The organism is Azomonas agilis (assembly GCF_007830255.1).
GTDB lineage: Bacteria > Pseudomonadota > Gammaproteobacteria > Pseudomonadales > Pseudomonadaceae > Azomonas > Azomonas agilis.
This window is the reverse complement of sequence record NZ_VLKG01000011.1, coordinates 57672-105631: the sequence shown is the minus strand read 5'-3', so window position 1 is coordinate 105631 and position 47960 is coordinate 57672. Positions and strand designations below refer to the sequence as shown.

General features: G+C 51.1%; 47 protein-coding genes and 1 pseudogene (1 of these 48 only partly in view). 21 read left to right on the top strand and 27 right to left on the bottom strand.

Translation table 11 applies throughout. The annotated features are described in order from the left end of the window. A partial coding sequence (locus LX59_RS13370) for an RNA-guided endonuclease InsQ/TnpB family protein (RefSeq protein ID WP_144572652.1) occupies nucleotides 1-359 on the top strand: 359 nt, incomplete at its 5' end. Nucleotides 360-391: 32 nt separating this feature from the next. Continuing rightward, entirely contained in the window at nucleotides 392-1066 is a 675-nt protein-coding gene (bioD, locus tag LX59_RS13365) for a dethiobiotin synthase (protein WP_144572649.1), read from the top strand. 1 nt (nucleotide 1067) lies between these two features. On the opposite strand, the gene LX59_RS13360 is transcribed toward bioD, so the two are convergent. Then, complete coding sequence (locus LX59_RS13360) at nucleotides 1068-3293, bottom strand: primosomal protein N' (protein ID WP_144572645.1); 2226 nt, start codon at nucleotides 3291-3293, stop codon at nucleotides 1068-1070. A gap of 54 nt (nucleotides 3294-3347) precedes the next feature. Continuing rightward, a complete protein-coding gene (locus tag LX59_RS13355; RefSeq protein WP_144572642.1) occupies nucleotides 3348-3701 on the bottom strand; it encodes an NADH:ubiquinone oxidoreductase in 354 nt (117 codons plus the stop codon). A gap of 27 nt (nucleotides 3702-3728) precedes the next feature. Between LX59_RS13355 and LX59_RS13350 the strand changes: the two genes are divergently transcribed. After that, nucleotides 3729-4682, top strand: coding sequence for a CobW family GTP-binding protein (locus LX59_RS13350; protein WP_144572639.1), 954 nt, complete (start codon nucleotides 3729-3731; stop codon nucleotides 4680-4682). On the opposite strand, the gene LX59_RS13345 is transcribed toward LX59_RS13350, so the two are convergent. The 21 genes and pseudogenes from LX59_RS13345 to rpmH form a co-directional block, all read right to left on the bottom strand. Further along, complete coding sequence (locus LX59_RS13345) at nucleotides 4679-5134, bottom strand: DUF3301 domain-containing protein (RefSeq protein ID WP_144572635.1); 456 nt, start codon at nucleotides 5132-5134, stop codon at nucleotides 4679-4681. The genes LX59_RS13350 and LX59_RS13345 overlap by 4 nt on opposite strands. Nucleotides 5135-5215: 81 nt before the next feature. Continuing rightward, the gene (locus LX59_RS13340; protein ID WP_144572673.1) at nucleotides 5216-5620 is read right to left on the bottom strand and encodes an SMI1/KNR4 family protein; all 405 of its coding nucleotides are present in this window, start codon (nucleotides 5618-5620) and stop codon (nucleotides 5216-5218) included. Nucleotides 5621-5717: 97 nt separating this feature from the next. Next, nucleotides 5718-6146 carry a F0F1 ATP synthase subunit epsilon gene (locus tag LX59_RS13335; protein WP_144572632.1) on the bottom strand — a complete coding sequence of 143 codons (429 nt, stop codon included), beginning with the start codon at nucleotides 6144-6146 and terminating at the stop codon, nucleotides 5718-5720. Between the two features lie 111 nt (nucleotides 6147-6257). Continuing rightward, a pseudogene (gene atpC, locus LX59_RS13330) lies at nucleotides 6258-6524 on the bottom strand (ATP synthase F1 subunit epsilon); the annotation flags it as partial. Nucleotides 6525-6602: 78 nt separating this feature from the next. Next, nucleotides 6603-7979, bottom strand: coding sequence for a F0F1 ATP synthase subunit beta (gene atpD / locus LX59_RS13325; RefSeq protein ID WP_144572626.1), 1377 nt, complete (start codon nucleotides 7977-7979; stop codon nucleotides 6603-6605). 30 nt (nucleotides 7980-8009) lie between these two features. Beyond that, entirely contained in the window at nucleotides 8010-8870 is an 861-nt protein-coding gene (gene atpG, locus LX59_RS13320) for a F0F1 ATP synthase subunit gamma (protein ID WP_144572623.1), read from the bottom strand. 49 nt (nucleotides 8871-8919) lie between these two features. Further along, complete coding sequence (atpA, locus tag LX59_RS13315) at nucleotides 8920-10464, bottom strand: F0F1 ATP synthase subunit alpha (protein WP_144572620.1); 1545 nt, start codon at nucleotides 10462-10464, stop codon at nucleotides 8920-8922. Nucleotides 10465-10479: 15 nt separating this feature from the next. Further along, nucleotides 10480-11013, bottom strand: coding sequence for a F0F1 ATP synthase subunit delta (locus LX59_RS13310; RefSeq protein ID WP_144572617.1), 534 nt, complete (start codon nucleotides 11011-11013; stop codon nucleotides 10480-10482). Nucleotides 11014-11025: 12 nt separating this feature from the next. After that, the gene (locus tag LX59_RS13305) at nucleotides 11026-11496 is read right to left on the bottom strand and encodes a F0F1 ATP synthase subunit B (protein WP_144572614.1); all 471 of its coding nucleotides are present in this window, start codon (nucleotides 11494-11496) and stop codon (nucleotides 11026-11028) included. A gap of 93 nt (nucleotides 11497-11589) precedes the next feature. Continuing rightward, nucleotides 11590-11832: a F0F1 ATP synthase subunit C gene (gene atpE / locus LX59_RS13300; protein WP_144572611.1), complete on the bottom strand. Its 243-nt coding sequence runs from the start codon at nucleotides 11830-11832 to the stop codon at nucleotides 11590-11592. A gap of 78 nt (nucleotides 11833-11910) precedes the next feature. Continuing rightward, nucleotides 11911-12732, bottom strand: a complete 822-nt coding sequence (atpB, locus tag LX59_RS13295) for a F0F1 ATP synthase subunit A (protein ID WP_144572608.1) — start codon at nucleotides 12730-12732, stop codon at nucleotides 11911-11913. Between the two features lie 14 nt (nucleotides 12733-12746). Continuing rightward, nucleotides 12747-13145 (bottom strand): F0F1 ATP synthase subunit I, encoded by a 399-nt coding sequence (locus LX59_RS13290; protein ID WP_144572605.1) that lies wholly within the window; start codon nucleotides 13143-13145, stop codon nucleotides 12747-12749. Between the two features lie 133 nt (nucleotides 13146-13278). Next, nucleotides 13279-14157, bottom strand: a complete 879-nt coding sequence (locus LX59_RS13285; protein ID WP_144572602.1) for a ParB/RepB/Spo0J family partition protein — start codon at nucleotides 14155-14157, stop codon at nucleotides 13279-13281. A gap of 17 nt (nucleotides 14158-14174) precedes the next feature. Further along, nucleotides 14175-14954, bottom strand: coding sequence for a ParA family protein (locus LX59_RS13280; protein ID WP_144572600.1), 780 nt, complete (start codon nucleotides 14952-14954; stop codon nucleotides 14175-14177). A gap of 18 nt (nucleotides 14955-14972) precedes the next feature. After that, nucleotides 14973-15620, bottom strand: coding sequence for a 16S rRNA (guanine(527)-N(7))-methyltransferase RsmG (gene rsmG / locus LX59_RS13275; RefSeq protein WP_144572597.1), 648 nt, complete (start codon nucleotides 15618-15620; stop codon nucleotides 14973-14975). Beyond that, nucleotides 15620-17515 carry a tRNA uridine-5-carboxymethylaminomethyl(34) synthesis enzyme MnmG gene (gene mnmG / locus LX59_RS13270; protein WP_144572593.1) on the bottom strand — a complete coding sequence of 632 codons (1896 nt, stop codon included), beginning with the start codon at nucleotides 17513-17515 and terminating at the stop codon, nucleotides 15620-15622. The genes rsmG and mnmG overlap by 1 nt, the downstream gene beginning before the upstream one ends. A 72-nt stretch (nucleotides 17516-17587) precedes the next feature. Continuing rightward, a complete protein-coding gene (mnmE, locus tag LX59_RS13265) occupies nucleotides 17588-18955 on the bottom strand; it encodes a tRNA uridine-5-carboxymethylaminomethyl(34) synthesis GTPase MnmE (RefSeq protein ID WP_144572590.1) in 1368 nt (455 codons plus the stop codon). 66 nt (nucleotides 18956-19021) lie between these two features. Continuing rightward, nucleotides 19022-20677 carry a membrane protein insertase YidC gene (gene yidC, locus LX59_RS13260; protein ID WP_144572587.1) on the bottom strand — a complete coding sequence of 552 codons (1656 nt, stop codon included), beginning with the start codon at nucleotides 20675-20677 and terminating at the stop codon, nucleotides 19022-19024. A 3-nt stretch (nucleotides 20678-20680) separates the two neighbouring features. Continuing rightward, a complete protein-coding gene (yidD, locus tag LX59_RS13255) occupies nucleotides 20681-20929 on the bottom strand; it encodes a membrane protein insertion efficiency factor YidD (protein WP_144572670.1) in 249 nt (82 codons plus the stop codon). Next, nucleotides 20922-21305 carry a ribonuclease P protein component gene (gene rnpA / locus LX59_RS13250; RefSeq protein ID WP_144572584.1) on the bottom strand — a complete coding sequence of 128 codons (384 nt, stop codon included), beginning with the start codon at nucleotides 21303-21305 and terminating at the stop codon, nucleotides 20922-20924. The genes yidD and rnpA overlap by 8 nt, the downstream gene beginning before the upstream one ends. A 23-nt stretch (nucleotides 21306-21328) precedes the next feature. Continuing rightward, a complete protein-coding gene (gene rpmH, locus LX59_RS13245) occupies nucleotides 21329-21463 on the bottom strand; it encodes a 50S ribosomal protein L34 (RefSeq protein WP_144572581.1) in 135 nt (44 codons plus the stop codon). Nucleotides 21464-21922: 459 nt separating this feature from the next. Between rpmH and dnaA the strand changes: the two genes are divergently transcribed. The 4 genes from dnaA to gyrB all read left to right on the top strand — a co-directional run bounded on the left by dnaA (nucleotide 21923) and on the right by gyrB (nucleotide 28272). Beyond that, nucleotides 21923-23500, top strand: coding sequence for a chromosomal replication initiator protein DnaA (gene dnaA / locus LX59_RS13240; RefSeq protein ID WP_425457498.1), 1578 nt, complete (start codon nucleotides 21923-21925; stop codon nucleotides 23498-23500). Between the two features lie 65 nt (nucleotides 23501-23565). Beyond that, nucleotides 23566-24675, top strand: a complete 1110-nt coding sequence (gene dnaN, locus LX59_RS13235) for a DNA polymerase III subunit beta (RefSeq protein ID WP_144572579.1) — start codon at nucleotides 23566-23568, stop codon at nucleotides 24673-24675. A gap of 31 nt (nucleotides 24676-24706) precedes the next feature. Beyond that, nucleotides 24707-25831: a DNA replication/repair protein RecF gene (gene recF / locus LX59_RS13230; protein WP_144572578.1), complete on the top strand. Its 1125-nt coding sequence runs from the start codon at nucleotides 24707-24709 to the stop codon at nucleotides 25829-25831. A gap of 23 nt (nucleotides 25832-25854) precedes the next feature. Then, the gene (gene gyrB / locus LX59_RS13225) at nucleotides 25855-28272 is read left to right on the top strand and encodes a DNA topoisomerase (ATP-hydrolyzing) subunit B (protein ID WP_144572576.1); all 2418 of its coding nucleotides are present in this window, start codon (nucleotides 25855-25857) and stop codon (nucleotides 28270-28272) included. A gap of 71 nt (nucleotides 28273-28343) precedes the next feature. On the opposite strand, the gene LX59_RS13220 is transcribed toward gyrB, so the two are convergent. Continuing rightward, complete coding sequence (locus LX59_RS13220) at nucleotides 28344-29714, bottom strand: MFS transporter (protein ID WP_144572574.1); 1371 nt, start codon at nucleotides 29712-29714, stop codon at nucleotides 28344-28346. Between the two features lie 135 nt (nucleotides 29715-29849). Here LX59_RS13220 and uvrA point away from each other — a divergent pair, with 135 nt between their 5' ends. Further along, nucleotides 29850-32678, top strand: coding sequence for an excinuclease ABC subunit UvrA (gene uvrA / locus LX59_RS13215; RefSeq protein ID WP_144572572.1), 2829 nt, complete (start codon nucleotides 29850-29852; stop codon nucleotides 32676-32678). Nucleotides 32679-32770: 92 nt separating this feature from the next. Here uvrA and LX59_RS16090 read toward each other — a convergent pair whose 3' ends face one another. After that, nucleotides 32771-33556: a CatB-related O-acetyltransferase gene (locus tag LX59_RS16090; RefSeq protein WP_281284850.1), complete on the bottom strand. Its 786-nt coding sequence runs from the start codon at nucleotides 33554-33556 to the stop codon at nucleotides 32771-32773. Nucleotides 33557-33742: 186 nt separating this feature from the next. On the opposite strand from LX59_RS16090, the gene LX59_RS16185 reads away from it, so the two are divergent. Beyond that, nucleotides 33743-33913: a helix-turn-helix domain-containing protein gene (locus tag LX59_RS16185; RefSeq protein ID WP_425457499.1), complete on the top strand. Its 171-nt coding sequence runs from the start codon at nucleotides 33743-33745 to the stop codon at nucleotides 33911-33913. A 348-nt stretch (nucleotides 33914-34261) separates the two neighbouring features. Here LX59_RS16185 and LX59_RS13200 read toward each other — a convergent pair whose 3' ends face one another. Then, complete coding sequence (locus tag LX59_RS13200; RefSeq protein ID WP_144572569.1) at nucleotides 34262-35227, bottom strand: bile acid:sodium symporter family protein; 966 nt, start codon at nucleotides 35225-35227, stop codon at nucleotides 34262-34264. 82 nt (nucleotides 35228-35309) lie between these two features. On the opposite strand from LX59_RS13200, the gene LX59_RS13195 reads away from it, so the two are divergent. The 4 genes from LX59_RS13195 to xopAW all read left to right on the top strand — a co-directional run bounded on the left by LX59_RS13195 (nucleotide 35310) and on the right by xopAW (nucleotide 38972). Continuing rightward, nucleotides 35310-36104 carry an AraC family transcriptional regulator gene (locus LX59_RS13195; protein WP_144572567.1) on the top strand — a complete coding sequence of 265 codons (795 nt, stop codon included), beginning with the start codon at nucleotides 35310-35312 and terminating at the stop codon, nucleotides 36102-36104. Nucleotides 36105-36194: 90 nt separating this feature from the next. Further along, a complete protein-coding gene (locus LX59_RS13190; RefSeq protein ID WP_144572565.1) occupies nucleotides 36195-36965 on the top strand; it encodes a response regulator in 771 nt (256 codons plus the stop codon). After that, nucleotides 36962-38077: a sensor histidine kinase gene (locus LX59_RS13185; RefSeq protein WP_425457497.1), complete on the top strand. Its 1116-nt coding sequence runs from the start codon at nucleotides 36962-36964 to the stop codon at nucleotides 38075-38077. Before LX59_RS13190 ends, LX59_RS13185 begins: the two co-directional genes overlap by 4 nt. A gap of 115 nt (nucleotides 38078-38192) precedes the next feature. Beyond that, nucleotides 38193-38972 carry a XopAW family type III secretion system calcium-binding effector gene (xopAW, locus tag LX59_RS13180; protein ID WP_144572563.1) on the top strand — a complete coding sequence of 260 codons (780 nt, stop codon included), beginning with the start codon at nucleotides 38193-38195 and terminating at the stop codon, nucleotides 38970-38972. A gap of 25 nt (nucleotides 38973-38997) precedes the next feature. Here xopAW and LX59_RS13175 read toward each other — a convergent pair whose 3' ends face one another. Next, the gene (locus LX59_RS13175) at nucleotides 38998-39891 is read right to left on the bottom strand and encodes a LysR family transcriptional regulator (RefSeq protein ID WP_144572561.1); all 894 of its coding nucleotides are present in this window, start codon (nucleotides 39889-39891) and stop codon (nucleotides 38998-39000) included. A gap of 102 nt (nucleotides 39892-39993) precedes the next feature. Between LX59_RS13175 and trpB the strand changes: the two genes are divergently transcribed. From trpB to ssuB, 8 genes are all read left to right on the top strand, one after another. Then, nucleotides 39994-41205, top strand: a complete 1212-nt coding sequence (gene trpB / locus LX59_RS13170) for a tryptophan synthase subunit beta (protein ID WP_144572559.1) — start codon at nucleotides 39994-39996, stop codon at nucleotides 41203-41205. After that, on the top strand, nucleotides 41202-42008 hold the full coding sequence (gene trpA / locus LX59_RS13165; protein ID WP_144572557.1) for a tryptophan synthase subunit alpha: 807 nt from the start codon (nucleotides 41202-41204) through the stop codon (nucleotides 42006-42008). Before trpB ends, trpA begins: the two co-directional genes overlap by 4 nt. A 97-nt stretch (nucleotides 42009-42105) precedes the next feature. Further along, entirely contained in the window at nucleotides 42106-43725 is a 1620-nt protein-coding gene (locus LX59_RS13160; protein WP_144572555.1) for a methyl-accepting chemotaxis protein, read from the top strand. 153 nt (nucleotides 43726-43878) lie between these two features. Beyond that, complete coding sequence (locus tag LX59_RS13155) at nucleotides 43879-44517, top strand: peroxiredoxin (protein ID WP_144572553.1); 639 nt, start codon at nucleotides 43879-43881, stop codon at nucleotides 44515-44517. Nucleotides 44518-44646: 129 nt separating this feature from the next. Further along, the gene (locus LX59_RS13150; RefSeq protein WP_144572551.1) at nucleotides 44647-45597 is read left to right on the top strand and encodes a sulfonate ABC transporter substrate-binding protein; all 951 of its coding nucleotides are present in this window, start codon (nucleotides 44647-44649) and stop codon (nucleotides 45595-45597) included. Nucleotides 45598-45630: 33 nt separating this feature from the next. After that, the gene (gene ssuD / locus LX59_RS13145; protein ID WP_144572549.1) at nucleotides 45631-46776 is read left to right on the top strand and encodes an FMNH2-dependent alkanesulfonate monooxygenase; all 1146 of its coding nucleotides are present in this window, start codon (nucleotides 45631-45633) and stop codon (nucleotides 46774-46776) included. Between the two features lie 12 nt (nucleotides 46777-46788). Then, nucleotides 46789-47589, top strand: a complete 801-nt coding sequence (ssuC, locus tag LX59_RS13140; RefSeq protein ID WP_144572547.1) for an aliphatic sulfonate ABC transporter permease SsuC — start codon at nucleotides 46789-46791, stop codon at nucleotides 47587-47589. Further along, a protein-coding gene (ssuB, locus tag LX59_RS13135; RefSeq protein WP_144572545.1) for an aliphatic sulfonates ABC transporter ATP-binding protein crosses the window boundary here: on the top strand, nucleotides 47586-47960 show its 5' portion. It continues 432 nt past the right edge of the window; 375 of the gene's 807 nt are visible here — the first part of the coding sequence; it begins with the start codon at nucleotides 47586-47588; its stop codon lies off the right edge, out of view. Before ssuC ends, ssuB begins: the two co-directional genes overlap by 4 nt.

Sequence of the window (47960 nt, the reverse complement as noted above, 5' to 3'; positions counted from 1 at the left end):
AACTGGTGAACCGTGCCGGTGCAATCTACGTTGGTAATGTGAAATCTTCCTTACTCACTCAAACCAAGCTGGCCAAATCCGTACTGGATGCGGGATGGGGCCTGCTCAAAACCATGCTGGAATACAAGTGCGCGGGCGCAGGCATTGTTTTTAAAGCAGTGAACGAGGCGTACACCACCCAAACCTGCTCGAATTGCGGCGCATTGCCCGATTCAAGGCCGAAAGGTATCGCAGGACTTGGAATAAGAGAATGGACATGCAGTGCCTGTGGTGTCAGGCACGACCGCGATATCAACGCGGCTAAGAACATGCTTGCGGTCGGGCATGGCCGTCCAGTAGTGGGAATCCCTGTCCTTTAGGGCGGGGAGGATGTCAACGGAGGAGTTTTTACGTGAGCCAAGCCTTTTTTATTGCCGGTACGGACACGGAAATAGGCAAAACTACCATTGCCACTGCTTTATTACGCCGAGCACGTCATCAAGGCTATTCCACGGCCGCCTGTAAGCCAGTCGCATCCGACTGCCAAGCAACGCCAGAAGGCTTACGTAACGCAGATGCCTTGAGTTTGCAAGCGGAGTGCTCGCTGCCCCTGTCCTATGCGCAGGTCAATCCTTGGGCTTTTGCCCCGGCTATTGCGCCTCACCTTGCTGCCCGTGAGCAAGGCTTAGAACTCCACCCAGAAGCTTTGATACAGGCTGTGCGTCCCATCCTGGCTTTGGGCGCTGATCTTACCTTGATTGAGGGAGCTGGAGGTTGGCGGGTACCACTGAACGCGCAACAGTATTTATCTGATGTCGCAATAGGCTTGGGTATTCCCGTCATTTTGGTGGTGGGTGTGCGCTTAGGCTGTATTAGTCACGCTTGTTTGACGGCTGAAGCCATTCTACGGGATGGTTTGAGTCTGGCCGGTTGGGTGGCCAATGTGATTGATTCTAAGGTCGCCCGTTTGCCTGAGGTATTGGACAGCCTACAACAGCACTTGCCGGCTCCCTGTCTGGGGCAAGTGCCTTATATGCCCTCGGTGGACTTGGGGGTTATGGCGCAGCAACTGATCCTTCCTCGCTGAGCTAAACCTCCAGAGGGTCAACATCTAATATCCAGCGAATCCGTTTGGCCTCTGGCAATAGCGCTACATTCGGAATCCACTGATCCAACAGACGATGCAAAGCGCCTCGGGTTTGGGCCTGAACTAACAATTGGGCACGATGCCAACCGGCTTTGCGCTCCATTAAGGCTGGAATAGGGCCGAGTAATTCAACCGAGGTTAAGGCGGAGTCTAGCTGCTGCATATCTTCGGCTAGGGTGCGAATCTGCTCCAAAAAATCCTCAGCCTGCTGTGGTTGGCGGGCTTCGGCTCGAATCAATACCATATGGCTGAAGGGCGGCAAACAGGCGGCTTGGCGTTCTGCTAAGGCTTGGTCGGCAAAGGCAAAGTAACCTTGTTCGGTCAACTGCACCAGTAAGGGATGGTCGGCTAGGTGACTTTGAATAATGACTTGGCCTTTATGCCCTGCTCGCCCCGCCCGGCCTGCCACCTGAGTGATCTGCTGTGCCATGTGTTCGGCGGCGCGAAAGTCTGCGGAAAAGAGTCCGCCGTCGGCATCCAAAATAGCTACCAAGGTTACGTGGGGGAAGTGGTGCCCCTTGGCTAGCATTTGTGTCCCGACCAAAATGCAGGGCTTACCCTCGTTAATGCGCTGCAAAATCTGGTCTAGGCTGTCTTTACGGCGGGTACTGTCGCGATCTACGCGCAATACCGGATACTGAGGAAAGAGACTTCCTAACCGCTGCTCGGCTCGTTCTGTGCCCGCCCCTATGGGGCGTAAATCTTGTTGCTGACATTGAGGGCACTGAGTCGGCAGCGGTTCATGGTAGTCACAGTGATGGCAATGCAAACGCCCCGTCTGTTGGTGCAAGGTCATGCGTGCATCGCAGTGCGGGCAAAGGCTAAACCAGCCGCAGTGGTGGCAGAGCAATGTCGGGGCATAGCCGCGCCGATTGAGGAATACCAGTACCTGTTGCCCTGCGGCTAAGGTTTGTCGGATAGCTTGTTGCAATGGCCCCGAGATTCCTGCGTCCAGTACCAGATTTTTAACATCTAAACGCCAGAAGTCGGGTAACGCGGCGTGCCCGGCACGTTGTTCTAACTTCAATAGGGCGTAACGTCCAGTATGGGCATTGTGCAGGCTTTCCAGTGAGGGGGTTGCAGAGCCCAATACCACGGGAATCTGCTCCATATGGGCCCGTACTACGGCCAAATCCCGTGCCTGATAACGCAGGCTTTCTTGCTGCTTGTAGGAGGTATCGTGCTCCTCATCCACAATAATCAGGCCGGGGTTTAATAACGGTGTGAACAAGGCCGAGCGCGTGCCGATCACAATATCAGCATTTCCGCTCCGGGCTTCCAGCCAAGCATCCAAGCGGGCGCGATCGGTAAGTCCTGAGTGCAGTACCACAATACGAGCATTAAAACGCTGCTGAAACCGCGCTAGGGTTTGGGGACTGAGGTTGATTTCGGGAATTAGAATTAGGCTCTGTTTACCCGCCAGCAGCATTTGGTGTACCAGATGTAGATAAACCTCGGTTTTGCCGCTGCCGGTAACCCCTGCTAGTAAAAAGCACTGAAAGTGACCGAAGCGACTCTTGACCGCCTCGTACGCATTGCGTTGTTCAGAATTGAGCGCTAATTGCGCTTCTAATAGCCAACTGCCTTGGTGGGTTTTAGGTTCTGGGAGGTCGTTACAGGCCGTTATGCGTACCAATCCCTTGTTACGCAGACTATTGAGGGCTTCACGGCTGAGTTGCAACCGAGGCAACAACTCCTCCGCGACTCCTTGAGGGTGTTGTGCCAGTACCCGCAAGGCTTCGCGTTGGCGTGGGGCACGCTGCACACGCGGATCGTCCAGACTTAGGTTCGGCTCCACCTGCCATAGCCAGCGCGGTTTAAATTGGGCTGGCTCTCCTTGGGTTAATAGGTTGGGCAACATCACCGCTAGCGTATCGCCCAGACTGTGTTGGTAATACTGTGCTGTCCAACGTGCTAAGCGAAATACTGGGGCAGGCAGTAAGGGGCTGTCGTCCAGTAGAGCTAGGGCGGGCCTTAAACGCTCAGTGGGAACTTCGGACTGGCTGACGACTTCGATCAATAGGCCCACCAGCTCACGCCGTCCAAAAGGAACGCGCACGCGAACCCCAGCCAATAGACTGCTGATTGGAGTGCCCACGGGAGCCCAATAGTCAAACAAAGCGCGTAACGGAGAGGGCAAGGCGATACGCAAGATGGGTTGGGACAAATAAGCCTCCAAAGCACAGCACAATCAGGAAAAAACCAGAACACACCACTAGAGTTAACGCATCCAAACCCCGCGCCGTCGTTTACAGTCTTGCTGCACATGCGCGGGGATCTGGTTTGCGTAATAAAATACATCCTGCCGGTAGGTTGTGTTGCCTACCTGAGCGTTGCGGCAAGCGGCCTGAAAGCCCAAAGGACACTGAGCCATCAGCTTGGAGTTGACGTGATGACCCTCGGGTTGGGCCACACAAAACCCCGACCGAAACAGATGAGGTGGGATACTGCGATTTTGTTGGCAGCGGATTAATGGCTCCTCGGCTTTAGCGGAATACACCGCACAGGCTTCAGCCTGAACCTGAGTACAAACCCCTAGTCCGATCAACAGCCCCAGCAGCCTTAAGCCAAACATGCCCTATCCTCAATGGAGTCTTATTCCATGCTGTATGATATTCCCACTCATCTGATCGCGGGATCTTTAGGCGCTGGAAAAACCTCATTCATACAGGCGCTATTGAAGCAAAAACCGGCCTCAGAGCGTTGGGCAGTGTGTATCAATGAATTTGGCCAACTGGGTTTGGATGCGGCCTTACTGCATGTGGATGCTCAGACCCAAGTGGCTGAAATCGCGGGCGGTTGTCTGTGTTGTATCCAAGGAATTCCCTTTCAGATTGGCCTGAATCGCCTGCTGCGCCGCGCTCGACCGGATCGGCTATTGATTGAGCCTTCAGGGTTAGGGCATCCCCTCAGCCTGTATCAACAACTGCAACAGACTCCTTGGCGGGGCATGTTACGGGTACTGCCACCGGTTTTGGTGCTGGATGCTCCGGCTCTGATGGCAGGACAGGCTCTATCCCCAGAGCAACAGGCGTTATTAGCCCTTAATCCGCTAATCTTGCTGAATAAAACTGAAGGATTATCAGAGCTACAGATTCAAAACCTAAGCCAAGGCTGGTCGCCATTGGAGTGTTATGCCACTCGTCATGGTTATTTGCCCTTGGAAAAGCTGCCCGGATTTCAGCCCATTCCTGCACAGTCTGCGCCTATGGCGTTAGATGCAGCTCCCAAGGCCTGCCCTTGGCAGCGTTTAGAGGCTGCCGAATGCCATACCCAACAACAAGAAAGCGCTTGGAGCATCAGTTGGCGTTGGCCTGCGGCTCAGCAGTTTGACCTGCAACGCCTTCAGCACTGGCTAAAGAGCTTGCCTTGGATGCGAGCTAAGTTAATCGTCCACAGCTTAGAGGGTTGGTATTCAGCCAATGCACTGGCAGGATCGAGACTGAGCTTTCAAGCCAGCGAATGGCGGCGCGATTCGCGGATTGAGCTGATTTTTGCTCAGGCACAGGATCAAGCGCTGCTCAGCCAAACCCTGGAAGCATGTTGCCGTTTTTAACCTTGAGGCCTAACTTTGGTTTTAGGGTGTTGTTTGCGCCAATCGGCTAAGGAAACCACCTGTCCATTGGGATGATTGCTGGCCTCTTTGGTAGGCTTTAGTGTGTAAACGGAGCCTTCGGATGCTTTGCGGGTGATGGGTTGCAGGTGTGGCTCTAGGCTAATCCGCCCCGGATTTTTACTAAACATGGTGATGCTGCCTTGATAGCGCTGCTCACCGGTTACGGTAAATTCAAAGGCATATATCCAAATGATGCGCTTAGTTCCGTACAGGTCATAGGCCCAGTCGAGCTTCTGAAAAGCAACGTACTCATCCAGCAACACTAAGTCCAGTTTAGTGCAGTGCTGTTTTACTCGGGCTAGGGCTGCCTCTCGAATGCCTTGGGCGTACCATAGGCTGGCGAGCACTAAGATGACGAATAACCACAGTGAAAAAGAGATCAAGCTGGACATGGCGGCACCCAAGGAATAACAGCGTTATGACAGAGCCTTATAGCGAGATTGGCCTATAAGGATATTGCGCCTTGGTCTAGCTTACTCCAGCCAGACCTCTTCGACCCAGTGCCAAACCGAATCCCATTGCTCGTCGGTCAACTCTGCATTTGCTCCTTCCCAGCGTAACACCTTGCCTTCCATATCCACGAGGTAGTAATCGTGTCCGTCTTGGCACAGGGGCACTAAATGGCGAGGCACCCCTAAATCCCAAGCCATAGCCGCCACTTCAGGCAGATAGGTGTGGGATCTGGGATCAGCAGCCGTAACCGGCTCCAAGCGGCCATACACCACATCACTGACCTGTAGCAAAAACAGGCGTAGATCGTAGGGAATACCGATCAGCAGTTCTTCTTCCACCTCTACTAAAAGGTCTTCGTCAGGCAGTTCCAAAGGCACTGGAATGCGTTCATTGCGTGCTCGAAGCTGCTCAATTACCTCTTCAATCTCCATAGGGGCTCTCGTATTAGCGGGTAAAATATGGGCTAAGGATAAAAAAAGGCAGCCTAAGCTGCCCTTTTTATTCTGCGCCTCAATATACGGCTTAGTGACGACCGTATTTTTTACGCAATTCTTCAATCGTGCGCAATTGAGCCATAGCAGCCGCCAAGTGAGCAGAGGCAGCGCCGTAGTCAAACTCGGCTCCTTTCTCGCTGAGGGCTTTTTCAGCAGCCAACATAGCTTCTTTAGCCGCTGCCTCATCGATATCTTTAGCGCGAATAGCAGTATCCGCCAGCACTTTAACCATATTCGGCTGTACTTCAACGAAGCCGCCGGATACGTAGAAAATCTCTTCCTGACCACCCTGCTTAATCACTCGCACCGGCCCCGGCTTAAGTGAGCTCAGCAAAGGTGTATGGCCCATGAGGATACCCAAGTCACCCTGAGCACCGTGTACGATGACCATTTCCGCCAGGCCTGAGAACAGCTCTTCTTCTGCACTGACGATATCGCAATGAACTGTCATAGCCATATCATGCCTCGGTTAGCAGCAACGGCAGAATGAACAAAGCTCTACCATCACCTCAGGCGAGCCCTAGGGGCTCTTATTACAGTTTTGGCTCATTCAATCACGCTGTGCCGTGTCGTTAGCGCGGACAGCCATATCAGCCAGTACCTTAACCGTACTCGGTTGCACTTCAACGAAGCCACCGGATACGTGGAAAACCTCTTCCTGACCACCTTGCTTAATCACTCGCACCGAACCCGGCTTAAGTGAAGTCAGCAAAGGCGTATGGCCGATGAGGATACCCAAGTCACCCTGGGCACCGCATACAATGACCATTTCTACCAGTCCAGAGAACAGCTCTTCTCCTGCACTGACGATATCGCAATGAATTGTCATAGCCATACCAATTGCCTTGGTCACAGCGATGGCAGAACTTAAGGCTCTGCCATCGCCTCAGGCGATCCCCTTACGGGGCTTTTATTACAGCTTTTTGGCTTTCTCGATGGCTTCGTCGATGCCACCAACCATGTAGAAGGCTTGTTCTGGAATGTGGTCAAACTCACCTTTCAGAATGCCTTGGAAGCCACGGATGGTTTCTTTCAGAGGCACGTATTTACCTGGAGAACCGGTGAATACTTCGGCCACAAAGAAAGGCTGAGACAAGAAGCGCTGAATCTTACGCGCACGGGCTACCAGCAGTTTGTCCTGCTCGGACAGCTCGTCCATACCCAGAATGGCGATGATGTCTTTCAGCTCTTTGTAGCGCTGTAGAACATACTGAACGCCACGAGCGGTATCGTAGTGGTCTTGACCTACAACCAGCGGATCCAACTGACGAGAAGTAGAGTCCAGAGGATCAACCGCTGGGTAGATACCCAGAGAGGCGATGTCACGAGACAGTACTACAGTCGCGTCCAAGTGAGCGAAGGTGGTCGCCGGGCTTGGGTCAGTCAAGTCATCCGCAGGAACGTATACGGCTTGTACGGAGGTGATGGAGCCGGTTTTGGTAGAGGTGATGCGCTCTTGCAGAACGCCCATTTCCTCAGCCAGAGTAGGCTGATAACCTACCGCTGAAGGCATACGACCCAGCAGAGCGGATACTTCGGTACCGGCCAGAGTGTAACGATAGATGTTGTCGACGAACAACAGTACGTCACGACCTTCGTCACGGAACTTCTCAGCCATGGTCAGGCCAGTCAGCGCCACGCGCAGACGGTTGCCTGGTGGCTCGTTCATTTGACCGTAGACCAGAGCTACTTTGTCCAGAACGTTGGAGTCTTTCATCTCGTGATAGAAGTCGTTACCTTCACGAGTACGCTCGCCCACGCCAGCGAACACAGAGTAACCGCTGTGCTCCATAGCGATGTTGCGGATCAGCTCCATCATGTTTACGGTTTTGCCCACACCGGCGCCACCGAACAGACCGACTTTACCGCCCTTAGCAAAGGGGCAAACCAGGTCGATTACCTTGATACCGGTTTCCAGCAGGTCGTTACCGCCGGCTTGCTCAGCATAGCTAGGAGCAGCACGGTGAATGGTCCAACGCTCTTCCTCACCGATGGGGCCAGCCTCATCGATGGGGTTACCCAGTACGTCCATGATGCGGCCCAGTGTGGCAGCGCCCACAGGAACAGCAATGGCAGAACCGGTGTTACTTACGTCCAGACCACGCTTTAAGCCCTCAGTAGAGCCCATGGCGATGGAACGAACAATGCCGTCGCCCAGCTGTTGCTGAACTTCCAGCGTAGTCTCTGCGCCAACAACTTTCAGCGCGTCGTAGACATTCGGTACCTGATCGCGCGGGAATTCCACGTCGATAACGGCGCCGATGATTTGAACGATACGTCCGCTACTCATTTATGGTTCCTCTGAATATTTGAACCGTTCTTAAACCGCGGCAGCGCCGCCGACGATTTCCGAAATTTCCTGTGTGATCGCAGCCTGACGCGCCTTGTTGTAGATCAGTTGCAGGTCTTTGATCAGCTGGCCAGCGTTGTCGGTGGCATTTTTCATGGCGATCATCCGCGCAGCCTGCTCAGCCGCTGCGTTTTCCACCACCGCTTGATAAACTTGCGACTCTACATAGCGAACCAGCAGCGAATCGAGCAACTGATAGGCATCAGGTTCATACAAATAATCCCAAGCCCGCTCAGCAGTTTCACCCTTGCTGGCCTCTAAAGGCAGCAATTGCTCCACGGTTGGCTTCTGGGTCATGGTATTGATGAACTTGTTCGATACCAGATACAACTGATCTATCTTGCCTTCGTTAAAGGCATCCAGCATTACCTTAACGCTGCCGATCAGACTGTTTACGGAGGGCGCTTCACCCAAGTTACCGATGGCCGCAACGATGTTGCCGCCGTAACTGCGGAAGAAACTGGCTCCCTTATTACCGATCACACAAAGGTCAGCTTGCACACCTTGGTCGTGCCAGCTCTTCATGCTCTTGATCAGCGCCTTGAACAGGTTGATGTTCAAGCCACCGCACAGACCACGATCAGAAGAAACCAGAATGTACCCGACGCGCTTAACCGGACGATCGACCATGAAGGGATGACGGTATTCTGGGTTAGCATTGGCTAAATGGCCAATAACCTGACGAATCCGCTCCGCATAAGGACGGCTGGCAGCCATGCGCAGTTGAGCTTTGCGCATTTTGCTGACCGCCACTTTTTCCATGGCGCTGGTGATCTTCTGCGTGCTTTTGATGCTCGCAATCTTGCTGCGAATCTCTTTTGCGCCTGCCATTTGACACCTTTCAGGTTAGCAGGCGGGGATCAAAGATCCCCGCTGCGGCTTACCAGGACTGGGTGGCCTTGAACTTCTCGATACCGGCTTTGATACCTGCATCGATTTCGTCGTTGAAGTCACCTTTCTCGTTGATCTTGGCCAGCAGATCAGCTTTCTCACGTTGGAAATAGCCGAGTAAGGCTTGCTCGAAAGCACCGACCTTAGCTACTTCAACATCTTGTAAGAAGCCACGCTCAGCGGCATACAGAGAAATGGACATTTCAGCCACAGACATGGGCGCAAATTGTTTTTGCTTCATCAGCTCAGTAACGCGCTGACCATGCTCCAACTGCTTGCGAGTTGCCTCATCCAGATCGGAAGCAAACTGGGCAAAGGCTGCCAGTTCACGGTACTGAGCCAGAGCGGTACGGATACCACCGGACAGTTTCTTAACGATCTTAGTTTGAGCCGCACCACCCACACGGGATACCGAAATACCGGCGTTCACAGCAGGGCGCAGGCCCGAGTTGAACATGCCAGATTCTAGGAAGATCTGACCGTCAGTGATGGAGATCACGTTGGTCGGAACGAAGGCGGATACGTCACCGGCTTGAGTTTCGATGATCGGCAGAGCGGTCAGAGAACCGGTTTTGCCCGTCACAGCGCCGTTGGTGAACTTCTCAACGTACTCTTCAGAAACGCGAGAAGCGCGCTCCAGCAGACGGCTGTGGAGATAGAACACATCGCCAGGATAGGCTTCACGACCTGGCGGACGGCGCAGCAGTAGGGAGATTTGACGGTAAGCAACGGCTTGCTTGGACAGATCATCATAAACGATCAGAGCGTCTTCGCCGCGGTCACGGAAGTACTCACCCATGGTGCAACCGGCGTAAGGAGCCAGGTATTGCAGAGCAGCGGACTCAGAAGCAGAGGCTGCAACCACAATAGTGTTGGCCAGAGCGCCGTGCTCTTCCAGTTTGCGTACTACGTTGGCAATGGTCGATTGCTTCTGACCAATGGCCACGTAAACGCATTTAATACCACTGTCTTTCTGGTTGATGATCGCGTCGATGGCCAGAGCGGTTTTACCGATCTGACGGTCACCGATGATCAGCTCGCGCTGACCACGACCTACCGGGATCATGGCATCAACGGATTTGTAGCCAGTCTGAACAGGCTGGTCTACGGATTTACGCCAAATTACGCCGGGCGCTACCTTCTCAACCGCATCGGTCAACTGATTGTTCAGCGGGCCTTTACCGTCAATGGGGTTACCCAGAGCGTCAACAACGCGACCCAGCAGTTCAGGGCCAACCGGAACTTCCAGAATACGGCCAGTGCACTTAGCACTCATGCCTTCTTTCAGACCTAGGTAGCTACCCAGAACTACAGCACCTACAGAATCACGCTCTAAGTTGAGCGCCATACCATAGACACCACCGGGAAATTCGATCATTTCGCCATACATCACATCGGCCAGTCCGTAGATACGGACGATACCGTCGGACACGCTGACGACCGTGCCCTCATTACGTGCTTGTGCCGAAACATCAAGCTGAGCGATACGCTGCTTGATAATTTCGCTTATTTCGGAAGGATTCAGTTGCTGCATGCCATGTCCCTCAAATCAGGATTTTAACGCTTCGGCTAACTGGCTCAGCTTGCCGCGGACCGAACCATCAATCACCACATCACCGGCGCGGATAACCAGACCGCCGATCAGTGCAGGATTTACTTCCTGCTGGAGGTTGACGGTACGATCGAGCCGCTTCGACAGGGAGGCAGCCAGGGTTTGAAGTTGCTCTTCGCTCAACTCGTAAGCGGTTTCCACTTCTACCGTGATGCTTTTTTCAGCCTCAAGTTTGAGAGCCTCAAAAGTTTCAAAAATAGTGGGGATAACCTCTAAGCGATCATTTTCACCTAGAGTTGCTACGAAATTGCAAAACGCTTTATCGGTGTCACCCAACAGACTGATCAGAGCTTCTACCTTAGTCGCTTGAGTCAGTTTAGGGTTGCCGATCAGTTCAGCCATCTCTGGGTTTTTTACAATGCTGGCTGCCTGACTGAGCAGTGCGAACCAAACATCAATTTGCCCTGTTTGAGTGGCCAGCTCGAAAGCAGCTTTTGCATAGGGCCGAGCAAGCGGCTGGTTATTGATCATCGCTTGCCTCGCTTAGAGTTGAGAGGCCAGTTTTTCGACCAGACCGTTGTGTACCTGGGCATCCACTTGGGATTGCAGGATTTGCTCCGCACCCTGAATAGCCAGAGCGGCTACTTGGCTGCGCAGTTGATCCCGGGCGCGGTTCACTTCCTGTTCGATCTCAGCCTTAGCGCTTGCGATCAGTCGCTCACCTTCGATGCGAGCCTGCTCTTTGGCTTCTTCGATGATCGTATTGGCATGCTTATTAGCTTGCTCAATGATCTGGGTAGCCTGCTCTTTAGTTTCCTTCAAGGTGTTGGAAACTTTTTCTTGAGCAAGTTTCAGATCGTTCTGGGCACGCCCGGCAGCATCCAATCCCTCGGCGATTTTCTTCTGGCGTTCTTGCATGGCCTGAGTAATGGGTGGCCATACATTTTTCATGCAAAACCAGACGAAAATAGCGAAGGCGATCGTTTGACCAAACAGCGTCAAGTTAATGTTCACAGCGATTTACCTCGTGCTATCTCGTTCGACGCAGTTGTCGTTTCCATAAACAACGGGGCCCACTAAAGGAGCCCCATTGCCCTCAGGAAAGGCTTAGGCAGCGGCAACGCTGGGAGCGACAACGAAGATCAGGTACATCGCGATACCAACACCGATCATAGGAACGGCGTCAAGCAGACCAGCCATCAGGAAGGTTTTGGTTTGCAGTTGAGGGGCCAGCTCTGGTTGACGAGCAGTGGATTCCAGCAGTTTTCCGCCCAACAGAGCAAAGCCAATACCAGTGCCCAGAGCACCCAGACCGATCATGAGGGCAGCGGCAACGTAGACGAGTTCCATGTAAAGCTCCTGAAGCTAAAGTTTAGTTAAGGGTTTCTTTGGTGCGGGTAGTTTCTATTTTACTGTGTTAATCCAGGATCAGTGACTATGGTCTTCGTGCGCTGAACTCAGATATACAACAGTCAGTACCATGAAAATAAATGCCTGCAGTGGGATTACCAGAATATGGAAAATCGCCCAAGGCACATTCAAGGTCCATTGCGCCCAGAAAGGCAGCAGCGCGATCAGGATGAAGACCACCTCACCGGCATACATGTTTCCGAATAGACGCAAGGCCAAGCTCAGTGGCTTAGTCAGCAGACCCAGAATTTCAAGGAACAGGTTAAAAGGAACTAAAGACCAGTGATTAAAGGGCGTAAAGGCCAGCTCTTTGGTAAAGCCCAAGCCCCCTTTCACTTTGATGCTGTAGTAAATAATCAGAGCAAACACGCCAATGGACAGACCAAAGGTGCCATTAGGATCTGCTGTGGGAACAATCTTGAAGTAAGGAATGCCAATCAGATGCGCCAGACCCGGAATGTAATCGACGGGAATCCACTTCAGGCTGTTCATCAAAAACACCCAAACGAAGATGGTCAAGGCTAGAGGGGCAACCACTGGGTTACGACCGTGGAAGGTGTCGCGCATCATGCCTTCGACAAACTCGACACACATCTCAACCAAATTTTGCAGCTTACCCGGAACACCGGAGGTCGCGTTCACAGCCGCTTTTTGGAACAGCTTAATGAACAGCAAACCACACAATACTGACCACAGCATGGTGTCGACGTGAATAGCCCAAAATCCCATTTGAACGGCATCGTCTGCTGTTTTGGCAAACATCAAACCTTTTTCAGGGTGAAACCCCAAGGCTAGGTTTTGCAAGTGATGCTGTATATATTCAACCGGTGTGCTCGCCATAAACTCCTCGATATTCAATACTTCGGATTGTTTTTCACCAGCAGGAGCGCACTAGCTCCAGTGCCTAGCACCAGTAGATAGCCACTCAGTAGCGCTAAGGGCTCAAGCGGCTGCACTCCTACAAACACCAACGCAAAAAGCGCTGCTGTCAGAATCAATTTACCTATTTCACCGGCCCAAAAAGACTGAACAACGGCCCCTACCGAGCGCGCTCCGAAATACCGGAAAGCTTTGTAGGCAAAATAAAGGTTCGCTACCCAAGCAATCAGGCCACCTAACAAGCCTGAATACCCCGCAACAAAACCGAAAAATACGCCACACACTAGGGCTGCTGACAGGGCAATTAAGGCTTGTGCCAGCAACACTCGAAATACTGGGAGACGATGGAGGGGTGTCTGGTTGCGTCTGTTCACACGAATTCCGTCACCGTGACGGCAAGCCCGACAGGGCCACCGCTCCTAAAAATGCGCCGCGAGTATAGGGGCGGATACACCTAGGTTCAACCGTCTTGCAGCTTTTTGTGGTCATTTTCTAAGCTAATTCTTATTAGCGAATGTGTGCTAAAACCCCCTGCAACTCATCTAAAGAGTTATAGCGAATCACCAATTGTCCTTTGCCTTTTGCCGTGTGGCGAATCTGCACAGGAGCTCCTAAACATTCCGCCAACCGCTGCTCCAAGCGACTAATGTCAGGATCATCTGCTGCTGACTTAGCCGTTGGATTGGCCTCCTTTAACCATTGACGAACCAAAGCTTCGGTCTGGCGAACACTTAATCCTCGTGCGACAACATGCCGCGCGCCTTCAATCTGACGCTCATCCGGTAAACCCAATAAAGCACGCGCATGGCCCATTTCCAAATCGCCGTGGGCCAGCATGATTTTTACTTCTTCCGGCAAGGCCATTAACCGCATCAGGTTACTGATGCTGACACGGGACTTGCCCACGGCATCCGCCACTTGCTGCTGAGTCAGGTGGAATTCGTGCTGCAAACGTTGTAAGGCAATGGCTTCCTCAATCGGGTTGAGGTCTTCACGTTGGATGTTTTCGATCAAGGCCATAGCGATGGCCAGATCATCCGGTACTTCACGCACCAGTGCCGGAATTTTATCCAGACCGGCTTGCTGACTGGCTCGCCAACGGCGCTCTCCGGCAATGATTTCGTAGCGACCTGAAGCCACAGGTCTAACCACAATCGGCTGCATTACCCCTTGGGCTCGAATAGATTGAGCCAGCTCTTCTAAAGCAACAGGATCCATATCCCGTCTGGGTTGATAACGTCCGCGTTGTACCAGATCTAGGGGGAGGTGATGCAGCTCGCCTTGATCGCTCACTGGGGCGCTTACGCCTTCCTCCGTTGCTCCCGGTAGGCTGCCTCCTAGTAAGGCATCTAGCCCGCGTCCGAGCCCTCTTTTTCTTATGGCCATAAGGTCTCCTTAGCGTATTAGGTGCGAGTGGGGCGACGTTGGCGACGGGCCAACTCGCTGGCCAATGCCAGATAGGCTTGTGCCCCCTTGGACTGCCTGTCGTATTCCAAAACCGGCATGCCGTGACTGGGCGCTTCGGCCAAGCGAACATTGCGTGGGATGACCGTCTCGTATAACCGATCAGCAAAGTGGGCTTTCAGTTGCTCGGAAACTTGATTAGTCAGACTGCTACGCGGGTCGTACATGGTGCGCACAATGCCTTCAATCCTCAGTTCGGCATTCAAAGCCACCGCAATGCGCTGAATGGAGTTCACCAGATCGGTTAATCCCTCCAAGGCGTAGTATTCGCACTGCATGGGGATGATGACGCCATCCGCTGCTGCCAGCGCATTCACCGTCAGCATGGACAGCGAGGGCGGGCAGTCGATGAGGATGTAATCGTAGTTTTCCCGCACCGGGGCCAAGGCTTCGCGCAGGCGCTTTTCTTTGGCCGGCATGTTGAGTAGAGCTACTTCTGCCGCCGTTAAATCGCGGTTAGCCGGTAACAATTGATAGCCACCGTGCTCGGAAAAGTGCATAGCTTCTACAAGGCTGCATTTGCCGGTCAGTACGTCATACACCGAGTAGTCCAAACTCAGCTTGTCCACACCGCTACCGGTAGTGGCGTTGCCTTGAGGGTCTAAATCCAACAGCAACACCCGGCGGCGCGTTGCCACCAGTGAAGCCGCTAGGTTGACGCAGGTGGTTGTCTTGCCCACACCGCCCTTTTGATTGGCGATGGCGAATACTTTAGCCATGATCGGTTTCGTTCCAATTCATGAAATGCGGCGCAGTATCAGGAGGTGGCGCTGTCCTTGGCAACCGGGTACATCCAACACCTGAGTGTTTATTAACTGAAAATCCTCGGGTAAGGCTTGCAACTCATCGTCGGGATGCACGCCTTTCATGGCCAACCAGTGGGTATTTTGATCGCCCAAGTGCCGTGTCCAATCGGAAAAGTCGGCCAGCGAGCTGAAGGCCCGCGACACTATGCCCTCAAAAGGTAAGGCCGGTTGAAAGGCCTCCACCCGTTCATTGACTACGCTGAGGTTGGCCAGTTTGAGTTCCAACTTCACCTGAGTCAGGAAGCGCGTTTTCTTACCATTGGAGTCCAGTAGGGTGAATTGGCGCTCGGGAAAGGCAATCGCCAAGGGCACGCCGGGCATGCCTCCACCACTGCCCACATCCAACCAACAGGCTCCCAAAGGCTGCACTTGGGGCAGGATACTCAAGCTGTCCAACAAGTGCCGAGAAACCATTTCATTCGGGTCACGGACGGCGGTCAGGTTATAGGCTTTATTCCACTTGATCAGCAGAGACAGGTAGGCCAAAAGCTGCTCTTGCTGAGCCGCGTTCAGCACCAAGCCCAAACGCTGGATGCCTGAAGCCAACTCTTGCCTATGCTGCGGGGTAATCACCGACATTAGGCCTCCTGATCCGCTGTTTTACTCTGGGTGCTGCGCTTTTTCAGATGAATCATCAGCAGGGAGATCGCCGCAGGCGTTACGCCGGGAATACGCGAAGCTTGGCCTAGGGTTTGTGGACGCGCCTGAGTCAGCTTGTGCTGAATCTCCCGCGAGAGACCGGGAATGCCGCTGTACTCCAGATCCTCCGGCAGACGAATGTTTTCGCTGGCCTGCAAACGGCGAATTTCATCCTGCTGACGGTCGATGTACCCGGCGTATTTGGTTTGAATCTCGACCTGCTCGGCTACTTGGGGGTCTTCCACGCCCTCCCCTGTCAGCTCAACCAGAGCGGCGTAATCAATTTCCGGGCGGGTCAGCAGATTGAGTAAGCTGTACTCCCGTTGTAAGGCAGCACCAAAGCGCGCCTCAACTGCTTGAGCTACCGGACTTCCTGCTTGAATCCACGTAGTTTTCAGGCGTTGCTGCTCGCGTTCAATGCCTTCGCGCTTGCGTTCAAAAGCAGCCCAACGTGCATCGTCCACCAAGCCCAGTTCGCGGCCTTTTTCCGTTAGGCGCAGATCAGCGTTATCTTCACGCAGAATCAGACGGTATTCGGCCCGCGAAGTGAACATGCGGTAAGGCTCGGAAGTACCCAAAGTGATGAGGTCATCAATCAGCACGCCGATATAGGCCTCATCGCGGCGCGGATGCCAACTGTCTCGGCCTTGGGCGCGCAACGCAGCATTAGCTCCGGCCAGCAAGCCTTGAGCGGCCGCTTCTTCGTAGCCAGTGGTGCCGTTGATTTGTCCGGCAAAGAACAGCCCACCAATGGCCTTGGTTTCGAGGCTGTACTGCAAATCCTGCGGGTTAAAGTAATCGTATTCGATGGCATAGCCGGGACGCAGGATGTGGGCGTTTTCCAAACCGCGCATGGAGCGCACGATCTGCAACTGCACATCAAAGGGCAACGAGGTGGAAATGCCGTTGGGGTACAGCTCGTGGGTGGTCAGACCTTCCGGCTCCAGAAACACCTGATGGCTGTCTTTATCGGCGAAACGGTGGATTTTGTCCTCGATGGAGGGACAGTAACGCGGGCCAATGCCTTCAATCACCCCGGAATACATGGGCGAGCGATCCAGATTGCTGGCGATGATTTCGTGGGTGCGGGCATTGGTGTGGGTAATCCAGCAGCTCACTTGAGGCGGATGCTGATCCACCGAGCCCATAAAAGACATCACCGGCAGAGGCGTGTCACCGGGCTGCTCAGTCATCACGGAATAATCCACGCTGCGGCTGTCAATCCGTGGGGGCGTGCCGGTTTTTAAACGTCCGACCCGCAGCGGTAACTCGCGCAAACGGTGGGCAAGGTTGATGGAAGCAGGATCACCCGCCCGACCGCCGGAGTAGTGCTCTAGGCCAATATGGATCAGACCGCCGAGGAAGGTTCCAGCCGTCAACACCACGGCATCGCACAAAAAGCGCACGCCCATTTGGGTGACAACACCACGCACCTGATCTTGCTCAACGATTAAATCGTCACAGGGCTGCTGGAACAGCCACAGGTTGGGCTGATTTTCCAAAATATGGCGCATGGCCGCTTTGTACAGCACCCGATCGGCCTGAGCGCGAGTGGCCCGCACCGCTGGGCCCTTACGGCTGTTCAGCACGCGAAATTGAATGCCACCTTTATCGGTAGCAGTCGCCATAGCGCCACCGAGGGCATCCACTTCCTTCACCAGATGACTTTTACCGATGCCGCCAATGGCCGGGTTGCAACTCATCTGACCCAAGGTTTCGATATTGTGGGTCAGTAACAGGGTATTCACGCCCATGCGTGCCGCTGCCAGCGCGGCTTCAGCACCGGCATGGCCGCCACCGACGACGATCACGCCAAAACGGGAAGGAAAGTCCACACGCACCTCGTGCCTGTCTAGGCTGACATCAAAAATATTGAAGTATAAAGAGTCCCAGCTAAGGGATGAAGCTCACTTACCAATACAGAAACTGGAAAAAATTCGCCCTAGTAGCTCGTCGGAGCTGAATGAACCCGTAATTTCTCCCAAAATCTGCTGTGTCAAGCGTAAATCCTCGGCTAATAGCTCGCCGGCCTCAGTGTAGAGTAGGTGTTCTCGCCCCTGTTGGAGTAAGGTTGCTGCACGTCTCAAAGCTTCCAAATGACGTCTTCGGGCGCTGAATCCCATTTCTAGTCCGGGCTGATACCCCATACAGGCCTTCAGATGCTGGCAAAGGGTATCAATACCCACAGAATCTCGGGCAGCCATGCGTAGGATGGTATAGCCTGCCTCATTCAACTCAAGACCTTCTGGCTCCCCTGAAAGATCTACCTTGTTGCGGATGAGGGTAATACGTTTAGGGTCAGGATCTTGGTCGAAAAACTCACGCCAGAGCTCATGTAAATCCGCGTCAGCCTCTTTGGAGGAGTCCACGACTAAAAGAATTCTGTCAGCCTCTTGTATTGCAGATACGGCCCTTTGAATCCCAATTTGCTCGACCCGATCTTGGGTGACTCTAAGGCCCGCTGTGTCCAGAATATGTAGAGGCATTCCCTCAATCTGAATGCGCTCATGCAACACATCACGCGTTGTTCCCGCTATCTCCGTCACAATGGCCACATCCCGCCGTGCCAACGCATTCAACAGACTGGACTTTCCCGCATTAGGTCGACCAGCAATGGCAATCGTCATTCCATCACGCAGAAGTGCTCCCTGTCCGGCTTGCTGCAACAACTGATCTAAGTCTTGCTCCAAATGTTCAAGCCGTCCGAGGATTTGGCCATCGTTTAAAAAGTCGATTTCCTCCTCAGGGAAATCAATAGCTCCCTCAACGTACATGCGTAGTTGAATCAGTTGCTCAACCAACAGGTGTACCTGACGCGAAAAAGCACCTTGTAAGGATTGCACGGCATTACGCGCCGCTTGTTTTGAACTGGCTTCAATTAAATCTGCAATGGCTTCTGCTTGAGCCAAGTCGAGTTTGCCGTTTAAAAAAGCCCGCTCACTAAACTCACCCGGTCGAGCTTGGCGTGCTCCTAGCTCTAAACAGCGTTGCAGCAGCATATCTAAAATAACCGGGCCACCATGCCCCTGTAGCTCTAAAACGTCTTCTCCCGTAAAGGAGTGAGGATTGGGGAAAAAGAGCAATAATCCCTGATCTAAAACTTCAGTGGTCTCTGCTAGAAAGGAACAGTAATGGGCCTGCCGTGGCTTAGGCTCAAAGCCTGCAATAGCCACTGCAATGCTCTTTGCCTGAGGCCCAGATAAACGAATGACCCCAATCCCACCATAGCCTTGGGCGGTAGCTACGGCGGCGATGGTATCTTGGTCTAGCTGCATACTAGCCTCCAGAATCACAAAGCAAAACGCCCCTAAAAGGGGCGTTAGCGCATTTAAACAAACAAATTAGAGGGCCGATTGCTCAATCTGCCGCGTGATGTACCACTGCTGGGCAATAGACAGAACGTTGTTCACCACCCAGTACAGAACCAAACCTGCCGGGAACCACAGGAAGAAGAAGGTGAAAATAATGGGCATTAATTTCAAAATCTTCGCCTGCATGGGATCGGGAGGCGTTGGGTTAAGCATCTGCTGGATGAACATAGTGCCGCCCATGATCAAAGGCAGAATGAAGTAAGGATCCTTAATAGAAAGATCCGTAATCCAACCCAACCAAGGCGCTTGGCGCATTTCAACACTTTCTAGTAAAACCCAGTACAAGGCTAAGAAGACGGGCATCTGTACTAAAATCGGCAGGCATCCACCCAACGGGTTGATTTTTTCCTTCCGATATAACTCCATCATAGCTTGAGACATCTTCTGCCGATCATCGCCATGCTGCTCTTTTAAAGCTTGTAACTTGGGTGTCACAGTCCGCATCTTAGCCATGGATTTATAGCTGGTTGCGGACAAGGGGAAGAAGATCAGTTTAATGATCAAGGTTAACACAATGATCGACCAACCCCAGTTACCCAATAGACTATGAATTAATTGTAGTAACCAAAAAATAGGCTGAGCTAAGAACCAGAGAAAACCGTAATCAACGGTTAACTCCAAACCAGGAGATAACGCTTGGAGCTCATTTTGTAGTTTAGGGCCTGCATACAAAGTTGCTCCAACTTGACCCTGAGTGCCAGAAGCTACATTAATCGCATTTCCCGTAAAACCGATAATGTAGTTACCTTGACTGTCTTTACGCGTTTGTACTTGGTTTAGACTTTCTTTATTTGGTATCCAAGCAGTTACAAAGTAGTGTTGTAACCAAGCTATCCAACCACCTTGAACGGTTTTTTTCAAACTACCATCATTCATGTCTCCCATGGAGACTTTATGGTAGGGTTCATCATTAGTCCAAAGAGCAGCACCCAGATAAGTTGCAGTTCCTGTTGCTGTTGTTGAAGATGGATCACCACTCGCATCTCGTTTTAATTGTGCAAAAAGATGACCTACCCAAGGTTTGTCACTCTGATTGTCAATTAAATAATCGACCTTTAATGCATAACTGCCCCGAGTTAGCGTAAAACGCTTAACGTAGTTTATTCCATCAGCAGAGTAGGTTAGATCCACAACCAATTGGTTCTGGTTTTCAGCTAATTGATATTGGGTAGCTGAGGTCGCATACAAGGGGCGACCTGATGGGCGATCTGGGCCATCACCTATTAAGCCGCTTTGTGCCTCATAGAGACGACTAGAGCTACGCTCAAACAGTTGGAAGGGGATATCCGCCCTATCTTGACGCAAAGGATACTGTGGTAACCGTAAGTCAACAATATCGCCTCCTTGAGGGTCAATTGCTAAGCTCAACACATCTGTTTGTACCTGTATTAAACCGCCTGTAGTACTTGTACTAGGAATACTTTCTGCGTTTTGACTGAGGTGCGGAATGTCATGGGCATTTGTGCTAGGTATAGCGCTGTCGGCTATAACGGCTCCTGAGTTATGTGTTGCTGCTTGAGACTGAGGAGGCAATGGTTGCTGACCATAATCTTGGTTCCACTGCAAAATCATCAGATAGGAGACGACTGCAAGGGCAACAAATAGGGCAGTACGCTTGATATCCATGGTTTAATCGGCCGTTGGTAATGGGTGTTTAGCACTTTTTTTTGCTGGAATAGGATCATAGCCACCAGCATTCCAAGGATTACACCGAAAAATACGTTTTAAGCTTAGCCAACCGCCTTTTAATAGGCCGTATTGCTCTATGGCTTGATGGGTGTAACAAGAACAGCTAGGGTAAAATCGGCAGTGATTAGCCATCAAAGGGCTGATGGCATACTGGTAGAATCGTATAGCAGCTAGAGCAAATTTACGTATTTTCATGGGAGGAAGGATGCCCCGCTGGATCTATGCTGCTGATACGTCTCCAGAGTTTACTAAACAGTTTGGCAAGCTGAGCATTTTCTTTATCTGCTATGCCTTTCCTAGCGATAGCGACGATATCCCAGCTGCCTAATTGAGTCTGATGACAGCGGAAAGATTCCCGTAATTGACGTTTGATGCGATTCCTTTCAACGGAAAGGCGGACGTTCTTTTTACTAACGACAAGCCCTAAACGAGGGTGGTTTAGGCCATTAGGATGGATTAGTAAAAGAATTTGCCCTCCTGACACCCTTTCAACTGGAGAATCGAAGACTCTCTTGAAATGTTGAGGAGAAAGTAAGCGTTTTTCTCGACCAAAACCTCGATTCACACTTACCATGCTCTGAGGAAGTATTAAACGGTCAGACGCTTACGGCCTTTGGCTCTACGGCGGGACAACACTTGGCGGCCGTTTTTAGTAGCCATACGAGCACGGAAACCGTGAGTGCGGGCGCGTTTTAGGACGCTAGGTTGAAAAGTACGCTTCATAGGAGTACCTGGGGATTTCTATGGGTCTGAGTTTTAGGTGTACTTAAATAAGCCCCCCATACTAGTTAATTTTTTTTCAAGAGTCAATTTTTCTCTGCTCTCTTTGTGTGCGGGAAAAAAAATTTCATCCTAGACAATAAGCTTTTGATTTTAGTTTTTTTATTATTATAGAGGGCCTGTATTTCTGTGGATAACTAGGGTTATCTAATTGAATTAGATGGAAAATCATCTGTTGATAAACCTGTTAATTTCCTGTGTGAATCCTGTGCAAAATAATCCAGCACAATTTTTGCATAAAAATAGATATACATAAGTTTTCAACAGGGTTATCCACAGAAGAAAAAATCTTTTTCTTGCTATTCTGGCTGTAATCGCAGATGCTTATAGGTTGTTTGGCCGTATTCGGCCCGATTTTTATTTCCACCGTTAGCAATTCGAACTGCTGGTTGGGGTTAAACCTTGCGCTCTAAATTTGAAGCTACTCCCCTGCTAGAACTTTGGCAGCGTTGCTTGGGCCTATTACGTGATGAACTGCCCGCGCAACAATTCAATACTTGGATTCGTCCACTTCAGGTGGATGTGGATTCTGGTGAGTTATGTGTTTATGCTCCAAATCGCTTTGTTTTGGATTGGGTTAGTGAAAAATATTTAACGCGTTTAAATGATTTGTTGGCTGAGCAATCGCAATCAGTATTACCGCCGGTAGTATCCTTGCGTATTGGTAGTAAAAATTCAGGTTTAAAACTAAAGGCTGATTTAACGCCTAAAATTACGTCGAGTGTTAATCTTAATTCTAATGTTGTTCCAGAAAGAAAGGTTCAGATTCAAGAAGATGCTCCATCAAAACTAATAACTACTCTTGAATTGCCTAAAAGAGCGGTATCACCAATATCTCCTCCTGTATCAAGCCCTCGGGTCTTATATAATAATAATGCTCCTGCTTTGGTGGTTCGTCCTAATGCTATAACGCATAATCATTCTGAACGGAATACGCCGGTTGATAGTGCGATGAAGCATGTAAGTTATTTAAATAGTATGTTTACTTTTGATAACTTCGTAGAAGGAAAATCGAATCAATTGGCTCGGGCAGCTGCTTGGCAAGTTGCTGAAAATCCTGGAAATTCTTATAACCCATTGTTTCTTTATGGTGGAGTTGGTCTTGGAAAAACCCACTTAATGCATGCTGTGGGTAATTATCTCATTAGGAAAACACCGGGTATTAGAGTAGTTTATTTACACTCTGAACGGTTCGTTGCCGATATGGTAAAAGCATTGCAGCTTAATGCAATTAATGATTTTAAGCGTTTTTATCGTTCCATCGATGCTTTGTTAATTGATGATATTCAGTTCTTTTCCAGAAAAGAACGATCTCAAGAGGAGTTTTTCTATACTTTTAATACGTTGTTAGAGTCTGGACAGCAAGTTATTTTAACCAGTGACCGATATCCCAAAGAAATTGATGGATTAGAAGAGCGTTTAAAATCACGTTTTGGTTGGGGATTAACAGTAGCTATTGAGCCTCCTGAGTTGGAAACTCGAGTAGCTATTTTGATGAATAAAGCAGCGCAGATTAATTCCCCTCTTTCCTACGAGGCAGCATTCTTTATTGCTCAGCGAATTCGCTCTAATGTTCGAGAGTTAGAGGGTGCATTAAAGCGGGTAATAGCTCATGCTAACTTTATGGGCTGTGATATTACTTTGGATTTAATACGTGAATCTTTAAAGGATTTATTGGCCTTACAAGAGAAGCTAGTAAATATTGATAATATACAGCGTATTGTCTCTGACTATTATAAGGTTAAGATACTAGATTTATTATCAAAGCGTCGTATGCGTTCTATTGCTAGGCCCAGACAAGTAGCTATGGCTTTAGCAAAAGATTTAACTTCACATAGTCTTCCGGAAATCGGTCAGGCATTTGGAGGGCGTGATCATACAACAGTATTGCATGCATGCCGAAAAATTAGTGAATTGCGCGAAGTTGATGCAGAAATTGCAGCAGATTATAGAAATCTACTGAAACTTCTGAGTACTTGATGAAAAGACGTAAGTCTTTCGTTATCCTCTCTGCCTAAGATTTTGAGCAAGCAGAGAATCCTCTTATGCACTTTACTATTCAGCGCGAATCCTTATTAAAGCCTCTGCAATTAGTAGCCGGAGTTGTAGAGCGTCGCCAAACACTACCAGTATTATCAAATGTATTAATTGTTATTAATGGGCAATACCTGTCTTTGACTGGAACTGATCTTGAGGTGGAGCTTGTTGCGCATGTTCCTTTAGCCGACCCTAGTATGTCAGAAGGAGAAATTACGGTACCGGCTAAAAAATTGATGGATATTTGTAAAAGTCTTCCTAGTGAGTCTTTTATCGATATTAAGTTGGATGATAATAAGTTAATACTTAAGTCAGGACGTAGCCGTTTTAGTTTATCAACATTGCCAGCAACAGATTTCCCTAATGTTGAGGAAATACAAGATCCATTAAACTTTTATTTGCCCCAGGGGTTATTACGGCGCTTAATTGAGCAAACTAGTTTTGCTATGGCTCAGCAAGATGTGCGCTATTATTTGAATGGAATGTTATTAGAAGTTCAAGCAAACAGATTGCGTGCAGTAACAACTGATGGACATCGCTTAGCCTTATGTTCTCTTACTACTGAAATAAAAGACTCTTTAAATGCTCATCAGGTTATTGTTCCGCGTAAAGGAATTTTGGAGCTAGTTCGTTTATTAAATGATCAAACCAGTGAGGTTAAAATTATACTGGGACAACATCATGTACGAGCTACTGTGGGAGACTTTACTTTCACTTCAAAGTTAGTTGATGGGAAATTTCCTGATTATGAGCGTGTTGTGCCTCGTGGTGGAGATAAATTAGTTATTGCTAATCGGCAGGCTTTGCGAGAGGCTTTAAGCCGAGCTGCAATTTTATCTAATGAAAAATATCGTGGAGTGCGCCTATTATTGGATGCTAATCTTCTTAAAGTTCAGGCAAATAATCCAGATCAGGAAGAGGCCGAAGAAGAGTTAGTAGTGGAGTATTCTGGCTCTACTCTCGAAATTAGCTTTAATGTAGGGTATCTTTTAGATGTATTGGCTGTTATGTCAACAGAAAAAGTTCGTTTAATTTTTTCTGACGCTAATAGCAGTGCTCTGATACAAGAATTAGATAATGATGATTCTTCATATGTCATTATGCCGATGCGTTTGTAAATAAAACTGGACATCAAATTAGATATAGATAATGTTCCTGAATCGGTTCTCAGTCACCGGAATTAGAAATTTACATCCGGTGACTCTTTCTAATCTTTCCCAAGTTAATGTTTTCTACGGTTTGAATGGCAGCGGAAAAACCAGCTTGCTAGAAGCTATTTTTCTGTTGGGCTTAGGACGTTCCTTTCGGACAGGACGGATGGATACTCCTATCGCTTACCATCAGTCAGAATATATTGTATTTGGCGAACTCTCTCGTGAAGAGGATTTAGATGATACAAAGGCAAAGGTGACTTTGGGATTGTCACGCAAAAGGACAGGCGAATTATCAATCCGTATTAATGGGCAGAATGTGCAAACTGCTTCTGCATTGGCTGAAACCATGCCACTGCAGTTGATCAATCCTGATAGCTTTCGTTTTTTGGAGGGCGGCCCCAAAGCACGTCGTCAATTTTTGGATTGGGGCGTATTCCATTCTGAGCCTCGTTTTTTTCAGGCTTGGAAGAGAATGCAACGCGCCTTACATCAGCGGAACTCTTGGCTTCGACATGCTACACTGGACAGATCTCAGCAAGAGGTTTGGAATCACGAATTTTCTTTGGCAAGCTTAGAGGTGGATACTTATCGTAAAAACTACCTCGAAGTATTTCGGCCTGTTTTTGAACAAGTGTTAGCTCATTTAATCGACCTCAAAGATTTGCAATTATCATATTACCAAGGTTGGGATAAAGACCGTTCATTGCAAACTGTATTAGAGTCTTCAATACAGAGGGATCGAATGGCTGGCTATACTCAAGCAGGCCCTCAGCGGGCTGATCTGCGCATTCGTATGTCAGGTGTGTACGACGCGGTAGACATCATATCGCGAGGGCAGCAAAAATTAATCATCAGTGCGTTGCGAATTGCTCAAGGCTATTTGTTGAGAGCCAAGCAGGATGAAGCAGCCGCCAACAAGCGCTGTATTTATTTAATTGATGACTTACCCTCTGAGCTGGATTCTTATCATCAAAAAGCTATATGCCAATTGCTTGAGCAATTAAAGTGCCAAGTATTTATTACCTGTATCGATCCAACTTCATTGAAAAATTGTTGGATGGATACAGCCTCTCTTTCAAAGTTTCACGTGAAACAAGGCTATATCAGCCAACAGCCATGATTCCTGGAGTCCTGGAGTTAAACATGAGTGAAATTCATATCTACGATTCCTCCAGTATCAAGGTACTTAAAGGCCTAGATGCTGTTCGTAAACGCCCCGGTATGTACATTGGTGACACTGACGATGGTACCGGTTTGCATCACATGGTCTTTGAGGTGGTTGATAACTCGATTGATGAAGCCTTAGCGGGATATTGTTCTGAGATTCTGATTACGATTCATGTCGATGAGAGTATTACCGTCAGAGATAATGGGCGTGGTATTCCCGTTGATATTCATAAGGAGGAAGGAGTATCGGCTGCTGAAGTAATTATGACCGTACTTCATGCGGGCGGTAAGTTTGACGATAACTCTTACAAGGTCTCAGGTGGTCTACACGGTGTTGGGGTTTCGGTAGTAAATGCACTGTCAGAAGAGTTGCTGCTGACAGTACGTCGTGATGGAAAAGTATGGGAGCAGCTTTATCAGCATGGTGTCCCCGCCGCTCCCTTATCTGCTATTGGTGAGACCGATACCTCGGGTACTGAGATCCGTTTTAAGCCCTCCCCAGAGACCTTCAAAAATATTCACTTTAGCTGGGATATCTTAGCCAAGCGTTTGCGTGAGCTCTCCTTTTTGAATTCAGGGGTTGGCATATTACTGAGGGATGAGCGCTCAGGAAAAGAAGAGCTGTTTAAGTACGAAGGTGGACTGCGCGCTTTTGTGGAATACCTGAATACCAATAAGACTATCGTCAATCAGGTTTTTCACTTTAACGTACAGCGTAACGATGGTGTGGGTGTTGAAGTAGCTTTGCAATGGAATGATGGATTTAACGAACATATTCTATGTTTTACTAATAACATTCCCCAGCGTGATGGCGGTACACACTTAGCAGGTTTTCGATCCGCCTTGACCCGTAATTTGAATACCTACATTGAGCAAGAAGGTTTAGCGAAAAAGTTTAAAATTTCAACCACGGGGGATGATGCCCGTGAAGGTCTGACAGCTATCATCTCGGTTAAGGTGCCTGACCCCAAATTCAGCTCCCAGACTAAAGATAAGTTGGTTTCCTCTGAAGTTAAAACCGCAGTAGAGCAGGAAATGGGCAAATACTTTGCTGAGTTCTTGTTAGAGCGTCCTGCGGAGGCAAAGGCTGTAGTGGGGAAAATGCTGGATGCGGCCAGAGCCCGAGAAGCTGCCCGTAAGGCCCGCGAGATGACTCGGCGTAAAGGTGCTTTAGACATTGCGGGATTGCCAGGTAAGTTAGCTGATTGTCAGGAGAAAGACCCCGCACTGTCTGAGCTTTACATTGTGGAAGGGGATTCAGCGGGCGGTTCTGCAAAACAAGGGCGTAATCGGAGAACCCAAGCGATTCTGCCTTTGAAGGGTAAAATCCTGAATGTCGAAAAAGCTCGCTTTGATAAGATGCTATCCTCTCAAGAAGTGGGAACGCTGATTACTGCCTTAGGGTGTGGGATCGGTCGTGACGAGTACAACATAGAAAAACTACGTTATCACAACATCATTATCATGACCGACGCGGATGTGGATGGCTCTCACATTCGGACGCTGTTGCTAACTTTCTTCTTCCGCCAATTGCCCGAATTGATTGAACGTGGCCATATATATATTGCCCAACCACCCTTGTATAAAGTGAAGAAAGGTAAGCAGGAGCAGTACATTAAAGACGATGAGGCTATGGAAGACTACATGACTCAGTCCGCTTTGGAAGAGGCTAATTTGTATGTACACGAAGGTGCTCATCCCATTAAAGGTCTGGGATTGGAGCGGTTGGTTCAAGAATACCGTTCTGTATCCAAAGTGCTGTCTCGTCTGTCGCGCTTGTATCCTCAGGAATTGACTGAGCATTTGATCTATCTGCCTAAACTGTCGATTGAGCACTTGGGCAATCAGCTCGAAATGGCTGTCTGGATTGAAGCTTTCCAAGCGGCTCTGAAAGAGGCTGAAAAGTCGGGACAATCCTATACTGTCAGCTTACGCGAGGATTCAGAGCGCGGCTTATGGTTACCTGAAGTCCAAATTCAGGCACATGGCTTATCCAGCTACATTTGTTTTAATCGTGATTTCTTCATGAGTAATGATTATCGAGCAGTCGTTACTTTGGGAGAGCAACTGTCTAATCTGCTGGAGGATGGAGCCTATGTACAGCGCGGAGAACGTAAAAAGCCAGTAAGCTCCTTCAAAGAAGCCCTACAGTGGTTAATGGCAGAGACCACAAAACGTCACAGCATTCAGCGTTATAAAGGTTTGGGAGAGATGAACCCAGATCAACTCTGGGAGACCACAATGGATCCTAGCGTGCGCAGAATGCTGAAAGTAACTGTTGAGGATGCGATTCGAGCAGATCAGTTATTTAACACTTTAATGGGCGATGCCGTAGAGCCACGGCGTGAGTTTATTGAAGCCAATGCTTTGGCTGTATCCAACTTGGATTTCTGATTGAAATAGAGTGTGCTAATAAAAAAGGCCGATCTAAAAGATTGGCCTTTTTTATTAATTAAGGGTCTGCCTTATGAGCGGTGTAGGGTTGCCTGTAATTGGCTCCAGCTTACTTGATGGCTGTCGAACTTAACGTATAAAGCAGACTCTTGTTCTACGATGGATACCTCGGTCACTCCCGGTAAACTCAGCAGTTGTACGCTGATGTTTTGGAGGTTAGTTTGCTGTTCTGGGAGTTCGAAACGGGCGCTGGTGACGTAGGGTGGTTCTGTCATACTGCGCGCTTGATATAGCCAGAAGGCACTCACTCCCGTACATAGAAGAAAGACTGCCTCAGCTCCGCTCTGTTGGTACAACCATCCGCCTAAAATTCCGCCAAGGGCTGCCCCTAGAAATTGGCTGGTGGCATAAATGCCCATCGCAGTGCCTTTGCTTCCGGCGGGGGATACCTTGCTGATCAGTGAGGGCAGCGAAGCCTCTAATAAATTGAAGGTAGTGAAAAACAACAACATGCCGAATATCAGCAGCCATAGGCTGTGCGCAAATAACCAGAAAAACACTTCACAGAATAAGAGTAGGCTAATCGCTCCTAGGAGTACGCGCTTCATTTGGCGCTTTTTCTCGCCGTAGATAATAAAGGGTACCATGCTGATAAAGCCCAGCACCAAAGTACCCAAGTAAACCAGCCAATGGTGTTCGCGAGAAAGCCCGCCTTGCTCTACTAAGGCAAGAGGCAAAGCGACAAAGCTGGCCATCAGTACGGCGTGTAGGGCAAAGATTCCGAGATTGATCCGCAGTAAGTCGGGATTTTTGAGGGTTTTCCCCAGTAGCTCACGATTGATTACGGTTTCGCGGTGTTCGTGTTTTTGTGTTTTAGGCATAAAGCGGATGATGATTAAGCCTAAAAGGGCCATCAGCATAGTGGCCCAGAACAACCCCGAAAGACCAAAGGCATGGGTTAATAAAGGCCCCAAAATCATCGCCGCCGCAAAGGATAAACCGATGCTTAAACCCATGGCTGCCATTGCTCGGGTGCGGTGTTGTTCCCGGGTTAAGTCCGATAGCAATGCCATGATGGCCGCCGAGATAGCGCCCGCACCCTGTAAAATACGTCCGGCAATAACGCCCCAGATGGATTCAGAGCAGGCCGAAACCACAGCACCAAGGGCAAAAATAATCAATCCGGCGTAGATAATCGGCAAACGGCCAATCCGATCTGAGAGTATGCCACAAGGAATTTGAAATACAGCCTGAGTTAAACCATAAGCTCCAATGGCTAATCCGATTAATGCGGGCGTTGCTCCTTGCAGTTCCAAGCCATAGGTCGCTAATACCGGCAATACCATAAACATGCCTAGCATGCGGAAGGCAAATACCAGCGATAGTCCTGCTGTGGCACGGATTTCCGTCGTGTTCATGCGATCGACAAAAGAATCCTGCATGTGCAACCTCATAGGGAATAGATTGCTGGCGATTTTACCAGTCTCCCCAGAGTCGGCACAGGGCAGCCTAGACGAGGTGAAACCCAGAGACTCTATCTCTATACTCGACTCCTTTGTCGGTATTCAGAGGTGGCCGTGGATAAGATCCTGATTCGTGGGGCGCGAACCCATAACCTGAAAAACATCGACCTGAGCTTGCCTCGTGATCGGCTGATTGTGATTACCGGGCTTTCGGGTTCTGGGAAATCTTCGTTAGCTTTTGACACTCTGTATGCCGAAGGCCAGCGCCGTTATGTGGAGTCCCTCTCCGCTTATGCGCGCCAATTTTTATCCATGATGGAAAAGCCCGATGTAGACAGCATCGAAGGTTTATCACCTGCTATTTCCATCGAACAAAAATCCACCTCCCACAACCCACGCTCCACCGTGGGTACTATCACCGAAATTTACGATTATCTGCGCTTGCTGTATGCCCGTGTGGGAACACCACGTTGCCCGGATCATGACCTACCGCTGGAAGCGCAAACCGTCACCCAAATGGTGGATCAGGTATTAGCCTTGCCGGAGGGGCGTCGTTTAATGCTGCTGGCTCCGGTAATCCGTGAGCGCAAAGGCGAACACCTGAACGTCTTAGCTGATCTGCGTGCTCAGGGTTTTGTGCGGGTGCGTATAGATGGTGTGCTGTATGAGTTGGACGAAGTTCCAGCACTGGATAAACAGAAAAAGCACTCCATCGACGCGGTGGTGGATCGCTTTAAGGTACGCTCTGATTTGCAACAACGCTTAGCTGAGTCTTTTGAAACGGCACTGCGTCTATCCGATGGATTGGCACAAGTGATTCCGATGGAGGGCGAAGAAGGCGAGCTTATCCTGTTTTCGGCGCGCTTTGCTTGTCCAGTCTGTGGTCATGCCATCAGCGAGTTGGAGCCCAAGCTGTTTTCCTTCAACAACCCAGCCGGTGCTTGCCCCACTTGCGATGGTTTGGGAGTGAAACAGTTTTTTGACGTTAAACGCCTTGTACATGGCGAGCGCAGTTTAGCCCAAGAAGCCATTCGTGGTTGGGATGAGCGCAACAGCTATTACTTTCAGATGCTGAGCTCTTTGGCCAGTCATTACGGATTCAATTTATACGCACCCTTTGACAGTCTATCCGCCGCTCACCGTAAAGTGATTTTGCACGGTTCCGGGCGAGAAGTGATTGAGTTCCACTACCTGAATGATCGCGGCGACTCCATCCTACGCAGCCATCCCTTTGAAGGCATCATTCCTAACTTGGAGCGCCGTTACCGCGAAACCGAATCCCAAAGTGTGCGTGAGGAATTATCCAAGCTGCTCAGCACCCAACATTGCCCAGATTGCCGAGGTACACGCCTGCGCCGCGAAGCACGCCATGTTTGGGTGGGAGAAAAAACCTTGCCTGCCGTCACTGCATTACCGATTGGTGAAGCCTGTCAGTATTTCGCTAGCTTGGCTTTAAGCGGACGTAAAGGGGAAATTGCCAGCAAAATCCTCACTGAAATCAGTGCTCGTTTGCAGTTCTTGGTGAATGTGGGGCTGAATTATCTGACCCTTGATCGCAGTGCCGAAACCCTTTCCGGTGGTGAAGCACAGCGTATTCGGTTGGCTAGCCAGATCGGTGCTGGTTTGGTTGGAGTGATGTACATTCTGGATGAGCCCTCCATTGGTCTGCACCAACGTGACAATGAGCGCCTATTATCGACCTTGACTCACCTACGCGATCTAGGTAATACCGTGATTGTAGTGGAGCACGATGAAGACGCGATTCGCTTGGCTGATCATGTGTTAGATATTGGCCCCGGCGCAGGGGTGCATGGTGGGCAGATAGTAGCCCAAGGTAGCCCGGGGGAAATCATGGCCAATCCCCAGTCGCTGACCGGCCAGTACCTTTCTGGAGCCAAACGCATTATCTACCCTGAACAGCGTACGCCCCGAAATCCTGAAAAACTGCTCCGTCTGATCGGAGCCTGTGGCAACAACCTCAAGCGCGTGGATTTAGAAATTCCCTTAGGGCTATTGACCTGTGTCACAGGAGTTTCCGGCTCGGGTAAATCTACCCTGATTAACGACACCCTATATCCCATTGCCGCACGGGCTTTGAATCGCGCCTCTGAGCTGGAGGTTGCGCCTTATAAACGTATTGAGGGTTTAGATCATTTAGATAAGGTGGTGGATATTGACCAAAGTCCTATTGGTCGTACCCCGCGCTCCAATCCGGCCACCTATACCGGGCTATTCACGCCGATTCGTGAGCTGTTTGCCGGTGTTCCAGAATCGCGAGCGCGTGGCTATGGGCCGGGACGTTTTTCCTTTAACGTCAAAGGGGGACGTTGTGAGGCTTGCCAAGGCGATGGAGTAGTCAAGGTAGAAATGCACTTTTTGCCCGACATCTATGTACCCTGCGATGTGTGCAGAGGTCAGCGTTACAACCGTGAAACCCTCGATATCAAATACAAGGGTAAAAATATCCATGAAGTGCTGGAAATGACTATTGAGGAAGCGCGCCTCTTCTTCGATGCCATTCCTGCCGTAGCACGCAAGCTACAAACCCTGATTGATGTCGGTTTGGCCTATATTCGTTTGGGTCAGAGCGCTACTACCTTATCCGGCGGTGAGGCTCAGCGAGTCAAGTTATCCCGCGAGTTGTCCAAACGTGATACGGGACAGACCTTGTATATCTTGGATGAGCCCACTACCGGCCTGCATTTTGCGGATATTCAGCAACTTTTAGATGTGTTGCATCGCCTGCGGGATCATGGCAATACAGTGGTGGTGATTGAACACAATCTGGACGTGGTCAAAACTGCCGATTGGATTGTGGATCTCGGCCCAGAAGGAGGCTCCGGCGGCGGACAAATCATCGCTACTGGAACACCGGAGCAAGTAGCGGTATTGGAGCATTCACATACCGGCCGGTTTTTGAAAAAAGCATTGGCGTTAGGTTAGCCTAAAACTCCTATTTGAAATTACTGGAGGGAGCCGCTTGAATGAAGGCGGCTCTTTGGGGAGGCTTAAATATATTGGTATCCAGACTGTTCTTAATCTGCTTGGCGAGACTTTTCTACTATCTCGGAGATAGCTTGAGCCAAGTCGATGATTTCTGGCCGATAAGGCATTACCTCTCCTCGCCATGCACGCTCTTGCAGCTCATTAACGAAACGTAGTGGGTCATCTACGGGGAGGCCATGAAAGTCAGAAACATGGTATTGCCACCAAGCCACAGACCGGATGCGATCAATGACTTTATCTTCAAAACGGTAGCGAATTATTTGGGCAGGTGATCCAGCAACAATAGCGAATGCAGGAACATCTCGGGTAACAACGGAACCACCACCGATAACGGCTCCATCGCCAATGCGCACACCCTGTCTGATCAGAACATCTTGTCCGATCCAAACATCGTTGCCGATGCTGGCAAGCAGCGGTTTATCCTTGAAAGGTACGGGCTCAGGCGCTTGGCCAAAGTCTCTTTTGATTGCATTGGCAAAGTGTGGTCTGAAGGCGAAGATATGCGTGCTAATGGTTGATGTCGGATGGTCGATCCCCATGATTTTACATCCCACAGCTATGCTGCAATAGCGACCAACAGAAACTCGTGGCCCAAGTCTTGAGAAGCAATACGAAAATGCTCCACTGCTGATAAAGCTACGCGCAGGCATTGTCGAGTAAGGTTCAACTAAGATCTTTCCTGGTATTGTTAGCTGTTCGCCCATCTTAAAAACACCGGATATTTTCTGGATATGCGCCAGAAAAATCTGTTTTTCGTAGAAAAAGCGCTCAATGTCTTCTGTGTATGTAAACTTAAAGGGGTAAGTAATTGCCACGATATTCCTTCGTATTTTCAAGATGGTATTGAATAACTCCCGCATCCTTCCACGTATGCTATTACACTTCGTAGAAGTTTTTCATCGTATTTGCGCAAGAGGCTCTGTACTTCAGCGGGGAGGGATAGCGCTGCCAAGCCAGTGGCCCCTGTTCTCGCTTCCTCCAATTAATTGGCTATCTTTACAGTGGCTCAGGCTCAATTGTTGGCCCAGACGTTTGGCTGTACGCGCTTCGTTTATAACCATATTCTGCACTGGCGGAGAATGCCTTTTATCAGAGGCAGGAGAAGGTCGGGTATCTGCACGCCAATACGGAACTCACCCGAATCAAGCGCTCTGGTGAGTTTTCGTGGCTGAATAAGGTTTCCTGCGTCCCTTGCAACAGTGTCTTCGCCACCCGCAAGGCCGCCTTCAAGAACTTCTTTGCAGGCCGCACGAAGTATTCGGTGTTCAAAAGCAGGAAACATCGGCAGTCGGCCGATAATATTCCCCTCCAAGGGAGGGGAATGGGGAAGGCGGTTCTGCTGTCCCGCAGACTGATTAACGAGAGCCAAGTGGTCTGCGTCGAATCAATTCCTCGCTAAACTGAGCAAAGCCATATGCCGATGCCAGTTGGGGCGAGTTGATGCGCCAAATCCAGTACAAAGGCAACGTCCGCCCGCCCTATAGACTTTCGGGCGAAAACATTTTCTAACGGATGCGGCTCTAATCAGCTCGATGTGAGTAACGCTGAGCCAATACAGCACACACCATCAACTGAATTTGGTGGAACAGCATAATGGGTAAAATCAGCATCCCTAAAGAGCTGCCCGCAAACAGAACTTGGGCCATAGGTACGCCGGTGGCCAAACTCTTCTTCGAGCCGCAAAATAAAATAGTGATACGGTCTTCCAGATTAAAACCAAATACTTTAGCGAGCAGGGCGGTTGCTCCTAGTGCCAATGTCAGTAAGAAGCTGCAGGCTAAAATCAATCCTAATAAGCCACTCAGAGGAAGGTTATTCCACAGCCCGCCTACAATCGCCTCACTGAAAGCCAGATAAACTACCAGCAAGATGGAGGACTGATCGACGTATTTTAGCCAAGATTTATTCCGATCTACCCAGTGGCCAATCCATTGCCGAGCTAACTGGCCGGCTAAAAAAGGCACCAGTAACTGCAACGTGATTTTGCCGATAGCATCCAACATGGAGCTGCCTTCTCCATGTACGTCCAGCAACAGTGTGACCAGCAAAGGGGTTAGAAAAATACCGATCAGACTGGAGGCGGCGGCGCTGCATATGGCGGCGGCTACATTCCCACGTGCCAATGAAGTAAAGGCAATGGAGGATTGTACCGTCGCTGGCAAGGTACATAGATAGAGTATGCCCAGATACAGCTCAGGGCCGACCCAAGGCGTTAGGAGGGGACGCAATGCCCATCCTAGTAGGGGAAACAGGATAAAAGTGCAACTAAATACCAAGGCATGTAAGCGCCAGTGAGCAGCCCCCGCTACAACCGCTGCCCGCGACAGCTTGGCCCCATGCAGAAAAAACAGCAGTGCAATCGCTAGGTTCGTGATCCAACCCACGATGACCGCGGCTTCGCCTCGGGCGGGGATAAGGGAGGCAAGGGCGACCACTCCAAGCATCGACAACGTAAAGGGGTCAGGAATCAAGCGAAAATGGGCCATAGGATCTCCATCGAATTGCGTATCAATGGGAGAGAAGCCTACGCTGACTGAATGTTTCTTACTAACGGGATAATCCCCATTTATGTCGATTAACAGACAAATCTTAGTTCGGCAATTGCCCGTGCCTGCTCTAAAAAGCCTCCCGCGTCCTGTATATGCCCGTATTGAGTTTATGCCTGAACCCACGACCACAATTCCCCACAGTCACCCTTGGGTGCAGTTGTCCTACGCCATTCGGGGTGTACTGGTAGTGCAAACGGCTAATAATCGTTTTGTTGCTCCGCCCCAGCGGGCTATTTGGATTCCTGCCGGGGTAGAACATGCCGTGCTCAGCCAAGGCCACACCGAGATGCGCAGCCTGTATCTGGAGTCGAAGGTCTGTACTTGGGCCGACAACCAATGCCGGGTTTTGGTAGTGACACCCTTAACCCGTGAGCTGATCCGCCGTTTTGGTGAGTTGCCGGTGGAGTATGCACAGGACAGCGCCGATGGTCGTTTAGCACAGGTGCTTTTGGATCAATTGGAGCAAGCTCCTAAGGTGGAACTATCGCTACCTTGGCCAGAGGAGGCCAGACTTCAGCCGCTGTGCCAGCATCTGCACGAGGAGCCAGACAACAACACAGCATTAAAGTATTGGGCTAGCCACATGGGCTGTTCTGAGAAGACCCTAAGCCGTCTTTTTGTACGGGAAACGGGATTAAACTTTCGAGCTTGGCGGCAGCGTCTGCGCTTGTTAACGGCCTTGACGCATTTGGAGCAGGGGCTGTCCGTGACCGAGGTTGCATTGGCCTGTGGCTATAACTCCACCTCAGCTTTTATTGCAGCGTTTAGCCAGCTTTACGGCTGTACACCGGGCGTTTTTATACGTCAGGTCTGAGGTTGAATCCTAAGCCTGTTGAAGTGTCTGAGCTGATCAGACTGGCTTGAAGCCAAGTATCCTGTCATCAGTGAGTTGTGGATTCCTACTATGTCCCATTTTGACCTTGATAAAGACTACTCCCCAGAATCTGCTCAGCCGCTCTGTATTCGCCCTTTGATTGTGGACGATGATCAATCCTTGCGTGAGTTGTTGTGTGATTACCTCAAACGCTTTGGTATGGAGCCTTTAGCCGCGCGTTCAGGTCAAGAAATGCGCCATCTACTCGCGGAGGAGCGAGTCAGTATTGTGGTCTTGGATTTAATGTTGCCCGGTGAGGATGGCTTGTCCCTATGCCGTTGGTTAAGGGCTAAGTCCGATATTCCCATCCTCATGTTGACGGCCCGTTGTGAAGCGGCAGATCGGATCATTGGATTAGAATTAGGAGCCGATGATTACATGATCAAGCCCTTTGAGCCTCGTGAGTTAGTAGCGCGGATTCAAAGTATTTTGCGGCGTACAGGGCTAGATAGCGGAGTAACGGGGGCACGCCCTGCAACACCCCATGCAGTTAAGCACTTTGACGGTTGGCAACTGGACAGTGTATTGCGTCAACTGCGTTCTCCTGAAGGCTTGTTAGTGCCCTTGTCCAATGCCGAGTTTCGTTTGCTGTGGGTATTTTTGGAGCGACCGGGACGCGTGTTAAATCGTGAACAACTGCTGGATGCTGCGCGTGGCCGCACCATTGAGGCGTTCGATCGCAGTATTGATTTATTGGTATCTCGTCTGCGCCAAAAACTTCAAGATCCGTCCCGTGCGCCCCGTTTGTTGAAAACCATTCGGGGTGAGGGGTATTTGTTTGATGTACGGTGTATTGAATGATACGAGTACGCCATAGTCTGTTTACCCAATTGTTTGGATTGTTTGTATTTGCCATCCTACTGGCGCATGTGCTGGGTTATATCTGGTTTCACTATTATGCTGAGCAGCCTGTACGAAGAGAGCCGCCCCCTTTAGGCCCAGACTGGATGTCTGAGCGCCCTGAATTTGACTTTGACCCTGATAGGCCAGAACCGCCGCCTTTTTTATTTGATGATCATCCCCCTCCAGGGCAGCAATTGCCGCCACCGCCTCCCTCTATTTTTGAAGGGCCACAGGTTTTGTTCATATTACAGCTCATTGCCTCCGTAATAGCGGCATGGTTTGGAGCGCGGCAACTGACTCGCCCAATCCGTCAGCTATCAGCAGCAGCAGAGCGCCTAAGTACAGACTTAGACAGTCCAGCTCTTAGTGAGCAAGGGCCTGATGAGCTGGTACAGGCCGCCCGTACCTTTAACCGTATGCAGAGGCGCATTAATGAGCAAATACGCCTGCGTAGCGGTATGTTGACTGCTGTATCCCACGATTTACGCACCCCCGTAGCCCGCATGAAGTTGCGTTTAGAGCACTTAGAAGATGGTCAAACTCGTCAGCGTTTGGGGCAGGATTTGGATGAAATGATGGTGCTTTTGGATTCCACCCTGTCGTATATGCATGCCCAGTCTGCAACAGAATCCCGCCAATACCTCGATATACAGGCGCTGGTGGAGTCTCTGGTAGAAAATGCACAAGAGCATGGTGCTGATGCACAGGTGATCGGGCATTGTCAGCCTCTGTGGGTTCAACCCCTCGCCCTGCGTTCTTGTGTAAGCAATTTGCTGAACAATGCACTGCGTTATGCTGGGCAAGTCCGTATTGAGTTGCGAGATCAGAAGGCTCAGCTAGAGATTCGCGTCTGTGATCATGGCCCTGGGATTCCTGCCGATCAGCGCGAAGCCGTATTTGAACCCTTTTACCGTTTGGATCGTTCCCGTAATAAGGATTTTGGGGGAACGGGCCTAGGTTTGACCATTGCTCGGGAAACTGTGGTGCGCCAAGGAGGTAGCCTAATGTTAGAGGATACGCCGGGCGGTGGTTTAACGGCCGTGCTGTGTTTACCGCGCCTGTCCCAGTGATTAAGCGCTGCATTGTGTAAGCCTTTGGATACAAAGTTACAGCATTCTTGATACAGAGGGGCCGGATGCTGCTTGGGCCGAAAATTTTCGGTTTACCGCACAAGGAGTGATATCCATGTCTACCATCAGTGGTGTCAGTAGTAGCTACTATTCGGGCTACTACTCCTCTGCTTTGAATCGGACGAGCCAAACCGCTAATCAGGCTCCGCCGCCTCCTGCTCCGTCCAAACTACAAGAAGAGCTATTCAGCCAGCTAGACACTAACAGCGACGGCAGTGTTGATAGCGACGAGTTAAGCACCGCAGTGGCCGCGGCTCAGGAACAAGATTCAAGCCTTAGCGTTGACGTTGACGAGCTACTCAGTCAATTAGACAGCGATGAGGATGGGAGTCTTAGTTCTGAGGAGCTGTCCGCTTTAGCACCGCCTCCTCCGCCACCGCCTTCAGGGCAAGCGGGTGGGGCTATGAGTCCAGAGGATTTAATGTCGGCTCTGGATGCAGACGGTGATGGCAGTGTGGATGCGGAGGAGCTCACTAGCCTGCTGGGGTCAACCAGTGATGCCGACAGTGCCGAGTTATTCAGCCAACTGGATACCGATGAGGACGGCACTCTGAGTACCGATGAGATCGCGGTTTTGACTCCGCCACCACCGGGTGGCATGCCTCCCCCGCCGCCCTCAGTATCTTCAAGCTCTGAGGAGTCCAGCAGTGATGACTCCACAGATACAGATACCACGCTGGATAGCCTGTTAGATGCACTTTCTTCTTCATCCACCACTGAGGAGGAAGAAGAGGATTACAGCGCACTTTTGGGTAATCTCATCAAGCAATATCAAGCTCATGCGACGGATAGCTATACCAGTCAATTGGGTTCTCAACTGAGCTTGACGGCTTAGTGATAGGAAAGCCCAATCCAGTGGCTTAGGTTGGGCTTTTCGGATGGGAGCTCAGTTGCGCAGATAGCCAATCCAGCAGGCTCGTTACACGAGCATCGGATTGAGGGTGAGAAACCCACAGGGTAAGCCGAGCAGAGGTTTCCATAAAACCCCAAGGCGCTTTCAAACGGCCACAGGCTAAGTCGTTCTCGACCAACAGCTTGGGCGCAATGGCGACCCCTAATCCAGCCAGCGCCGCTTCCAACAGGTAGTACAGATGCTCAAAGCCCTGCCCCCAGTGCAGATTTTGGAGCACCAATCCTTGGGCCTGAGCCCAATAGGGCCAAGCTTGGGGGCGTGATTGGGTATATAACAAGGGTTCATCCTTGAGATCATCAGGACGGCCTTGGGCTAGCAGCGGATAGGCAGGATACAGCGGGCTTACCACTGGCCCAATCCACTCGGAAGCTAACTCAATAACCTGTATCCCTTGGGGCCAGGGTGGTTCGCTAAAACACAGCAGGGCATCCAACTGATCCAAATCCCCTTGAGCCGCGTGGAGCTGTACCCGAACTTCGGGTACAGCCTGATTGAGCTGATCTAAACGGGGAATAAACCAACGAGCTAACAAACTCCCTGAGCAACCCAATACCAAAGGTTGGTTATCCTTGTGCCGCTGGAGCTGGGTGCAGCCTTGGTGCAAACGCTCAAATACCTCACAGGTGGTTTCGTAGAGTTTTTGGCCTGCGTTGGTCAGGCGTACCCCTCGCCCCTCCTTTACAAAAAGCACCAGTCCCAATTGCTGCTCCAGCAAGTGTATTTGCCGATTCACCGCGCCCTGAGTGACGTGCAGCACCTGAGCAGCTTGGGTAAAGCTGCTGTAGTGTGCCGCAGTATTAAAGGCATACAGCGCATTCAGGGAGGGCAAGGAGGTTTTCATACACTCGTGAGTTTTTCTGATAGATACTGGGCATCTTAATCGCTTTTTTCCGAAATTTAAGCCCGTTATGCTGAGACCTTTCGAATACCTTGGAGCCTTGTCATGAGCTATCGCAACGGGCCGGATGCGCGGGGGCTGTTTGGCCGTTTTGGTGGCCAGTTTGTCGCCGAAATCCTGATGCCGCTGATTAACGATTTGGCCGCTGAATACGAAAAAGCCAAGGGCGATCCAGCCTTTTTGCAGGAGTTGGCTTACTTTCAGCGTGACTACGTGGGCCGTCCCAGCCCGCTGTATTTTGCCGAGCGTCTGACCGAGCATTGCGGCGGGGCCAAGATTTACCTCAAGCGCGAAGAGCTGAACCACACCGGCGCGCACAAGATCAACAACTGCATCGGCCAGATTCTGTTGGCGCGGCGCATGGGCAAAAAACGCATCATCGCCGAGACCGGCGCGGGCATGCACGGCGTAGCCACCGCGACTGTAGCGGCGCGTTTCGGGTTGGATTGCGTGATCTACATGGGCACCACTGACATCGACCGCCAGCAAGCCAACGTCTTCCGCATGAAGCTACTGGGCGCGACCGTGATTCCAGTAACCGCCGGCACCGGCACCCTGAAAGATGCCATGAACGAAGCCCTGCGCGACTGGGTGACCAACGTAGACACCACCTTCTACCTGATCGGTACGGTAGCTGGCCCGCATCCTTATCCAGCGATGGTGCGCGATTTCCAAGCGGTGATTGGCAAGGAAACCCGCGAGCAATTGCAGGAAAAAGAAGGCCGTCTGCCCGATTCCTTAGTGGCCTGCATTGGCGGCGGCTCCAACGCGATGGGTCTGTTCCATCCCTTCTTGGATGAGCCTTCGGTCAAGATCATTGGGGTTGAGGCAGCGGGGTACGGGATTGAAACCGGCAAGCACGCGGCCAGCTTAAACGGCGGTTTACCGGGGGTTCTGCACGGCAACCGTACCTTCTTGCTGCAAGATGATGATGGCCAGATCATTGACGCGCACTCGATTTCGGCGGGGCTGGATTATCCCGGCATCGGCCCAGAACATGCGTGGCTGCACGATATTGGCCGGGTGCAATACACCTCCATCACCGACCAAGAGGCTTTGGATGCCTTCCATACCTGCTGCCGTTTGGAAGGCATTATTCCCGCGCTGGAGTCCTCCCACGCTCTGGCCGAGGTGTTTAAACAAGCGCCTAAACTGCCCAAAGACCACCTGATGGTGGTGAATCTGTCCGGTCGTGGTGATAAGGACATGCAGACCGTGATGCACCATATGCAGGATCAATTGGAGAAGCACGCATGAGCCGCCTGCAACAGCGTTTTGCCGAGCTGAAACAACAAAACCGCGCCGCTTTAGTCACCTTTGTCACTGCGGGTGACCCGGATTACCCACACGCTCTTGCGATCCTCAAAGGTTTGCCGGAAGCCGGTGCGGATGTGATCGAGTTGGGTATGCCCTTTACCGATCCCATGGCCGATGGCCCCGCCATTCAGTTGGCCAATATTCGGGCGCTGGAGCAGGGGCAAAACATGCTGAAAACCCTGAGTATGGTGCGCGAGTTCCGTAAGGAAAACAGCCAAACGCCACTGGTTTTGATGGGCTACTACAACCCCATTTATCACTATGGCGTGGCGCGCTTTGTGGCTGATGCCAAAGAGGCCGGGGTGGATGGCCTGATCGTGGTGGACTTGCCCCCCGAGCACAATGACGAACTGTGCGAGCCGGCTCAGGCGGGTGGCTTGGACTTTATCCGCCTGACCACACCCACCACCGACGACCATCGTCTACCTAAAGTATTGGAAGGCAGCTCAGGCTTTGTGTACTACGTTTCCGTGACTGGCGTAACCGGAGCACAGGCAGCGACTTTGGATCATTTAGACCAAGCGGTGGCCCGTCTGCGCCGCCATACCGAGCTTCCTCTGTGCATTGGTTTCGGTATTCGTACTCCGGAGCATGCGGCCAGTGTCGCGCAACGGGCTGAGGGTGTGGTGGTGGGTTCGGCCTTGGTAGATCGGATTGCCAAAGCTAACACTCCTGCGCAGGCGGTTGAGGATGTATTGAGCCTCTGTCGCCAGTTGGCCGAAGGGGTGCATAACGCCCGCTGAAAATAAGCATTTTCTCACTGGGTAGGCCGTTGTCTGCCCAGTATTGATTTCATTATGCTGGCAAGTATTAACAATACTAAAAAGGCTCAAAATTTCCATGTCCAATCTGAGTGTTCGGGCGCGTCTGGTTTTTTTGGTTTCAATATTACTCACCAGCTCAATATTAATCGGGGGTACAGGTCTTTATGGCCTTAAAACCCTACTGAATTCGCTAAATACTGTTTACCTAGATCGTGTGGTTCCACTGCGCGATCTAAAAATTATTGTTGACCTGTATGCGGTCAATATCGTGGATGCCAGCCACAAGGTTCGCAATGGCAACTTTAGCTACGCTGAAGGCTTACAGGAGTTAGTCAAGGCTGAAGCACGCATCAACGAGCTGTGGCAGGCTTATCTTAAAACCTACCTCATTGCTGAAGAGCGGCAGATCATCCAGCATATTCAGCCGTTAATGGATAAAGCGCGGGAGCCTTTACAGCGCTTGGCCGGGATTTTTAAACGGCAGGACAGCGCCGCACTAAATAGCTTTGTACTTCAGGAGCTGTACGCACTGATTGATCCTTTGTCGGCGCGCTTTTCAGAGTTGATTGAAGTACAGATTAAAGAGTCAGCCCATCAATACGCGGAAGGGGTTGCGGTCTACGAAAGGAATCAAGTTTTAGGGGTAGGCCTACAGCTTTTAGCCTTGGTTGTGGGCTGTGGCACAGCTTGGATCATCATTCGCCAACTGTATCAACAACTAGGTACAGAACCGGCAGTTTTAAACCAATTAGCGCGGCTAATTGCGCAGGGTAATCTATCGCCTAGTCCAGATACTAAGTCGCACACTGGGGTGCTGCAATCGGTAGACAGCATGCGCCGAAGCTTACACGACATGATTGGCGAGATTGGGCGCGGTAGCACACAGATTGAAACAGCCGCCTCGGAGCTTTCGAACTCAACAGGGCGCATATTAGAAGGCTGCGCGCAGCAATCGAATACCGCTAATAGTATGGCTGCGGCTGTAGAGGAGTTGAGTGTCAGCATTGGGCACATTGCCGATAACGCCCAACATGCTGAGCAGACGGCACATCAAGCCGAAGCTTCTAGCCGCTTGGGGGCACAGGTGATGCAGGAAGCGGTAGCTGAAATCACTAAGATTGCAGAAATTGTGAGCGAAAGTGCCGCTGACATTGAACAATTGGCTGAGCAGTCCAGCAACATTAATTCGATTGTCAATGTGATCCGTGGTATTGCCGAACAGACTAATCTACTGGCGCTTAATGCGGCCATTGAGGCGGCGCGCGCGGGAGAGCAGGGGCGAGGCTTTGCAGTGGTTGCTGATGAGGTGCGCAGCTTGGCGGCCCGTACTGCGCAGTCCACTACGGAAATTGTGGCTTTAGTAAGCGCCATCCAAAGCGGCACCAGCAAGGCAAAGGAGAGTATGTCAGGCGGGCGCGAACACATTACCCACGGCCTACAGTTAGTCGAGGAGGCGGGCCAAAGTATTAGTACCATCAATCAGTCGATGGCACAAACGCTCAGCGCTACGGCTTCTATTGCTTTAGCACTTAGGGAGCAGCGTGCGGCGAGTGATGAGGTAGCCATTAATTTGGAACGGGTAGTGCAGTTTGTGGCCCATAACAACGAGGCTATCAAGGGTATTGCCGGTTCGACTCAGAGGTTACAGAACTTAGGTAAGGATCTTTCCCGCCTAACTCAGCGCTTCTCGCTGTAGCCGTCACCTCAGATTTTGTTCAGTGCTAGCCCGTTTTGGGTCTGACGGGTTAGTAGAATTAAAAAGAATAAATAAATTATTATTTATTCTTTTTAATTCTGTCTAATCCTAAGCATTATGGAGCTATTCCATACTAGCTTTCAGGAGACAGATATGAGCCTTCGCCTCGGTGACATCGCCCCCGATTTTGAACAGGACTCCAGCACAGGCCGTATTCGTTTCCACGAATGGCTGGGCGATAGCTGGGGTATTTTGTTCTCCCATCCTGCGGACTTCACGCCCGTGTGCACCACCGAGCTAGGTTTTACCGCCAAGCTGAAGGATGAGTTTGCTCAGCGTAAGGTCAAGCCCATTGCTCTGTCGGTCGATCCGGTGGAGTCGCATTTGCGCTGGATTAACGACATCAACGAAACCCAAGACACTCAAGTTAACTTCCCAATTCTGGCTGATGCCGACCGTAAGGTGTCCGATCTGTACGATCTGATTCACCCCAATGCCAGCGATACTTTGACCGTCCGTTCCTTGTTCATCATCGACCCGAACAAAAAGGTTCGTTTGATCATCACCTATCCCGCCAGCACCGGCCGCAACTTCCACGAGATTCTGCGGGTGATCGACTCCCTGCAACTCACCGACCACCACAAAGTCGCCACGCCGGCGAACTGGAAAGATGGCGAAGAAGTGGTGATCGTGCCCTCGCTCAAGGATGAGGACGAGATCAAACAGCGTTTCCCCAAAGGCTATCGGGCGGTGAAGCCCTATCTGCGCCTCACGCCACAGCCCAATCGTTAATCGCCAAGGCTACTGGGCAACCTATTGGCCAGCGCCTATTTCCGTTTTGCACTGAATTAACCGCGCCTTACGTCCTCGCTAACGAGTCCGCAGGCTGTTCTCCCTAGGTTTTAGGAAAGGATAGTGTCCATGCGTTCCCTCGTTTTGCGTCGCGGTGTGGCTGCCCTTATGGCGCTGGGTTTAAGCCTTGGCGTACTCAGCCATGCTCAGGCTGAAAGTCTGCGCATCGGTTATCAAAAATACGGCACCCTGGTGCTGCTCAAAGCCAAAGGTACCCTAGAGAAACGTCTGGCCGCCCAAGGCGTCACCGTGCAGTGGACGGAATTCCCCGGTGGCCCGCAATTGCTGGAAGGCTTGAACGTTGGTTCGGTGGACTTTGGCGTGACCGGGGAAACTCCACCCGTATTTGCCCAAGCTGCCGGAGCCGATCTGGTTTATGTGGCCTATGAGCCGCCTGCGCCCACCAGTGAAGCCATTTTGGTGCCCAAGGATTCAGCGCTGAAATCCGTCGCCGAACTCAAGGGTAAAAAGGTCGCCCTGAATAAAGGCTCCAACGTGCATTACCTCTTGGTACGCGCTCTGGAAGATGCGGGCCTGAAGTACAGCGACATTCAACCCGTGTACCTGCCGCCTGCGGACGGTCGTGCGGCCTTTGAAAGTGGCAACGTAGATGCTTGGGTGATTTGGGACCCCTTCTTTGCAGCGGCGGAAAAACAACTCAAAGCCCGTGTACTGCGCGATGGGCAAAAGTTGGTGGATAACCATCAGTTCTATCTGGCCACTCGTGCCTATGCGCACAAGAATCCTGAGGTGATCAAAACCCTGATCGAAGAAGTGCGCGGCGTGGGCGAGGACTCAGTGAAGAATCCCGAGGCCGTTACCGAGCAAGTGGCTCCGCTATTGGGCCTACCGAAAGACATCACCGAACTGGCAGTAAAACGCCAAGGCTACGGCGCGCAATTCTTGACCCCTGCGGTAGTCAGCGCCCAGCAAAAAATCGCCGACACCTTCTCTGATCTGAAGCTGATCCCCAAACGCCTGAGCATTCAGGACGTGATCTGGACACCGACGGCCAAGTAATCCCTTGTTTTTATCTCCAAAGGAGACCACTCCATGAGTCTGAATATTTTTTGGTTTTTGCCTACCCACGGTGACGGCCACTATCTGGGTACTGCCCAGGGCGCGCGTACTGTGGATCACAGCTACCTGCAACAGGTAGCACAAGCCGCCGAGCGTCTGGGCTTTGGTGGGGTATTAATCCCTACCGGGCGCTCCTGTGAAGACTCATGGATTGTGGGCGCGTCGCTGATTCCGGTGACGGAGCGCCTGAAGTTTCTGATTGCTCTGCGCCCCGGTGTGATGTCACCCACCTTTGCCGCGCGCCAAGCGGCGACTCTGGATCGCCTGTCCGGTGGTCGAGTGCTGTTTAACCTTGTGACCGGCGGTGATCCTGAAGAATTAGCCGGTGATGGGCAGCACCTGTCCCACGCTGAGCGCTACGAAGCCGCTACCGAGTTCACCAAAATTTGGAAGGGTGTTCTGGCTGGTGAGACGGTAGATTTTGATGGCAAACACCATCAGGTGAAGGGCGCGAAGGTGCTGTTTCCGCCGGTACAAAAGCCGCATCCACCGCTGTACTTCGGTGGCTCCTCCGAGGTGGCCCACGAGCTGGCCGCAGAGCAGGTCGATCTGTACATCAGTTGGGGCGAGCCATTGGACGAGGTCGCCGAAAAAATCGCCGATGTGAAAGCCAAAGCCGCGAAACACGGACGTACAGTGCGTTTTGGGGTGCGGGTGCATGTAATTGTGCGTGAAACCACCCAAGAGGCATGGGAAGCAGCGGATCGCTTAATCAGTCATCTGGATGATGAAACCATTGCCAAGGCGCAGGCTTCGCTGTCGCGTTTTGACTCGGTGGGTCAGCAGCGCATGGCTTCCTTGCATCAAGGTCGCCGCGATCAACTGGAAATTGCGCCCAACCTCTGGGCGGGTGTCGGCTTGGTGCGTGGTGGGGCCGGAACGGCCTTGGTTGGCGATGGCGCTACCGTGGCTGCCCGTCTCAAGGAATATGCGGATTTAGGGGTGGATACCTTTGTGCTGTCCGGTTATCCCCATTTAGAAGAAGCCTATCGGGTGGCGGAATTGCTGTTCCCGCATTTGCAGATCACCCCCCAATTGGAACAAGAACCCCGCAGTTACATCAGTCCCTTTGGTGAAATTGTGGCCAACGATATTTTGCCCAAAGCGGTAGCTAGCTAAGGAGATTCACTCATGGCCTCTTCTGCATCGGCCAAGGCTCCGCTGGTTCAGCGGCTGGCGCCTTGGGCCTTGCCCGTCACTCTGTTGCTGATTTGGCAGCTTTCGGTCAGTGCGGGTTGGTTGTCTACCCGTATTTTACCGGCGCCGAGTGCGGTGTTGAGTGCGGGTTGGGATTTGCTCTCCAGCGGTGATATTTGGCAACACCTGGCCATCAGTGGTTGGCGGGCCGGGATTGGTTTTGCTATCGGTGGTGGTCTAGGGCTGCTGCTGGGCTTTATCACCGGCCTGTCCAAGTGGGGCGAACGTCTGTTGGATAGTTCGGTGCAGATGGTGCGTAACGTGCCCCATTTGGCGCTGATTCCGCTGGTTATCCTCTGGTTTGGCATTGATGAAGCGGCGAAGATTTTCTTGGTCGCCTTGGGCACCCTGTTCCCCATTTACCTCAACACCTACCACGGCATCCGCAACATTGACGCGGGCTTGGTGGAAATGGCGCGCAGCTATGGCCTGTCCGGATTCTCGCTGTTCTGGCAGGTGATTTTGCCCGGTGCGCTGCCTTCCATTTTGGTCGGCGTGCGCTTTGCCTTGGGCTTTATGTGGCTGACCCTGATTGTGGCAGAAACCATTTCCGCCAGTTCTGGCATCGGCTATCTGGCCATGAATGCGCGTGAATTCCTGCAAACTGATGTCGTGGTGTTGGCCATTTTGCTCTACGCCGTATTAGGCAAGCTGGCGGATGTGGCCGCCCGTTCACTGGAGCGCCTGTGGTTGCGCTGGCATCCGGCTTATCAAGCAAAAGGAGCTTCAGCATGAGTTTACACAGTCTGAAACAGGGGATTCCGCTGGCCATTGAGGGCCTGTACAAAGCCTTTGGTTCGCGGCAAGTGCTGAAGGACATTCAACTCCAGATTCCTACCGGTCAGTTTGTGGCCGTGGTCGGGCGCAGTGGCTGCGGCAAAAGTACTCTGCTGCGCTTGCTGGCCGGTCTGGATCAAGCCAGCCAAGGCCAGCTATTGGCCGGTATGGTGCCGCTGGATAGCGTGCGCGAAGACACGCGGCTGATGTTCCAAGATGCGCGCCTGCTGCCGTGGAAGCGGGTCATTGACAACGTAGGACTGGGTTTAACCGGTAACTGGAAACCCAAAGCCCAAGAAGCCTTAGCCGCGGTGGGTTTAGCGGATCGG

Excerpts from the sequence above, each read along its gene's own strand:
- LX59_RS13355 (WP_144572642.1), bottom strand. The coding sequence starts at position 3,701 with ATGTTTGGCTTAAGGCTGCTGGGGCTGTTGATCGGACTAGGGGTTTGT.
- LX59_RS13350 (WP_144572639.1), top strand. The coding sequence starts at position 3,729 with ATGCTGTATGATATTCCCACTCATCTGATCGCGGGATCTTTAGGCGCT.
- LX59_RS13345 (WP_144572635.1), bottom strand. The coding sequence starts at position 5,134 with ATGTCCAGCTTGATCTCTTTTTCACTGTGGTTATTCGTCATCTTAGTG.
- LX59_RS13335 (WP_144572632.1), bottom strand. The coding sequence starts at position 6,146 with ATGGCTATGACAGTTCATTGCGATATCGTCAGTGCAGAAGAAGAGCTG.
- atpD (WP_144572626.1), bottom strand. The coding sequence starts at position 7,979 with ATGAGTAGCGGACGTATCGTTCAAATCATCGGCGCCGTTATCGACGTG.
- atpG (WP_144572623.1), bottom strand. The coding sequence starts at position 8,870 with ATGGCAGGCGCAAAAGAGATTCGCAGCAAGATTGCGAGCATCAAAAGC.
- atpA (WP_144572620.1), bottom strand. The coding sequence starts at position 10,464 with ATGCAGCAACTGAATCCTTCCGAAATAAGCGAAATTATCAAGCAGCGT.
- LX59_RS13310 (WP_144572617.1), bottom strand. The coding sequence starts at position 11,013 with ATGATCAATAACCAGCCGCTTGCTCGGCCCTATGCAAAAGCTGCTTTC.
- atpE (WP_144572611.1), bottom strand. The coding sequence starts at position 11,832 with ATGGAACTCGTCTACGTTGCCGCTGCCCTCATGATCGGTCTGGGTGCT.
- atpB (WP_144572608.1), bottom strand. The coding sequence starts at position 12,732 with ATGGCGAGCACACCGGTTGAATATATACAGCATCACTTGCAAAACCTA.
- LX59_RS13285 (WP_144572602.1), bottom strand. The coding sequence starts at position 14,157 with ATGGCCATAAGAAAAAGAGGGCTCGGACGCGGGCTAGATGCCTTACTA.
- LX59_RS13280 (WP_144572600.1), bottom strand. The coding sequence starts at position 14,954 with ATGGCTAAAGTATTCGCCATCGCCAATCAAAAGGGCGGTGTGGGCAAG.
- rsmG (WP_144572597.1), bottom strand. The coding sequence starts at position 15,620 with ATGTCGGTGATTACCCCGCAGCATAGGCAAGAGTTGGCTTCAGGCATC.
- mnmE (WP_144572590.1), bottom strand. The coding sequence starts at position 18,955 with ATGCAGCTAGACCAAGATACCATCGCCGCCGTAGCTACCGCCCAAGGC.
- yidC (WP_144572587.1), bottom strand. The coding sequence starts at position 20,677 with ATGGATATCAAGCGTACTGCCCTATTTGTTGCCCTTGCAGTCGTCTCC.
- rpmH (WP_144572581.1), bottom strand. The coding sequence starts at position 21,463 with ATGAAGCGTACTTTTCAACCTAGCGTCCTAAAACGCGCCCGCACTCAC.
- dnaN (WP_144572579.1), top strand. The coding sequence starts at position 23,566 with ATGCACTTTACTATTCAGCGCGAATCCTTATTAAAGCCTCTGCAATTA.
- recF (WP_144572578.1), top strand. The coding sequence starts at position 24,707 with ATGTTCCTGAATCGGTTCTCAGTCACCGGAATTAGAAATTTACATCCG.
- gyrB (WP_144572576.1), top strand. The coding sequence starts at position 25,855 with ATGAGTGAAATTCATATCTACGATTCCTCCAGTATCAAGGTACTTAAA.
- LX59_RS13220 (WP_144572574.1), bottom strand. The coding sequence starts at position 29,714 with ATGCAGGATTCTTTTGTCGATCGCATGAACACGACGGAAATCCGTGCC.
- LX59_RS13200 (WP_144572569.1), bottom strand. The coding sequence starts at position 35,227 with ATGGCCCATTTTCGCTTGATTCCTGACCCCTTTACGTTGTCGATGCTT.
- LX59_RS13195 (WP_144572567.1), top strand. The coding sequence starts at position 35,310 with ATGTCGATTAACAGACAAATCTTAGTTCGGCAATTGCCCGTGCCTGCT.
- LX59_RS13190 (WP_144572565.1), top strand. The coding sequence starts at position 36,195 with ATGTCCCATTTTGACCTTGATAAAGACTACTCCCCAGAATCTGCTCAG.
- LX59_RS13185 (WP_425457497.1), top strand. The coding sequence starts at position 36,962 with ATGATACGAGTACGCCATAGTCTGTTTACCCAATTGTTTGGATTGTTT.
- xopAW (WP_144572563.1), top strand. The coding sequence starts at position 38,193 with ATGTCTACCATCAGTGGTGTCAGTAGTAGCTACTATTCGGGCTACTAC.
- LX59_RS13175 (WP_144572561.1), bottom strand. The coding sequence starts at position 39,891 with ATGAAAACCTCCTTGCCCTCCCTGAATGCGCTGTATGCCTTTAATACT.
- trpB (WP_144572559.1), top strand. The coding sequence starts at position 39,994 with ATGAGCTATCGCAACGGGCCGGATGCGCGGGGGCTGTTTGGCCGTTTT.
- trpA (WP_144572557.1), top strand. The coding sequence starts at position 41,202 with ATGAGCCGCCTGCAACAGCGTTTTGCCGAGCTGAAACAACAAAACCGC.
- LX59_RS13160 (WP_144572555.1), top strand. The coding sequence starts at position 42,106 with ATGTCCAATCTGAGTGTTCGGGCGCGTCTGGTTTTTTTGGTTTCAATA.
- LX59_RS13155 (WP_144572553.1), top strand. The coding sequence starts at position 43,879 with ATGAGCCTTCGCCTCGGTGACATCGCCCCCGATTTTGAACAGGACTCC.
- LX59_RS13150 (WP_144572551.1), top strand. The coding sequence starts at position 44,647 with ATGCGTTCCCTCGTTTTGCGTCGCGGTGTGGCTGCCCTTATGGCGCTG.
- ssuD (WP_144572549.1), top strand. The coding sequence starts at position 45,631 with ATGAGTCTGAATATTTTTTGGTTTTTGCCTACCCACGGTGACGGCCAC.
- ssuC (WP_144572547.1), top strand. The coding sequence starts at position 46,789 with ATGGCCTCTTCTGCATCGGCCAAGGCTCCGCTGGTTCAGCGGCTGGCG.